A 57,138-nucleotide genomic window follows, 5' to 3' on the forward strand; every position below is an offset into this window, starting at 1 on the left:
TTATCGCATGTTCTTGATGCGGACCGCGCCAAACACGAATCAAATGTAGGGGCAGCCGGCCGGGGAAATCTGATCGAAGTCAAAGACTCCAGCTTTTGCATCGATCACGGTGCGAGTCATGATCGACGGCATGCTTTATGGTGCCGGCAAGATTCTCGAAGACAAATCGACGCCCCCTGTCCTCGGAGTGAATGCGAATGATTCCGATGCTGACCGTTCCATGACATACGGCGAGGGGCCGGACGACATTCATTGCGTCACGGCCGGGCGGGCTGGCCGTTTACCGCCGATGACGAATTCGGCGCGCAAGTATTTGCGGTGCGGAAACCATGCTCACGGCTACGCAAATCGCTCGAACGCGTCGAAGAATGATATGAATATACCGACCAGGGATCTGGTCGAGGAGCGCTGGTTCCACGGGCCACGATGTCCGCACGGATCGTTGATTTCCATCAAGGCTGTGGCGTCGGCTTGCTTTGATGTAGGGCTGCTGATGAACGACATTGAAAGTGTCGGCACTGGCTCTTGTACTTGCTGCCGGAGTGGCGCAGCGGGTCGATTCGCCGGTGCATTTCATGTACTGCCGCGGAGCTTGATATGTCATCGCACGGGCCGCGTAGGGCCATCTCCATCATTTTCCGTGAGCATGAGCAATTGTCTACCGTGATCGACGGCATGCGGCGGTTTGCCCATCTTCTGACGACTGGCAAGCCCGCTCCGGGCCTCATGGTGTTTCGGGCCATGCTTTATTACATTCGTGAGTACCCTGAGAAGGTGCATCATCCCAAGGAGGAGCGTTACTTGTTTGCGCCGCTGCGGGACAAGACAAACGAGTTTGACAGTGTCATTGACGAACTGGAATCTCAACACGTGTTGGGAGAAGTGAAGTTGATGAATCTGGAGCGCGCATTGACGCGGTATGAGCTGAAGGGGGCTCCGGCACTTCGTGCTTTGCAAGCCAAGGTGGACGAATACGCCGAGTACTATGCCGATCACCGGTGTATGGAAGAGACGTTGATTTTGCCCGCCGCCGGACGCCTGCTGACGGCGGAAGACTGGGCCGAGACGGACGCCGCCTTCGGAGCCAATCGCGATCCGTTCGAAGGGAGCGAGCTGGAAGATGATCTCGACAAATTGTTTTCGATGATCGTCAATACGATTCCAGAGACGGAAAGTTAGCGGCTCGGTGATGTCTCTTTCGGTGCGGGCCGTCTCATGACGCAAACCCGGATCGAAATGGCGGCCGCGCAGTCGAGTACGTGTTTTATCGGCGTGCAGGTCAGGCGCGCGAAAAAAGCGACGCGCCGCCGGCGTTGCAGCACGTGTTCGAGCCGCGGTAAAAACGGGCGGGCCGGCCGAAAATCAGGGGCGCATCGGAATTTGCTCCATCGGCCCGCAACACCCGCCACATAAGGCGCGCGCGTCGCCCGTGCGTGCGCGTCGCACCGAAAGAGCTTGACGGAACGGCCGCTACCGCGTAGTGTCCGTGACCGAAGTCTTCAAGAAGTTCGATTGCTCATCATTGGCCGCACTCCGTGTGCGGCAGTCGTTGGTCTCTCCCTCTTTGATTCTTTCTGTGCCTGTCACGGGCGCATGTTCAATTATTCGTATTAAGGAAGTATTTGTGGATACCGGTACCGTCAAGTGGTTCAACGAAACCAAGGGCTTTGGTTTCATCTCCCCCGACAACGGCGGCGACGATCTGTTCGCCCATTTCTCCGAAATTCGCGGCACGGGCTTCAAGACCCTGGCCGAAGGCCAGAAGGTCAGCTTCGAAGTGAAGCGCGGCCCGAAGGGTCTGCAAGCGTCGAACATCACGCCGCAGTAAGCCGCATCGGCATCGGCCGCCGATCGGCGGCGGGTGCCGGATGGAGTATCGCGCGGGGTGCCGCTGTTCCGGCGGCCTGCGCGTTCCGATGCGCACGACCGATGCATCGCGACATTCTCGATGCATCGGTCGTGACGCCTCCCTCATCGCATGCGTGACCCGCGTGCGACACAACGCCCGCGCGAAGCGAGCGCCGCTTCGCCAGCGCATCACCGCTTTAACGCATCAACCCGAGCAGACCGCCGCCATGCCGTAGCAGCCGGCGCGGTCCCGACTACTTGCGCGGCGCTCATCGCGCCGCCGCCACCGACCGCCCGAACGCCGCAACGCGCCGGGCTCCGATCGCAAGACAGGCCCGTGGCCCGTCTGAACGAACCGATACCCGGCAGCCTGCCGGCCGTCGTCCCGTTGCGGGAAACGGCGCCGGGCAGATCGCCGCGGCCGCGGTCAATCACCTTGTCTGGAGGAATTGGTTTGGCAAAAGAAGAACTGCTGGAACTGGACGGAATCGTCGACGAAGTGCTGCCGGACAGCAAATACCGTGTCACGCTGGAAAACGGCGTCGTGGTGGGCGCGTACGCGTCGGGCCGCATGCGCAAGAACCACATCCGCATTCTCGCGGGTGACCGCGTGACGCTGGAACTGTCGATGTACGACCTCACCAAGGGCCGCATCAACTTCCGTCACAAGGACGCGAACTCCCCGCGTCCGCAGCGCAACAGCGGCCCGCGCCGCTAAGCGGACAGGATCGGGCGCGCAGCGCCGCACCGATCGACTCCCGTCCGGCCACGCGGCCGGACGAACCGAATGGACGGCACGGGTCGTGCCGTTCGTCGGTCCCCACGGCGTTGTTACGCCGCGACGGCCTAGGTCGCCTCTCCAATCGAACCGCCCGGTTCGGATCGTCGTTTCCCCCCTTACTCGTTGATTCGCTGCGCATCGCGCCCGCCAGCCACGTCGGCCGCCGGTTGAACACGCACGCCGCGCACGCATTGAGCGTCGCTTTACGCGGATGCCGGCGCGGTCGTACACTCGTCGGCAATTCGCGGCCCGCGCGTGGCTTTCAATCCCTTCAGTCGCTTTCAGCGGGCCAACGATCGTGCCAGCCGGACATTCGTCGCGCGACGCCAGGAGGCGCCATGAGTGCAGACGCAGCCCCCGCATCCCAACCGGTTCAGGACCGCATCCAGCACGTGTTCGTGCTGATGCTCGAGAACCGTTCGTTCGATCACCTGTTCGCGCTGTCGGGCATCGCCGACATCGTCGCCGCGTCGCCGGGCGACAGCAATACGTATGGCGGCGCGGTCCATCCGTTCGGCGGCGGCGCGCCCGACCGGATGCCGACCGACCCGTGCCACGAGTTCACCGACGTGCTCGAACAGCTCTGCGGCGCGGGCGTGCCGTTCGTGAAAGGGCAGGCTTATCCGGGCGTCAATAATTCGGGATTCGTGTCGAACTACGCGACGTCGCATTCCGAAGGCACGCCGCCGCAGCCGGCTGACGCGGGCAAGATCATGCAGGGCGCCGATGTGCGGACGCACGCGCCGTCGCTGTACGCGCTCGCGAATGCGTTCGTGCTGTGCGACGCGTGGCATGCGTCGATGCCGGGGCCGACCTGGCCGAACCGCTTCTTCCTGCACGGCGCGTCGTCGGCCGGGCTCGATCATTCGCCGACCAAGGTGGAAATGGGCGGGTGGGAGGCGTTCGACGGCTTTCGTTATCCGAAGGGTTCGATCTTCGACGCGCTCGGCGACGACAACTGGCGCATCTACCAGGACCAGTCGGGCGATCCGCTCGGCCACGTGCCGCAGGTCGCGTCGCTGAAGGGCGTGAGCTTCGTCGACGTCGACGATCTCGCGCACTTCGAAGCCGATCTCGCAGCCGGCTACACGGCACGCTACACGTTCATCGAGCCCGGCTACGGCGACATCGTGCACGGCACCTACCAGAACGGCAGCTCGCAACACCCGATGGACGGGCTGGCCGGCGGCGACCAGCTCGCCGCGCGCGTGTACAACGCGATCCGCAATTCTCCGGTGTGGAACAGCAGCCTGTTCGTGATCGTCTACGACGAGCACGGCGGCTTCTACGATTCGGTCAGGCCGGGCGCCGCGCCGCCGCCGAACGACGGTGCGGCCGCGACGCTGAACGCGAGCGGCTTCGGGTTCGACGTGTACGGCGTGCGCGTGCCGGCGATCGTGATTTCGCCGTGGGTCGCGGCCGGGCAGGTCGACCACACGCCGTACGATCATGCGTCGGTCGCCGCGACGCTCGAGCGGCTGTTCGGCCTCGCGCCGCTGACCGACCGCGACCGCCTCGCCAACGACCTGCTGGCGCTCGTGACGACCACCTGCCGCACCGACTGCCCGCAAAGGATTGGATCATGAGCACGACCCCGGCCCAGGACCCGCGCGATGCGCTGCCCGTGCGCGACGGCACGAGCCTGATCGCCTATCTGCACATCCTGAAGAAAGCGCATGCGGCGCTGGTCGGCCACGACAACGCTCATCTGCGCTTCAGCGAGATCGTCACGCGCGGGCAGGCGCGGCAATACATCGAGGAACTGATGCCGAAGCTGCAGCAGGCGCGTGCAGAGCATCGGCGGCGCCGGCACGGCGGGAAGCATCGTTGACGGGGGTGACGGCGCGCGATCGTGCATGACGTGCCGCTCGAACCGGACACGATGATCGGGATGAACGCGGTCGTGATGGACGGCGCAACGATCGGCGCGACGACGATCGTCGACGCGTGCGCATTCGTGAAGGCCGGGTACGACGTGCCGCGCGGCGTGCTGCTCGCGGGCGTGCCGGGGCGCGTCGTGCGGGGGGCTGAGCGGCGCGGAGATCGACGCGAAGGCGAACGGCACGCGGATTTATCGGCAGTTGGCGGCGGATCGTTTGAGGACGCTCAGGCGAATCGACGGGTGAGCGGCGCGGCGGCGGACGGGGTTTCGTCGCACGCGCATGCCGCCCGTCGCTCATGTTCGGGATCGGTGATCGGGGCGATCGTGTCCTGCTTCGTCACGGGCGTTCTCCGTTGTTCCTGCGATGTCGCCAATCGCTTGCGTCCGCCAGTGTCGATCGGGCCGATATCGGATCGATTGCGTCACACGTCGCCGTTGGCTTAAGATCGGCAGCAGTTCATCCCACGCCTTCGGCACCAATGAAAACGAGCATACGCCTGCGGGTGGCTGTCATTACTTCCGCCTTTGCGGTTTTCAACGTCTACATGCACATTCAGCAGTTCATCAGCGGCTGCATGTGGGTCAGGGGCCATCAGCGCTGCAGCTTCGAAAACAGCGCGAATTTCGAAGGCTGGATGGATCTCGACCTGCTGGTCACGTGTTGCTGGGTCGCCGGTGCCGTGATGGGCTGGGTGGCCGTCGCAGAGGCGGCCAGAAAGCAGGGTTAGCGGCGCGACGGCCGTATTCGACGAAACGGCCGCGACATGACGCTCGATCGATTCGACTCTGTCAATCCGTGACAACGCGTATTCGCCGCTCGATGGCGAAGCCGTTCCCGATCCATTCGAACCGAAAATGAACTCGCGGGCTGCTGTCGGCGGACGAGATCATGGCGATCCTCGGTGCGTGTTTCCGTGCGGCGCGAGTGTGGTGCGGCGTGCGATCGTCGCGTCGCTGTTCGAGTGAGATCCGGGTGTGACGGCGGTGGCCGGAACAGCCTTCCGCGAGCGGTTCGAAATGTCATACCGGAGGCCGGAGCGCAACGGCTTCACGCGTCGAACCGGACCTCCGTTCCGGCTTTGATTTCCCCGATGGCGTGCACTAGATTCGAAGCGTTCATTTGTCACAGTGCGCGAGGTGGAGCCATGACTCCGTGGGAAATTCAGGGTACCGAATTGATCAGTTGCAATTGCTCATACGGTTGTCCTTGCCAGTTCAGTGGGTTGCCGACCAACGGCAATTGCGAAGCGATGGGTGCGATTTCGATCGACAGCGGCCACTACGGCGACGTGGTGCTCGACGGCGTCAGGATCGCGGTCGTGTTTCAGTGGCCGGGGGCGATTCACGAAGGCAAGGGCAAGTGCCAGCCGATCGTCGACGAGCGCGCGAGTCCGGCACAGCGCGAAGCGGTGCTGAAGATCATGACCGGTCAGGATACCGATCCGTTCGCGACGATGTTCTCGGTATTCGCGTCGACGCTCGAGCAGGCGTTCGAGCCGATCTTCACGAAGATCGATTTCGACGTCGATGTCGATGCGCGGCGCGGCCGGATTCATGTCGACGGCGTGTTCGACGTCGCGGGCGATCCGATTCTCAACCCGGTGACGGGCGCCGAGCATCGCGTGCGGATTGACCTGCCGAACGGTTTCGAATACGAGCTTGCCGAGATCGGTTCGGGCACGGGGCGCTCGCAAGGCAACATCGCGTTGAATCTCGACGGAACCTACGCGCAGTTCGCGCGGCTGCACCTGAACAACCACGGGCTGATCCGGCATCGCGTCGCGGCATGACTCCGTTCGACACCTGGCTCGGGCGCGAGCGCGTCGTCACGCTGCTCGGCATGGCCGCGCTCGTCGGCGTGTGCTGGTTCTATCTGTGGACGGGCGCGGGAACCGGCATGTCGGCACTGGAGATGACGACGGTCGCGCTCTTTCCGCATCGACTGGCGGACGGCATGGGCAGCATGGATCCGTCGCTGCCGACCGTGATCGCGATGTGGTGGGTGATGATGATCGCGATGATGACGCCCAGCGCGGCGCCGCTCGTGATGCTGTATCGGCGGGTGCTGTGGCATCGCGGCGCGGACGGCTCGGGTGCCGCGTTCACGTCGATGTCGCTGCTGGCCGGTTATCTGGCCGCATGGCTCGCGTTCTCGATCGGCGCGGCGTTGCTTCAGGCGCTGCTGCAGCCGGCCGGGCTGATCTCCGCGATGATGCTGTGGTCGAAGAGCGCCGTGCTTTCCGCGGTCGTTCTCGCGCTGGCCGGGCTCTATCAATTCTCGCCGCTGAAACGCGCGTGCCTTCGGCAATGCCGCGCGCCGGCCGGTTTTCTGGTCGCGCACTGGCGTCCGGGCGTCGCCGGCAGCTTCCTGCTCGGCGCGAGGCACGGCGTGTATTGCGTGGGCTGCTGCTGGTTGCTGATGGCGCTGCTGTTCGTCGGCGGCGTGATGAATGTCGTCTGGATTGCCGCGCTGTCGCTGTTCGTGTTCGCGGAAAAAATCCTGCCCGGCGGCGATCTGGTCGGGCGCGTGCTGGGCGTCGTGCTGATCGCCTGGGCCGGTGCGACGTTGTTGGTTTGAACGCGTTTGAATGCGTTCGAGCGGGGGTGTCCGGGGGCCGCTCGTCATTCGCGATGCGCGACTTCAACACGCAACGGAAACGCCTTCGGGGCAACGGGAGGCTTTCGATGAAGCGTTGTTTTCACATTGCCGTCGTGTTGTGCACGGTGGTCGTCGTTGCGACACCGGCATTCGCGGGCGGCGACATGTCCGGCATGAGCATGCGGAACACGAAGATGTCGGAGCCGGATGCGGCGCTGACCGATGCCGAGGTCAAGGAGATCGATGCCGGACGCGGGCTGGTGACGTTGAAGCACGGCGCACTCGACAACATCGGGATGCCGCCGATGACGATGGCGTTCAAGATCGCCGGCGCGGCGATGAGCGAGCCGCTTCATGTGGGCGACAAGGTCAGGGTTCGGGTTGAAAAGGTCAATGGCACGCTCACGATCGTGAGGCTCGTGAAGCGGCCGTGACGATGACGCGGCGGCACGCGCGAGGTGCCGGGGCCGGAGCAGGCGACGCGCGGTCGCGGCGGGTTTTTCATTGGTCATGCTACGTAACGCAGGGCCGGTGTTACGTCGGTGTCGCGGGGATTCGAGGGCGGATCGAACGGCTCCGCTGGGCCCGTATGCAACGCGTCGTGCCGGAAAGTGCCGCCGGCACGGCCGCCGCGGCTCGGTTGCGGAATTGTTAACGAAGCCGTTGAGGATGGCACGGTAGATGCTTGCTGGAATGATCGCGCTGAATAGCTGACAGGGGCTTCCATGCAAAATCATTTCATCAAGGCGAACGTTGCGCTCGCTGCCATTGCCGCGGCGTGTGCGCTGGCAGCCTGCGGCGGCGGTGACGTTACGGCGCCGCCGCTGGCCGGTAACAACATCGGAGCGAGTACGAGCGGGACCAGTGGCACGAGTGGGACCAGTGGCACAAGTGGAACGAGCGGGACGAGCGGGACGAGCGGGACGAGCGGGACGAGCGGGACGAGTGGAACGAGCGGAACGAGCGGAACGAGCGGAACGAGCGGAACGAGCGGAACGAGCGGAACCAGCGGAACCAGCGGAACCAGCGGAACCAGCGGAACCAGCGGAACCAGCGGAACCAGCGGAATCGGTGGCACGAGCGGAACCAGCGGCACGCCCGGCACGAACGGCATCGTCAGCTCCGTCGGCGCGGTCGCCACGGACACAGGCGTCACGATGGGCGGCGTGAGCCTGCCCGGTGGCGTCAGCAAGGGTGTGATCGCCGGGCCGGCCGACACGGTCACCGGCGTCGGCACGATCGTTCGCGATACGTCGAACACCGTGAGCAACGGCATCGGACAGATCGGTTTCACGGCGAACCCGGTCGGCACGACGGTCGCCGGCCTCGGCACTGTCGTCGGCTCGACCAGCAACCCGGTTGCCGGTCTCGGCGAAACCGTGAAGGCGCTCGGTTCCGGCCCGCTGTCGCCGCTGGCGCCGGTCACGACGCCGGTCGGCGGCCTGCTCGACACGGTGTCCGGCGGTCTGAAGTCGGGCGGCACCATGCTCGGCTCGGCCCTGTCGTCGGGCCCGGTCCAGCAGGCGACGCAGGCGCTCAGCACGGCGATCACGCCGCTCGTGACGACGGCCGGCCAGCTCACGCAGCAGGTCGGCACGGCAACCGGGCTAGGTCAGCCGGTCGCCGGCCTGCTCGGGCAAGTCGGCAGCGCAATCACGGCGGCCGGATGGAAGGTGACGGCTGCGTCGCCGCAGCCGGTCGTCAGCGGTGTCGGTGACCTCGTCCGTGCCGTCGGCAATACGACGACCAACGCGGGCGGGCTCGTGAACCCGAGCGGCGCGAATGGCGCGGTGCCGATCGCAGGCCTGGTGACGAGCGTGGTCGGCGGCATGCCGGCGCCCGTGCACGACGGTTCCGCGACCGGCACGGGCAGCACCACGCCGTTGGGCGGTAGCGGCAATCCGCTCGCGCCGGTGACGTCGCTGGTGGGCGGCCTGCTCGGCGGCGCGGTCGGCAAATAGCCGATCGGCGCCGAACGTCACAGAGGCAACCGGCCGAATGGCCTTGGTCGGCCGACCGTTACCGGACGCCCAAGGCCCAGGCCGGGATCTGCCGGCCGGCCATGAAGCCCCGGCCAGCTACTTGCGGCCGTCATCGAACTTCGACGGCGGCCGCGCCAGCCCGCGCGCCGGCAGCGGCGTCGACATCACGATCGACGTGCGTGTTTCGCCGTACAGGTTGATGCGTTCGATCAGCTGCTCGAGGTGGGTCATGCTGGTGGCGACGAACCGCATGACATACGAGTCGGCGCCCGTCACGTGATGGCATTCGACGACTTCGGGAATCGTATCCAGCAGCTTGAGGAATTTCGCTTTCGCCGGTTGCGGCACCGTGATGCCGATCAGCGCGCTCACCGGATAACCGGCCGCGGCCGGGTTGATCCGGGCCGTGTAACCCTCGACGACGCCGGCCGTTTCAAGGCGCTTCACGCGCTCCGTCACCGCCGGCACCGACAGGTGAACCTGGCGGGCCAGCTCCGTATAGCTGATGCGGCCGTTGGCCTGCAACAGCGCGAGTACCTTCCAGTCCAGATCGTCCATCGCGGCGGGAATTTTTAAGGCGGAAGAGCCATTTTTCCTTAAAAACCGCATTCAGCGACGACCGGACTTTCCCTACGATGCCTGTTCAACCCGTTGCATGTCGCAAGGAGCAGGCGATGCTGTTCATCAAGTCCGTCGTGATGGGGCTGTCGATCGCGGTGCCGGTCGGCCCGATCGGCATGCTGTGCATTCAGCGCAGCCTGAGCCGCGGCTTTCAGGCGGGGTTCGCGACGGGTGTCGGCGCCGCGTGCGCCGATGCGATCTACGGCCTGCTCGGCGCGCTGGGCATCGCGGGCATCGTCACGGCATTCCCGATGCTGACCGTCGGCCTGAAGATCGGCGGCGGCGCGTTTCTCGTATGGCTCGCGTGGACCATCGCGCGCCAGGCGCCGGCCGCGTCGACGCTGCAACGCGACCTGCCGCGCACGACCGTCCTGCGCGATTTCCTGACGACGTTCGGCCTGACGCTGTCGAACCCGATGACGATCCTGTCGTTCGTCGGGATTTTCGCGGCGCTCGGCCCGTTGTCGGTCGCACGGGGAGGGGCGGTGTGGCCGGCTGTGGCGCTGATGGTCGCCGGCGTGTTCATCGGTTCCGCGACCTGGTGGCTGTGCCTGAGCGGTGCGACCGCCGCGCTGCGCACGAAGATGTCGTTCGCGTTCATGCACGGGCTGTCGCGCGTGTCGGCCGTCGTCATCGCGGCATTCGGCGCGATCCAGTTGGTCGCGGGCGTGCGCGGCGTCATCTAGGCGCGCGATCCGTCGCTGCCGTCGTTCTGACAGCGACGACCGCGCGCGGCTGCGCCGTTACATGCGGGTGCCGGTGTGCGTGCGGCCGCTCGGGTCGCCGCCGCGGTCGGGCGGCGTATTGTTCTGATCGATCTTCGCGAGCACGAAGCCGGTGGGCGGCAACGCGCCGGGCGAACGGTGGGTCGCCTGCGCGACGGCGTCGTGCGGCGATGCGGCGGGAAAACCGGATGACGTAACGCCCGGTTGAGCGAACGCCGAAAGGGAAACGGCCGCCAGCGCGGCGGCGACGATCGCGTGCGTGTTCATGGTGACTCCTTCACGACTGACTTCGGGACAACATAATCAGTCTAGGGCGCGAAACTTAACGCGACGTGAAGGAGCGGCGGCGCGCGCATGACAGGATGTTCATGCGCACCGCGACGTTCATGCCGATGCCGACACCAGCGCGCAGAAGTTCTCCAGATCGACGTTGCCGCCGCTGATCACCACGCCCACGCGCTTGCCCTGCAGCTGGTCCTTCATCCGCCGCACGGCGGCGAACGCCAGGCAGCCGGTCGGCTCGACGACAATCTTCATACGCGTCGCGAAGAAGCGCATGCAGTCGACGAGTTCGGCATCCGTCGCGGTCAGGATGTCATCGACGTCGCGGCGAATGATCGGGAACGTCAGGTTGCCGAGGTGCTGCGTCTGCGCGCCGTCGGCGATCGTGCGCGGCGTATCGATATGCACGATCGCGCCGGACCGGAACGATTGCTGGCCGTCGTTGCCGGCTTCCGGCTCGACGCCGTACAACGTTGCGTGCGGCGACAGCGCGCGCGTGGCGAGCGCAGTGCCAGACAGCAGTCCGCCGCCGCCGAGCGGCGCGAATACCGCGTCGAGCGGCCCGACCTCGTCGAACAGTTCCTTCGCCGCCGTGCCCTGGCCGGCGATCACGTCCGGATGATCGTAGGGCGGGATCAGCGTGAGCCCGTGCTTCTCCGCGAGCTCGCGCCCGATCTGCTCGCGATCCTCGGTGTATCGGTCGTAGGTCACCACGTTGCCACCGTAGCCGCGCGTCGCGGCCACCTTCGCGGCCGGCGCATCCTGCGGCATCACGATCGTCGCCGGAATGCCGAGGATGCGCGCCGACAGCGCGATTGCCTGCGCATGGTTGCCGGACGAGAACGCGACGACGCCGTTGCGGCGCTGCTCGGCATCGAAGCGCGACAGCGCGTTGAACGCGCCGCGAAACTTGAATGCGCCCATGCGCTGCAGGTTCTCGCACTTGAAGAACACCTGCGCGCCGAGCGCTTCGTCGATCGTCCGCGACGTCATCACCGGTGTGCGGTGCGCATGGCCTTCGAGCCGGGCCGCGGCGGCGGCAACGTCGTCGTACGTGGGGAGAGTCGGAGAGTTCATGGTCGATCGAGGGTCGAAAAGTTTAGTCAACGTGAAAGTAGCGCGCTCGTTTCATTTCGCATCGTTGTACACGGTCGCGCGCGATACGCCGAGATGCTGCGACACGATCTCCATCGCGCGGCGCACCTCGAGAAAACCGTCGGCCTTCAGCGCCTGCATCAGCTCGCGGCGCTGGTCGGTCTTCAGTTCGCGCGGCGTCGTCGCGAGGCGCGTCGCGAACGCGTCGATGCGTTGCCGGATCGCGTCCGCGCCGGCCGGGTCGAGCGTTTCGGCGACGGTTTCGCCGTTCGTACTGCAGAACTGGTTCAGCATGCCCTGGAAGCCGCGGAACAGCGTGACGTCGGCGTTCAGGCACAGCGCGGCCACGTAGCGCCCGGTCGAATCCTTGATGCCGATCGACGTGCTTTTCGCGGTGCGGCCGTCGGCGAAGCGGTTCGGGTAGTTCGCGAGCACCTGCGGGAAATCGTCGTCCGCGATGCGGGCGAGGCCGAGCTCGGTCGCGGGATCGCCGACCGCGCGTTCGGACAGGTTGTTGTGGATCGCGAGGATCGCGTGCTTCGGCGTGCGCAGGTCGTGGACCACGACCTCGGTGAACGGCGCGAACATCTCGCCGAGCCCTTCGGCGATGCGCTGCACCTGCTCGATCAGCGACGCCTGCTCCGACAGCGCTTTTTTCCGGGTGGTGGTCATGGTGGGTTCGTGTTCAGGTTTCGGATCGATGCGACGGCTTCGGGAAACGGTCAGCCGGCGTGCTCCTGGCCGTCCGCCGTTTCCGGCCGCGTGATGTCGGCCAGCAACGGGCGCGCGATCCGCACGTAGTCGGATGCATCGAGTACGACCGAGCGGTCGAGGCGGCCCGCGTTGAACGCGATCTCCGCATTGCGTTCGACCAGCGCGGGATCGACGACGAGCGTCACGTTGCCGTCGAACACGAACGGCGGCACGGCGCCCATCACGCAGCGGGTAACGGCGGCCGCGACATCGGGCGACGCGAGCGTCGCCTTGCGGCGGCCGACCGCATCGGCGACCTTGCGAAAATCGATCTTCAGGTGGCCGGGAATCACGGCGAGCGCGGTTGTGTCGCCGCCGTCCTTGAACGTGCACAGCATCGCCTTCGCGCCTTGTTCGGGGCGCGTGCCGCGAATTGCGGCGATTACGTCGGATTTACCTTCCGCTGGGTGCTCCAGCACGCGGAACCGTGCGCCGGATGTGTTCAGCAGTTCGCAAAGCGTGTCGAAAACGGGGTAGTCGTTCATGTCGCTCCGGGTAGGCTGGGCCGGGGAATCGCGGCGCACACGCGATGACGCGTGGCGGCGGGCCGGTCGATGGATTGTCCAATTATAGACGTTTTGTCATGGGTGTGGCGAAAGCGTGGGTTGCCGGGGAGCGGCGACCGTTGTGGTCGGAAAGGGGGCGTGAAAATATCGCGCTTCGCGGAATGGCGAGGAATAAGGAGAGGACTGTCGGTGTTCGGCTGTGGATTCAACCCGTCGCACGCACCGCTACGTTTTTCAGTGGCGATCAACGTCGATCTTCTGGGCCATTGACGTGCACGGTGCAAGCCGCGCGGTAACCGCTAGAATTGCGGTTTTAGCCCGGAATACGTCCATGTCTTTTGCCTCGCTTGGCCTGATCGATCCCTTGCTGCGTAATTTGCGGGATCTCAATTACCAGACACCTACGCCGGTGCAGGCCAAGGCGATTCCCGCCGTGCTCGGTGGCAAGGACGTCATGGCCGCGGCGCAGACCGGCACTGGCAAGACGGCGGGTTTTGCGCTTCCGCTGTTGCAACGGCTGGTGCAGCACGGCCCGGCAGTGTCCAGCAACCGCGCGCGTGTTCTTGTGCTGGTGCCCACGCGTGAACTGGCTGAACAAGTGCTGCAAAGCTTTGTCGATTACGGCAAAGGCCTCGACTTGCGATTTCTGGCCGCCTACGGCGGCGTGAGTATCAACCCGCAGATGATGAAGTTGCGCAAAGGCGTGGATGTGCTCGTTGCCACGCCGGGCCGTTTGCTGGATCTCAATCGCCAGAACGCAGTGCAGTTCGATCAAGTACAAACGCTGGTGCTGGATGAAGCCGACCGTATGCTGGATCTGGGCTTTGCGCGCGAACTCGACGCCGTCTTCGCTGCGTTGCCGGCCCAGCGCCAGACTCTGCTGTTCTCGGCCACGTTTACCGACGATATCCGCACGATGGCGGCGGGCATTCTGCGCGGCCCGGTGAATATCAGCGTCAGCCCGCCCAATGTCACGGCCAGCAAGATCAAGCAGTGGGTGGTGCCGGTGGATAAAAGGAACAAGCCTGAGCTCTTCATGCACCTTGTGGCCGAGAACAACTGGGAGCACGCGCTGGTGTTCGTCAAGACCCGCAAAGGCGTGGATTACCTGGCGGCCATGCTGGATGACGCGGGCTATGCGATCGACACCATCCATGGCGACAAACCGCAACCCGCGCGCCTGCGTGCGCTGGAGCGCTTCAAGACGGGCGAAGTCAATATGCTGGTAGCCACCGATGTGGCTGCGCGCGGGCTGGATATCGACGACCTGCCGCTGGTGATCAACGTTGATCTGCCGATCGTGGCGCAAGACTACGTGCACCGTATTGGCCGTACCGGCCGCGCGGGCGCCAGCGGCGTGGCGGTGTCCCTGGTGTGCGCCGATGAAGCGCCGCAACTGGCCGCGATCGAAGCGCTGATCCGGCAAACGCTGCCCCGTGAAGAAGAGCCGGGTTTTGAAGCCGAACACCGCGTGCCGGAAACCAGCGCAACGGGCCAGATTATCAAGAAACCCAAAAAGCCCAAGAAGCCCAAAGTGCCGCAAGCTGCGTCGGGCGCCATGCAGGCGCCCGGCAAAAAACCGCGCCCGCAAGGTGGCGAAAACAAACGCAAGCCGGCGGCGCAGCGCGCTGTAGCCGCGGGTAAAGGTTCAGGTTTGTCCAGCGGTAACCCGTTCGGCGTGCAAAAGCCACGCGGCAAACCTGCCGGCAAGCCAGCGGCGGGTTCACGCAAGCCGGCTGGCAAACCCGCAGGTGGCCGCGGCAAACGTCAACCCTGATCCGTGGGGATGAGCAACGCCAGCCCTGGAACAGGCTGGCGGTTTGCGGCCCGCCGGCAGGCAGCAGCGCGGCTTCGGCGTGCATCGGGGCCGCGGGGCCGCGGGTAACGGCGCACTGAATCCAGGATCCGCACAATTCGACTGCCGGGGTTGCATACGGAATCGCGGAAGCTAGACTGGAAGTTCCCCATGCAAACCATGGAGGGAGACATGACGACCATCTATGTCGTGAAGACCGGTGAGCAGTTCCTCTGCACCGGTGAGGATGGCGACATCGGCATGGCACCGGAGATTGAAGAAGCCATGTCCTTTCTGTCGTATGAGGAAGCGAAAAAAGCGGCGAACGAGAACGCCGACCCCGGATACGAAATCGTGGTCGTCAACATCACCCCCCGCTGACGCGGAGTTCGTTGCCGGGCGCTCGGTGAGGGAGGGTGCACGCAATTTTGCTCGCTCCATGCGACAGGGTGTCCGGTTGGCTGCGTCCAAACTCATCCGCGAACAGGCTGCATTGCGCATCGAGATTGGCACGGCGCGGCCCACCGAATGCCGCGACGGTGCGGGCGTCACCGCGTCGTGCGCGTCGCGAGCACGGTGCGGCGTTGTCTCGGTTCGGCCAGTTGGAGATACTCGACTGCCACGACCAGATTGCCAACAATCGTTGGCATGCAGGTGCAACCGAACACCAGGGTAAGCCATCGGCCACCATTACTGCGTGAGCATCAGGTTCAGGTTCTGAACCGCAGCGCCGGCTGCGCCTTTGCCGAGATTATCGAAAACCGCGGATAGGAGAACGTGCCCGTGTTCCATGTTGGGAAACACGCTCAAGCGCATGTCGTCCGTACCGTTCAGCACTTGCGGATCAAGGTGCGTCAAGACGCACGATTCGTGCAGCGGCAAGACATTTACGTGGACCGCCTCGGCATAGTGGCGTGCGAGGCATGCGTGTAACGCGGCACCATCCACGCCGGCTGCCAGCAGCCGCACATCCAAGGGCACCGTCAGCACGATGCCCTGGCGGAACGCACCATACGCAGGGACGAAGATGGGACGCTGCGTGAGCCCGGCATGCTGCTGGATCTCCGGGGTGTGCTTGTGCGCGAGTTCCAGACCATATACCTGGTATGAAGGCGCGTTGACGGCACCGCGCCCCTCATGTTCCTCCACACCGGCGCGCCCGCGTCCGGAGTAGCCGGACACCGCATGAATGCTGATGGGGTAGTTGCCTGGTATGAGCCCGGCCTGCAACAGGGGACGCAGCAAGCCAATTGCACCGGTCGGATAGCAACCGGGGTTGGTGACCCGACGTGCGTTCGCAATGCGCTCAGCCTGTCCCGGCGTCATTTCCGGAAAGCCGTATGTCCAGTCCGGCTGTGTGCGGTGGGCGGAACTTGCGTCGATTACTCTGACGGCAGGATTGACAATGGCGTCCACGGCCTCGCGCGCGGCGGCGTCAGGCAAACAGAGGATGGCGATGTCGCAGGCGTTGATGGCTTCTGCGCGACGCCTGGAATCCTTGCGTTCCGCCGCGGGAAGCGTGACCAGTTTCAGATCGGTCCGGCCGCGAAGCCGTTCGTGAATTTGCAACCCGGTGGTGCCTTGGTCGCCGTCGATGAAAACAAGGGGAGAGCTCATGCGCGCGGTACTCCGGTGACGGGTGAAAAGTGGAACGAGTCTGTGATCTTCCGCGCGCCGCTAGAATAGCGAAAGTCGAATTTCATAACTTGAACATTCAGTTTTTCTGAATCGGGACGCCGACATGCGAGAGATCAGCCTTGACCGCTTGCGCACCCTGGTCGCTATTGCCGACCGTGGCTCATTCGCCGACGCGGCGCGTGCGTTGCATCTGGCGCCACCAACGGTCAGCCTCCACATCGCTGAACTGGAAGAGCGCATCGGGGCTCCGCTCCTGTCGCGCAAGCGCGGACATGTTCGGCCGTCGGCAACAGGCGAGCTGTTGGTCGAGCGCGCACGTCGACTGTTGGCTGACGCGGAACAGGCGTTGGACGATGTTCACCGCCAGGTTCAAGGGCTTGTCGGACGCGTTCGGCTCGGCGCATCGACCGGCGCGATTGCGCATCTTTTGCCGCAAGCGCTTGAAGTGCTGCGTCAGCACCATCCCGCTATCGATATTCAGATCGCGGTACTCACCTCGCATGAAACGCTGACCCGATTGGCGGATGGGACGCTGGATATCGGGCTGGTCGCACTGCCTCAGCCTCCGGTGGCCGGGCTCGTGATAAAGCCTTGGCGCCGCGACCCCGTAATGGCCTTTGTGCCGGCGCATTGGCGGTGTCCGGCCCGCGTCACGCCTGAATGGCTCGCCGGCCAACCTCTCATTCTCAATGATGCGACCACGCGTCTGTCGCGTCTGACTGCGGAGTGGTTCGCGACCGCGGGGCACCATCCTGCGCCGCGCATTCAACTCAACTACAACGACGCGATCAAGAGCCTGGTAGCGGCAGGTTACGGCGCCGCGCTGCTGCCCCATGAGGCTGCTACGCCATTACCCGACAGGCGCATTGTCATGCGTCCGCTGCGCCCGGCGTTGTGGCGTCGGCTCGGCATTGCGCATCGTGCGGGGCACGTCGAGCGTTCCACGCAACATGTACTCGATGCGTTGTGGGATCTGCGATTGGCGTAGGAGTTTGCCTTTTCCCGATCTGGTTCGTTCTCGCGACGGGGCAGTAGCCTATTGCACGCCACGACAAACGAATGGCCGGTTTGTAGATATTTGGTAGGCCGAAGTGAGTCGTTCAGCGACATCACAAGAAATCCGCGAAGAACAAAAAATCGGGCCGACGACGCGCGATAGACAGCGCAAGTCCGGCCCGCGAAAGAGCACAAGACCCGAGTCGGGAAGCGCGTGTTCGGAATCGGTTGCCATTCGGTGACGAGATACGCGGCCATGTGCGGGACGATCGCGCGCACCGCATCGTCGAACGGTTTTCCGAACATCGCGCTCGCGCTGTCGACCCACACCGCAACGATCCCGTCGATGCCGAACGTGCCGCCGCGGCGCGTCGGCCTGCCCGACGAGATCGCGCGTGCGACGCTGTTCCTCGCGAGCGACGAAGCGTCGTACCGCAACGGCGCCGAACTGGCCGTCGACGGCGGGATGGCGGCGGGCGCGTATTACCCCGGATTGCCTGTCGCACCGTTTTGAGCGGTGGCGGACATCACACGTTCGGGCCGGATGTTTGTGTACGCAACCTAATTCAGGGTTTGCCTGAGTAGCGAAAACGCGAATTCGCCGGGCGCGCATGCGCAATTTTCATGCGCACGGCCGCCGGGCCGAATTTGCCGCTTTTGCCAAACCCTTGTCCGACGGACGTTCCCCGCGTTTCGTCCCCGACAGCGATCGCACCGACGCAGTCAAAATGACTGGCCGGCAACGCATGTGCCTGCACGACGTTATGGATGTTTCTTGTTGCAACGCAACGCCCGCGCGATAACGGCGATGGTATGCTGGCCGGCATGGAAGTTGTAAGGCAGGTTGCATGCATGGCGAAACTCGCGTTCGCATCTTCTAACGAGACATCACATCCTCTCGCCCGCATCGCGGCATCGACACGCGCTCAGTTCGCGTGCGCCGCGTTGCGTGTTGCTGCGTCCTGCATGTCGATCGCATTCCCCATCTGGCGGGTTCACCCCGCAACCCCCATCCCCGCCCAATAATCTGGAGACAGCCCCATGTCGCAAAACAATCTGGCCGAAGCCACACACGGCCCGCTGATCGCTCCCCCGGCCTTCGTCAAACATCGCAAGCTGATCGATTGGGTGTCGCGCATCGCGGCGCTCACGGAGCCCGAGCAAATCGTTTGGTGTGACGGTTCGCAGGAAGAATACGACGCGCTGTGCCAGGCGATGGTCGACCAGGGCACGCTCACGCGCCTGAACCCGGCGAAGCGCCCGAACTCGTTCCTCGCGCAATCCGATCCGTCCGACGTTGCACGTGTCGAAGATCGCACGTTCATCTGCGCGGCATCGCGCGACGACGTCGGGCCGACCAACAACTGGGTCGAGCCCACCGAAATGCGCGAGACGCTCAACGGCCTGTTCCGCGGCTCGATGCGCGGCCGCACGCTGTACGTGGTGCCGTTCTCGATGGGCCCGCTCGGCTCGCCGATCGCGCACGTCGGCGTCGAACTGTCCGACAGCCCGTACGTTGCGGTGAACATGCGGATCATGACGCGCATGGGCCGCGACGTGTACGACGTGCTCGGCGAAGATGGCGAGTTCGTGCCATGCGTGCACAGCGTCGGCCATCCGCTCGAAGCAGGCGAGAAAGACGTGCCGTGGCCGTGCAACCCGGTCAAGTACATCGTGCACTTTCCCGAGACGCGCGAGATCTGGAGCTTCGGTTCGGGCTACGGCGGCAATGCGCTGCTCGGCAAGAAGTGCTTCGCACTGCGCATCGCGTCGACAATGGGCCGCGACCAGGGCTGGCTCGCCGAGCACATGCTGATCCTCGGCGTGACGTCGCCGGCCGGCAAGAAGTATCACGTCGCGGCCGCGTTCCCGTCCGCGTGCGGCAAGACCAACTTCGCGATGCTGATTCCGCCGCAGGGCTTCGACGGCTGGAAGGTCACGACGATCGGCGACGACATCGCGTGGCTGAAACCGGGCCGCGACGGCCGCCTGTATGCGATCAACCCGGAAGCCGGCTTCTTCGGCGTCGCACCGGGCACCGGCGTGAAGACCAATCCGAACGCGATCTCGACGCTGAAGGAAAACGTGATCTTCACGAACGTCGCGCTGACGGAAGACGGCGACGTGTGGTGGGAAGGGCTGACCGACACGCCGCCCGCGAAGCTGACCGACTGGCAGGGCAACCCGTGGACGCCCGAGATCGGCAAGGAAACCGGCCGCAAGGCCGCGCACCCGAATTCGCGCTTCACAGCGCCGGCCGCGCAGTGTCCGTCGATCGACGCGGACTGGGAGAACCCGGCCGGCGTGCCGATCGATGCGTTCATCTTCGGCGGCCGCCGCTCGACGACGGTACCGCTCGTGACCGAGGCGCGCGACTGGGTCGAAGGCGTGTACATGGCTGCAACGATGGGCTCGGAAACCACCGCCGCGGCAGTCGGCCAGCAGGGCATCGTGCGCCGCGACCCGTTCGCGATGCTGCCGTTCTGCGGCTACAACGTCAGCGATTATTTCGCGCACTGGCTGAAGCTCGGCAAGCAGCTCGAAGGCGCGGGCGCGACGTTGCCGAAGATCTACTGCGTGAACTGGTTCCGCAAGGACGCGAACGGCAAGTTCGTGTGGCCGGGCTTCGGCGAGAACATGCGCGTGCTGAAGTGGATGCTCGACCGTCTCGAAGGCACCGGCGGCGGCGGCGAACATGCGTTCGGCGTGTCGCCCGCGTATGAAGACCTGCATTGGGACGGGCTCGATTTCACGCGCGAGCAGTTCGCCGCGGTGACGTCGATGAATGCCGACGAATGGCGCGAGGAGCTGAAGCTGCACGCGGCGCTGTTCGACACGCTGAAGCTGCGCTTGCCGGCTGAAATGACCGACACGATGAAGAAAATCGAGCAGCGCCTCGGCGCCTGACGATCCGCAACGATGCATTGACGCATCGGACCTGACGTCCCGCCGCCGGCTTCCATTGCCGGCGGCGGGACGTTTTTGCATCGATGCCGTTTCTCCATCCGCATCTCGCGAAATGCGACGCGGCGGGCCTGTCCACGACGGACATACGCCGCGCACGCGGTGCGCGACGCATTGCGCACCGCCGCGTAGAGCGTCGCCTGAAATGAACGACGCCCCGGGCAATCGAACGCATTGCGCGGGGCGTCGTCGTTTCAAGCGGTGAAGCAGTCAAGCGGTCAAGCGACCCACCGGCCGTCAGCCGAGATCGAGCGCGTTCGTGAGATCGCCCGGCGGCGTCTCGCCGCGCGCGGCGAACGCGTTGTTGCGCGCGGCCACGCCGTCGAGCGGCGCGAGCCCGTGCACGCGGCTGATGAAGCGCAGGATCGAGTTCGTGTCGTACAGCGTGTGATCGACGAAGCCCTTCTTCGCGAACGGCGAGATCACCAGCGCAGGAATCCGCGAGCCCGGCCCCCAGCGGTCGCCGACCGGCGGCGCGACGTGATCCCACCAGCCGCCGTTCTCGTCGTGGGTCATCACGATCACGGTGTTGTCCCATTGCGGCCCGCGCCGGATATGGTCGATCACGGTTGCGATGTGACGGTCGCCCGATTCGATGTCCGCGTAACCCGCGTGCATGTTCAGGTTGCCCTGCGGCTTGTAGAACGTGACGGCCGGCAGGCGCCCCGCATCGATGTCGGCGATGAAGCGGTTCGTCGACGGCGCGTCGCCGAGCCCTGCATCACGCAGGTGCCGCTGGCGCGCTTCGGTGCCCGGCGCGTAGTTGCGGAAGTAGTTGAACGGCTGGTGGTGGTACTGGAAATCGGGCACGGTGCCCGTGTCGCGATGCTCGAGCGCGTACTGCCACGCGCCGCTGTACCACGCCCAGTCGATGTTTTTCTCCGACAGGCGATCGCCGATCGTCGCGTAGCCCTGCGGCGGCAGCACGCGATGGTCGCCCGGATCCGCATACGCGGCGTTGCCCGGGTCGGGCGGCGGCACGTAGCTCGGCTGGTACGGCGGCGCCATCGTGTTCACGCCGTAGCCGTCGGGCGTCAGCGGGCCGTCGCCCGCGAACTTCGGCGGGCCGTCGAGCGCGGATGCCGGCGAATCGGCGGCGAGCGCGAGGCGCGTGCCGGCCGGATCGTCGCCTTCGACCTTCGACAGCAGCTTCGCCGCATGCGGATGCTTGTGCGCATCCGGATACAGCGGCGCCTGCGCGGAGATCAGGAACATGTGGTTCAGCCACGAACCGCCGAAAGCCGCCATGAAGAAGTTGTCGCACAGCGTGTATTGGCGCGCGAGATTCCACAGCCGCAGCGTGTCGGCCGAATTGCGGTAATGGCCCATCACGAGGCCGCCCGAATCGGCCCATGCGGCGAACTGGTCGTTGCGGCCGGCCGCGATCTGCATCTGGTTCTGGTAGAAGCGGTGCCACAGGTCGCGCGTGATCACGCCGTTCGGAAGCGGCTTGCCCTGCGCGTCGGCGATCCGGAACGGCGCGTTCGGCAGCTTGTCGATGTCGCGCTCGGCGATCGCGTAGCGCTTGCCGTCCACTTCCTGTGCCTGCGGCACGAGCCCGCCCCAGATCTTCGGCAGCACGGGCAGCGGCGTCTTGCCGTCGCGGTCGAGCTGCTGCGCGTGCTCGGGTCGCACCTCGCTCAGCGGATGGCGCACGCCCGGGAAATCGCCGTACAGGTTCGCGAAGCTGCGGTTTTCCGCGTAGATCACGACGATGTGGCGCACGCGCTGGCGCAACGCTTCGTCGATGCGCAGGTCGGCGGCGGAGCGCGGCGCGCTGCCCGGCGTGGTTTCGCAGCCGCCGAGCGCGACACCCGCCCCGAGCGCGGCGAGGCCGCCGAGTACGCGGCGGCGGTCGGGATCGGCGGGAAGGTCGTCGGGGCGATCGGGGGTGTCGGTCACGTCGTGGGCTCCTCGAATGGGCAGGTTGGCGGTGTCGTTCGATACGCGGCCGCGTCGCTCGGGCTGCCGCGATGCGAAACGGAAAGCAACGGCCGGCGTCGCGCAAAAGCAGATGCGACGCGGCTGTCACAAAAATGTCACGAATGCGACTATAACGCGGCGGGTGCCGTCGATGAAAGGTGTTTGTCGGACGATTCGACTCGCACGGCGGGCGATGCGCGACGCCCGCGCGCGAGCTAGACTGGATTCAGGGGCGGCGCGTCGCGGCGTGCCGCCCGGGCGAGGATCGCCCGACGGTGCCGGCCGACGGCGCCGCCGCGGCGTCATCGAGGCGACGAAACGAGGCGACACAGCGAGGCGACGATGGCGCGGATGGATGCCGTTTCCGCATGGCCGCCGATGCCGCGCGCCGGTCGCGCGCGGTTGTCCGCGTGAGCGCGCGCCGCACCGCGCGTGCGGCCGGGCGGATGCCATGGACAGGAAATTCGACTACCCGGGATTGCTGATCGCGGCGGGCTTCTTCGTGCTGTTCGCCGCGCAGTTGCTGATGCTGCACCCGGCTTCGGCGCCGATCGCTTACAGCGATTTCCACCGGCTCGTCGCCGCGCGGCTCGTCGACGATCTCGAGGTCGGCCCCGCGTCGATCACGGGCACGCTGAAGATGCCGCAGGCCGGCACGATGCTGCCGGCGTCCGAAGCCGCGGCCGTGCAGCAGGCCGGCGCGCCGTGGCGCTTCACGACCAACCGCGTGACCGACGAGCACCTGACCGACACGCTGACCGCCGCCGGCATCCGCTATCACGGCACGCCCGACACGAGCTGGATCGCGTCGATTGCTTCGTGGCTGCTGCCGCTCGTGCTGTTCGTGTTTGTATGGAACATGATGCTGCGCAGGCGCGGCGGGCTGCAGGATTTCACCGGGATGGGCAAGAGCCGCGCGCGCGTGTACGTGCAGCAGGAAACCGGCATCACGTTCGACGACATCGCGGGCATCGACGAGGCGAAGGCCGAGCTGCAGCAGCTCGTCTCGTTCCTGCGCAACCCCGACCGCTACCAGCGGCTCGGCGGCAAGATTCCGAAGGGCGTGCTCGTCGTCGGCGCGCCGGGCACGGGCAAGACGCTGCTCGCGCGCGCGGTGGCCGGCGAGGCGGCCGTGCCGTTTTTCTCGATCAGCGGCTCGGCGTTCGTCGAGATGTTCGTCGGCGTCGGCGCCGCGCGCGTGCGCGACCTGTTCGAGCAGGCGCAGCAGAAGGCGCCGTGCATCGTGTTCGTCGACGAGCTCGATGCGCTCGGCAAGGTGCGCGGCGTCGGCCCGATGTCGGGCAACGACGAGCGCGAGCAGACGCTCAACCAGCTGCTCGTCGAGATGGACGGCTTCCAGGCCGGCTCCGGCGTGATCATCATGGCCGCGACGAACCGGCCGGAGATCCTCGATCCCGCGCTGCTGCGGCCGGGCCGTTTCGATCGCCACATCGCGATCGACCGGCCCGACGTGAACGGCCGCCGGCAGATTCTCGGCGTGCACGTGAAGCGCGTGAAGCTCGCGGCCGACGTCGATCTCGGCGAACTCGCGTCGCGCACGCCGGGCTTCGTCGGCGCCGATCTCGCGAATGTCGTCAACGAGGCCGCGCTGCATGCGGCCGAACTCGGCAAGCCGGCGATCGGCATGGCCGACTTTGACGAGGCGATCGACCGCGCGTTGACGGGCCTCGAGCGCAAGAGCCGCGTGATGAACGCACAGGAGAAGCTGACCATCGCGTATCACGAGGCCGGTCACGCGCTCGTCGCGGAAAGCCGCGCGTACTGCGATCCGGTGAAGAAAGTGTCGATCATTCCGCGCGGCGTCGCGGCGCTCGGCTATACGCAGCAGGTGCCGACCGAGGATCGTTACGTGCTGCGCAGGAGCGAGCTGCTCGACCGGATCGACGCGCTGCTCGGCGGGCGCGTCGCCGAAGAGCTCGTGTTCGGGGACGTGTCGACGGGCGCACAGAACGATCTCGAACGCGCGACCGCGATGGCGCGCCACATGGTCATGCAGTATGGGATGAGCGAGAAGATCGGGCTCGCGACGTTCGACGACGGCGATGCGCGCCAGGGCATGCCCGGCGCATGGCATGCGGGCGCCGGACGCTGCAGCGAGCACACGGCTCGGATGATCGACGACGAGGTGCACGCGCTACTGGCCGACGCGCATGCGCGAGTCGCGGCGACGCTCGGCGAAGGCCGCGATGCGCTCGAACGCATCGCGCGACGGCTGCTGCAATGCGAAGTGCTCGAACGCGACGCGCTGAAGGCGCTGATCGACGGGCGCATCGAACCGTCGTCCGCAACGACGGCACCCGGTGATGAAGCCGGCCCGCGCGGCGACGCGCTCGCGCCGGAGCAGGCGTCGGTGGTCGAGCGCGATTTCGTCGCGTACGGGCCGCCGCGCGAACCCGATCGCTGAATGCGCCGCAAACCTGCGGCCGGCGCGTGTCGATGCGGCGATGCGCCGGAATTCCTTTCCCTCTTTCCAGCTACGGAGTCGCCATGAGCGAGGCGCACGTATCGGTCGAAGTCGCGCAGCAGGCGCGATTCGGCTTCGAAGTCAGGTTTGCCGGCACGACGCTGTCGCCGGTGCTCATCGATGAACCGCCGCCGCTCGGCGACGGGCGTGGGCCTAACCCGATCCGGCTGCTTGCCGCGTCGGTCGCGAGCTGTCTCGCGGCGAGCCTGCTGTTCGCGCTGAACAGGCAGCATGTCGATCCGGAGCCGGTCACCGCGCGGATCGACGTCGACATGGCGCGGAACGAAGCGGGCAGGGTGCGCGTGGGCGCGATGGCCGTGCGGCTGTCGATCGGCAAGACGTGGGCCGATCTGGCGGCAACGACGCGCGTGCTCGATCAGTTCGATGCGTATTGCGTGGTGACCGAGAGCATACGCGCGGGCATCCCGATCTCGGTCGATGTGTGCGATGTGAACGGCGCGGCGCTCGAATACGCGGCGACGGATCTGTGAGTGCGCGTCAGGATTCGGTCGCGGCCGCGATTTCGGCCGCTTCGGCGAGCGCTTCGAGAAAACGCGTGCGCCACCAGTGCACGTCGGTCTTGCGCACGATCGCCATCAACGCGGAGTGGCGCTGGCGGCGTTCTTCGAGCGGCATCGTCAGCGCGCGCTGGATCGCCTGCGCGGTGCCTTGCGTGTCGTACGGATTGACGAGCAGCGCCGGCTTCAACTGCTCGGCCGCGCCCGCGAAGCGCGACAGCACGAGTACGCCCGGGTCGGCCGCGTCCTGCGCGGCGAGGAATTCCTTTGCGACGAGGTTCATCCCGTCGCGTAGCGGCGTGACGAGCGCGACGCGGCTTGCACGATAGAGGCCCGGCAAGCGCTTGCGCGCGACGGTGCGATGGATGTAGCGCATCGGCATCCATTCGAGTTCGCCGTAGTCGCCGTTGATCGCGCCGCACAGGCTGTCCATCTCGCGCCGCAGGTCGTCGTATGCGCCGAGATCCTCGCGGCTCGGCGCGGCGATCTGGATCAGCGTCGCGCGGTTGCGGTTCTCCGGGTACTGTTCGAGCAACTGGCGGAATGCATGCACGCGCTGCGGCAGCCCCTTCGTGTAGTCGAGCCGGTCAACGCCGACCAGCAACTGGCGGCGCGAATATTCATCGCGCATCCGGTCGAACATGTCGATGCCGTCGCGATCGCGGGCGAGCGACTCGAACTCGTCGACGTTGATGCCGATCGGAAACGCGCCGGCCGACAGCGTGCGGCCGAACGCGCGCAGGCGGCCGTCGGGCAGCCGCGCGGCGCCGGCTTCCGCTTCGACGTAATGCTCGAAGTGGAGCAGATCCGATTCGGTCTGGAAGCCGACGAGGTCGTACGCGAACAGCGAGCGCATCAGCCATTCGTGTTCGGGGATCGCGGCCATGATCGGCGGCGGCGGCATCGGGATGTGCAGGAAGAAGCCGATCGGATTCGTGCAGCCCATCGCGCGCAGCTCGGCGGCGAGCGGAATCAACTGGTAGTCGTGCACCCAGACGACGTCGTCGGGCCGCAGCAGCGTGCGCAGCTTGCGCGCGAACAACTGGTTCACGCGCCGGTAGCCGTCGGCGAAGCGCCGGTCGAACTGCGCGAGATCGAGCCGGTAGTGGAACACCGGCCACAGCACGTTGTTCGAATAACCGAGGTAGTACGCGTCGTAATCCTGCGGATCGAGATCGATCGTCGCGAGCTGGATCCCGCCGACGTGCTGGATCTGCACCTCTTCGCCATGCGAGGGTTGATCGTCGGCGCCGCGTAGCCTGCCGCTCCAGCCGAACCAGACGCCGCCGGTTTCCTGCAGGCTGTCCTTCACGGCGACGGCGAGGCCGCCGGCCGCGGCTTTACGGGGATCTGCGATGCGATTGGATACGACGACGAGTCGGCTCACCAGCTCTCCTGAAGATTGTTGGGGGAAGGTTCGTGCGGCCGGGGCGCGAAGCGGACGCCGCCATCGGCGCGCTGCGCGCGATGCGATGGGGCCGCAATGCGATCGGACGGGAATCAGGGCGCGCGATTCGCTGTCCGACCGGGGAGTGCTTTTTTTAGGATACTCGTCATTCGCCAGTTTTAAAAGGCTGCATCGGCGAGCGGCGCGGACGCGAATGGAGTGCGATATCCATGATATCGGTGTGGCAACGCGCGATGCAATGGCGGGATCGAAACTTGCACGGCGGAGGAAGGGGGAAGGTCGGACGGTGATTCGTGCCGGTGTGCGAGCGTGCGTCCGCACTCGCGCACGATGCCGCGCCGATCGTCGGTGATCGTCGGCGATGGCCTTCGATGCGGCTGCGCCGATGCGCGACCTACATGCGCGCGTGCCGCGAACGTGCGACTCGCAGCGGCGACGCGCGACGTCGTGCGCGCGCACCGGGCTCGCCGAATGGCGACGATGCGCAGCCGCACCGCGTGCCGCGCGCGGCCGCGCATCGCGCGGTGCGCGCAAGCGCGGCGCAGGCGGACAACCGGGGCAGCGTATGCATCGTCGTCTCCTTGCCGCAGCCGTTACGCGGTGGCCGGCTGCCGGTGACGCGCGTCGGCCTCGTGCGCATACATGCCCGGCGAAGTCGCGTGTGCGCCGGGCGGCATCCGGAACGCGGCAACCGTTTCGGACAACTCGCGGCCCTGTGCCTCGAGCGACTTCGATGCGGCCGCGGCCTGTTCGACGAGCGCCGCATTCTGCTGCGTCGTCTCGTCCATCTGCGTGATCGTCAGGTTCACCTGGTCGATGCCGCGGCTCTGCTCGGCCGACGCGGCCGCGATCTCGCCCATGATGTCCGTCACGCGCGCGACGGCCAGCGTGACGTCGGACATGGTCCTGCCGGCTTCGCCCGCAAGCGCCGAACCGTCCTTGATGGTCTGCACCGACGCGGAGATCAGCGCCTTGATTTCCTTCGCCGCCGTCGCCGAACGCTGCGCGAGACTGCGCACCTCGCCCGCGACGACCGCGAAGCCGCGGCCCGTTTCGCCCGCGCGCGCTGCTTCGACGGCCGCGTTCAGCGCGAGGATGTTGGTCTGGAACGCGATGCCTTCGATGATGCCCGTGATGTCGGCGATCTTCGACGAGCTGTGGCCGATCTCCGTCATCGTGTCGACCACGCGGCCGACTACCGAGCTGCCGCGATGCGCGACCTCCGACGCATTCGAGGCGAGCGTGCTCGCCTGCTGTGCGTTTTCCGCGTTCAGCCGCACCGTCGACGTGAATTCCTCCATCGTCGCGGCGGTTTCCTGCAGCGACGCGGCCTGTTCCTCGGTGCGCTGGCTCAGGTCGAGGTTGCCCGACGCGATCTCGCTCACAGCATGCGCGATGCTGTTCGACGAATCGCGCACGCGGCCGACGATGCCGATCAGCCGCTCGTTCATCGTCCGCAGCGCTTCGAGCAGGTCGCGCGTTTCGTCGTTGCCGCTCACCGGGATGCGGCTGCCGAGATCGCCGTTCGCCACCGTGCGCGCGACGTCCACGGCCGAGCCGATCGGCACCGTGATCTTGCGCGTCAGCCACAGGCCGGCGCAGGCCCCGATCGCGACGGCGATCAGGCTGATGCCGGCCAGCAGGTTGCGCTCCGTCGTGTAGCGATCCGCGAATTGCCGCGCGATCGCGCGTTCGCGTTCATGCGTATAGGTCGCGTACGCGTCGGTCGCGCGCACCAGTTGCGCGAGCAGCGGGCGGCAATGCTCGTCGATGTCGGCGATCGCCTCGTCTTTCCTGCCGGCCTGCGCGAGCGCGGCGATGCGCAACGCGACGGGGCCGTAGCTGGTTTCGACGCGCACGATGTCGGCCACCAGTTCGCGCGCGCGATCGGCCGTGTCGGTCGCGTTCGCCATCATCTCGTTGAGCTTCGCGAGACGTTCCTGCACGTCCTTGTGCGCCTGGTTCACTTCGGCCAGTTCGAGCTCGATGTCGGATGGTCGGGTCACGAGCACGAGATTGCGTGCGGCGATCGCGCGCCGATCGACCGCGGTGCGGACTTGCGCGGACAGGCTCGCCCGCGCGTTGATGCCGTTCATGTAGCGGGAAAACTCGGCGTTCGTATCGGACAGCGCCTTGAGGGCCATGCCCGACACGATCACGACGACCCCGGCGAGCAGGCCGAAGCCGCCAAGGAGTTTTGTCTTGATGCTCATTCTGGCGATTTTCACGTCGTGCCCCCGCGCGAGTGGTGGGTAAATGGAATTTATTGTTCGACCAGATACGGGCTCGTGCAGGCATTAACGGGTAATGCCGGATGATTCTTTACCCTTAAAAATCCCTGATATTGGTTTTTTTAGTGCTGGGAGCCTTGTGGGGCGGCTGTTCTTGATCATGATCAAAAAGCCGCGCGTCACGCGTTTATACGCAGAATTCGAATCCGGTTTGATTGTTTAAATCCAGAATCGCTTTTTTAAACAACCGTCTGATGATTTTATTTCGATTTGTTGGAGAATAACGGAATTTTCTTGCGGGTGAATTGGAGGAGTGCGCCGATACGCGTTATCGGCGTGCGCCGCGTGATTGGCGGCAAGGGCGGATAAAGAGGAATGGGCGCCCGATGTCATCGCGCCGGACAGGCCCGCGGCGTGCGCCGCGGGCCGCGTGAGGGTCAGAACGTGGTGCGCAACCCGGCCAGCACGCTGCGGCCGCCTTCGGGCGCGAAGCCACGCACGACCGAAGTCGAATAGCGGATTTCCTGGTTCGTCAGGTTGTCGCCGCGCAGGTATGCGAGCCAGTGCATCGCGCCGACGCGGAACTTGTAGGTCAGCATCACGCCGAGCGACGTGTAGCCGTCCGTCGAGAAGTCGTTGTCGGGCACGCGATGCTGCGACCATGCGTGCGTGACCTGCGCGCGCGCGCCGAACGGGCCGTAGCCGTAGTCGGCCGCGAGCGTCGCGCGCAGCGGCGCGATGCGCGGCAGCGGCTGGCCCGTGTCGACGTTGCGCGCGTGCGTGTAGTCGGCCGTCAGCTCCACGTCGACCGTATGGCCGCGCCGCGAGAACGCGCGCCATTTGCCGTCCAGCTCGATGCCGTAGAACTCGGCGCGCACGCCGCGATAGATCGCCTCGTTCAGCGAACCGTCGGCGCCGGGCGCGACGGGCTCGCCGTCGTCGTTCACGACGCGGCCCGTGTTGTACTCGGTCAGGTAGTTCGAGAAGCGGTTGTAGAACACGCCGACGCTGCCGCGGTTCGGGCCGCTCGCATAGCGCAGCGACAGGTCGGTCGACACGGCCTTTTCCTTCGACGCGTTCGGGTTGCCGATCAGGAACTGGCCGGTCGCGTCGTGCGGGCCGTTCGAATACAGCTCGTAGAAGGTCGGCGCGCGTTCGGTGTACGCGACGTTCGCCGCGACCGACCACACGGGCGTCAGCGAGAACAGCGCGCCGGCCGACAGGCTGCCTGCGTTGAAATCGCGCGGCTGCGCACCCGCGAATTTCTCGACGCCGGCCGGATCGGGATCGACCTTCACATGCTCGAAGCGGCCGCCGAGGCTCAGCTTCAGCGCGGGGACGACCTGCCATTCCTCGAGGCCGAACAGCGCGACGCTGTTGGTGCGAGTGGACGGCACGAGCATCTCGTCGCCGAGTGCGGAAAACGTGTTCCGGCCGAACTGCACGCCGATCGCGCCTTCGAACGGGCCGATCTTGCGATGCCGCGCCTCGATGCGCGCCTCGTAGCCGCGGTTGCGGAAGGTGGTCGCAGTCTCGCCGTTGTCGACTTCCTTGTGGCGATAGTCGGTGTACGCGAAGTCGAATTTCAGCTTCGTGAACGGCCCGCTCAGGTTGCGCACCTCGGACGCGAGCGCGAGGCGTTCCTGGCGCATCCGCAGCCGCACGTCGCTCTCCGCGACGGAGCCGTAGTTCGATTCGTAGCCGCTGTACGACAGGCCCGCGAAGCCGTCCGCCCACGTGTACGACGCACCGGCCGCGCCGCCGTGCACGCGGCCGTCGCTGTTCGGCACGCTGCCTTCCGGCTGCGGCGTGTCGGGGCCGTCGATCGCGCGCTGCGCGCTGCTGCGTGCGTAGCCGGGAATCCGCAGCTTGCTCGTTTCGCGGTCGAACGCGTCGACGTGGAACGCGAAGCGGCCGTTGCCGCCTTCGACCTGCGCGGCGCCCGCGCGCACGGAATTCGCGCCGCCGTAGCGCGCGTCGAGCGCACCCGTCACGCCTTCGATCGCTTCGCGCGGAATCCGGTTGTCGATCGTGTTGACGACGCCGCCCACCGCGTTGCCGCCGTACAGCAGCGCGGCCGGGCCGCGCACGATCTCGACGCGTTCGATCGACAGCGGATCCTGCGGCACCGCATGGTCGTACGACAGCGACGATGCGTCGTAGGACGCGACGCCGTTCTGCAGCAGCCGGATCCGGTCGCCGTCCATGCCGCGGATGATCGGGCGGCCGACCATCGGCCCGTAGGTGGTGGTCGACACGCCGGGCAGCCCATTGAGCGTTTCGCCGAGCGAATCGGCCTGGCGGCGCGTCAGTGCGTCACCGGAAAGCTGGACGGTCGGCGCGATCAATTCGGTATCGCCGAGCGGGTTCGCGGTCACGAAGATCGGTGCGAGCGCGGTGGTTGACGGTGTGCCCGACGCGGCTGGTGCATCGGACTGCGCGTGCGCGGCGGCGGCGAGCAGCATCAGCGAAAGGGGCGAAAGCGGGCGTAGCGGTAGACGAGGGAGGTCGCGCATGGTCGGTGAATCGGTTGGAATTGGATCGGATAACGAGCGATGCGGGTCACGACTGGATACGATATATTGTTGCGTTTGTGGCGCGCAGTGACCCGTTGGAACATGGCTCGGCGAGGCTCGGCCACCCACGGTGGAACGGCGTCGGCGGACGAGCTCACGAAATGATATGTTATATCATTGCAAATTCCAAGCCGGATGTCGGCTGTCCGTCCGGCTTCCGTCGTGTCGTCGAAATACCGGCTCGAGCGGAAGGCGTCCCGGCCGATGATCGCCTGCGACTACGACCGGTGCGGCGTGCAGCGAAGCGCCGGGCGCCCGACCGCGTCGCGCCGCCGTGCGACGCGGTGATGCAGCCGCGATTGGCGGATAGCGCGCATCGCGTTGATACGCATCAACGTCGTCCGATTCCGAAGCCGGATACTGGGTCGCTCATCGACCAGACAGGAGCGACGCATGACGCAAACCATGAAAGCGGCCGTGGTGCACGCATTCGGCGAACCGTTGCGCATCGAGGAAGTGCCCGTGCCGACGCCGGGCCCCGGCCAGATCCTCGTCAACATCAAGGCGTCGGGCGTCTGCCATACCGACCTGCACGCGGCCGACGGCGACTGGCCCGTGAAGCCGTCGCTGCCGTTCATCCCGGGGCATGAAGGCGTGGGCATCGTCGCGGCGGTCGGCGCGGGCGTCACGCACGTGCGTGAGGGCGACCGCGTCGGCGTGCCGTGGCTCTATACGGCCTGCGGGCATTGCGAGTACTGCCAGACGGGCTGGGAAACGCTGTGCCACGACCAGCAGAACACCGGTTATTCGGTGAACGGCAGCTACGCGGAATACGTGCTTGCCGATCCCGACTACGTCGGCCATCTGCCGGCGCAGGTCGCGTTCGACGAGATCGCGCCGATCCTGTGCGCGGGCGTGACCGTCTACAAGGGCATTCGCGTCACCGATACGCGTCCCGGCCAGTGGCTCGCGATCTCCGGCATCGGCGGGCTCGGGCACGTGGCCGTGCAATACGCACGCGCGATGGGCCTGCACGTCGCGGCGATCGACATTTCGCCCGACAAGCTCGAACTCGCGCGGCAGCTCGGCGCGGAACTGACGATCGACGCATCGGTCGACGATCCGGCGAAGGTGATCCAGAAAGAGATCGGCGGTGCGCACGGCGTGCTCGTCACGGCGGTGTCGCGCAGCGCGTTCGCGCAGGCGCTCGGGATGGTGCGGCGCGGCGGCACGGTCGCGCTCAACGGGCTGCCGCCCGGCGATTTCCCGTTGCCGATCTTCTCGACGGTGCTGAACGGCATCACCGTGCGCGGGTCGATCGTCGGCACGCGCCGCGACCTGCAGGAATCGCTCGACTTCGCGGCCGACGGCCTGGTGCGCGCGCATATCCATCGCGACCGGCTCGGCAACATCAACGACGTGTTCGCGAAGCTGCGCGAAGGCAAGGTCGACGGCCGCATCGTGCTGACCGACATGCAGTGACGCAGGGGCGGCCGCCGCGCGGCGGATGACGTCGCGACGGCGGCCGTGCAGCCTGGTTCACATCATTGGGCGAAGAACACGTCCGTGCGGTTCGTCAGGTTGCCCGCGCTGGTCTGGATGAAGAACGGATGGAACGACGACGACGGGCCGACGTCGAGGCCCTGGTAGTCGCCGATGAAGAAGCCTTCCGCGTTCGGCGCGAGCTTCATGTCGAACGGACCGGCGACGCGCCGCTCGGCGACGAACGTGGTGCCGCCGTCGAGCGAGATCTTGCGCCAGAAGCCCGTCGGCAGCGTCGTCGTGTTCCCGGCCAGCAGGTCGCGGAAGTCGTAGTGGGTGACCATCACGGCGCCCGCGTTGTCGACGCGCACCGACGGATTGAAGGCCGGCCGGCCGGTCGGCGTGTTGACCTGCAGCGGCGCGCTCCACGACGCGCCGCCGTCCTTCGACGTCGATAGCGCGATCTCGTCGTACTTGCCGCCGTTGAAGCGGCTGTCCTGCCACACGACGTAAAGCTGGCCCGACACGGGATCGATCGCGGGCTCGGGAATGATGTCGCCGGTGCGCACCGGTTCGCCGGTGTTCGGGTCGGTCACGCCGACCGTCTGCAGCCCCGCGATCACCTGCGGCTTCGTCCACGTCGCGCCGTCGTCGGTCGACTTGATGAACGCGACCTTGCCCGCGGCCTTGCTGAACGGCGGCTGGATCAGGTTGAAGAAATCGTAGAGCGTGCCGCTCTTCGGATCGACGACGATCTGGTTGCCGATCGTCTGCTGGCGCGACGGCACGTGGACGATGACCTTCGCCTTGCTCCAGGTCTTGCCGCCGTTCGTCGTCTTCGAGAACAGCGTCGGCCCGCGGAACGCCTGCGTATGCAGGTTCGCGTACGGGTTGCCGTTCGGCAGTTCTAGGCGGTCCCACACTGCATACGCGGTGCCGGCCTTCACCGGGTTCGCCGTCACCGATTCCTTGTCGTTGAAGAACTGCGTCGTCGGTTCGTCGTTCGCGATCAGCAATGCGGGGCTGCTCCACGTCTGCCCGCCGTCGGTCGACACCGATGACGCGACCGCGTTGCTGTTGTTCGACTGGTTGAACGTGATCGCGACCGAGTACGCGGTACCGTCCGGCCCGATCGACACCCACGGATCCGACGCGCGTTCGTACGACAGCCCGCCCGGCGCGCACGCGCTGAACGGCTGCGTCGTCCGCGCCCAGGTGGCGCCGCCGTCGAACGTGTAGCCCGCGACATGGCCGTGCGCGCCGCCGTTCGACCAGCGGTCCTGCTGCCACACGCCGATGATGTTTTGCGGGTTGGCCGGATTGACCGCGAGCCACGGTTCGACCTCCGCATTCACGTAGACGGTGCCGGGCCCGCCGATGGTGCAGGCGGCGTACGGGCTCGGGCCGGACACGAGCACGGGATCGGCGTGTGCGGCGGCACAGGCCAGTGCCATCGCGGCGGGCAGGCAGGTGAAAAGCGGGTGGGACACGATAGTGCGTCGCATGAACTGCTCCTCGTTGACGTGCGGCCGCGATGGTGCGGCGGAACGAGGCGGCGCGAGCCGACGCGCGGCGGCACCGGCCGCCCGGATCGGGGCGCAGCAGCGGCACGCACGATGCGTGCCGCCGGGACGTGTCGTTCAGGAAACCGCTTCAGCCATCGCAATCCGCGTGCGCTGGATACCGCCAGCACTTCGGTCAAGACTCCTATTGATTTTTATTGCTTGTGACGGATGTGTCGTTGATGCCGCCCGGCGGGGAGGCCGGTTCGGGCAGGCGAAGAATGCGTAGAAGTGGATTGCAATGTAGATGATCCGGATGCTGCGCGGCAGGCAATTTTTTGTAACAGAGCGTAGCCGGAAAGCGTTGCCGAACGCGCGCGGACGCGCGGGCAAAATTTGCCGCGGCGAGCACGGAAAATCGAAACGGAAAGATGAATCGCTATCGTTTCCGCCTGACGCCCGCTGCTCAGCGTTCCGTCGGAAACCGGTCCTGCAATGCGTGCAGCCAGCGCGCGACGATATCGAGTTCCGCGTCGGAAAACCCGTCGCACAGCTTGCCATTCAGTTCGCGCAGCAGCACGCGCGCGCGCTTGAGCGCCGCGTGGCCTTCGTCGGTCAGGTACAGGCGCGTCGCGCGGCCGTCGTCCGAATCGGCGTGGCGCGTGAGCAGGCCGGCTTTTGCCATCCGGTCGGCGAGCCCCGTCATCGCGGACGGCGCGAGCTGCAGCGCGGCGCCGACTTCACCGATCAGCGCGCCGTCCTGCTTCGCGAGACAGAACAGCACGCCGGCCTGCGCGGCGCTCGCGCGCGTATCGGTCTCGGCCTTGCGGTCGACCCAGCGCTGCACGCGCCGCTGGCCGATGTTCAACAGGAAAAACAGTCGTCGGTCTTCGCTCAAGCTGGGTTCCCGGCTGCAATGGAAAGGGATGGACGGCCCGCGGCGCGTGGCGTGTCGAGTGCCTGCGCGAGCCAGTCGGCCAGGTCGGGCCACAGCACGGCGCCTGGCCGGCTGCGGAAGAAGCCCATGTGCCCGACCGGGCCGCTGCCCGCCGCGTGCGGATCGATCTGGCGGCGTTCGACCGCCGCGCGGGTCAGATAGCTTACCAGCAGGTCGATCGCGGCCGGGGTCGCCCACGGATCGTCGTCGAAGCCGAGCGCGAGGATCGGCAGCCGCTGTTTCGAGAAACGATCGGCCGCGCCGAGCGTCGGATCGTCGAAGAAATAGTGCGGCAGCGTCGTCCAGCGGCTCCATTCGCAAAACACGCCGGTCGGCAAGTCCTCGCCGAGCCCGAGCCGCTTGCCGGGCACGTAGCCGAGCAGCGCGGACATCAGCGGGCCCAGCACGCGCAGGATCAGCCGCACCTTCAGGCGTTCGGCCGCCTGCGCGATCAGTCGCGTGCTGCCCGCATGCGCGGCGACGAGCACGGCCGCGCGCAGGTGCGTCGTGCTCGCGGACAGTCCGATCGCATGCCCGCCGACGCTATGCCCGACCGCCAGCAGCGGCAACCCTTCGTATGCCTGCCGTGCCCATGCGGTCGCGGCGCCGACGTCGAGCTCCATCCAGTCGCGCATGCGGGCCTGCAGCGCGCCCAGGCGCGCGGGCCGCGACGCGCCGATGCCGCGGTAGTTGTAGGTCAATGCCGCGAAGCCGCGTTCGGTCAGGAAGCGCGCGAATCCCGCATACAGCCGCTCCGGCACGGCCGTCGCCGGATGGATCAGCACCAGCGCGCGCGGTTCGGCGTCGGGCGTCCACAGCGTGCCGCGCAGCGGATAGCCGTCGATGGCGGAAAACTCGATCGGTTGGGAGGTCATGGCCGTCCTCGTTCCAGGTGGTTATTTCGTATGCGAAATATAGTCCGGGATTTATTTCGTGCACGAAATATCTGTCGAGGAATCATTCGAACGATGGGTGCGGGAGGGCGGCGTCCGGAATCGCGTGGTGCTGTTCGCTCCATAAAATATTTGCATCTTTACATAGCAGAATATTGCGTTTGTGTCATGAAGAGGATCGCCGTATCTTCACTGGTTCCATCCGTTGCGCCGGCCGTTTCGCACGGCGGACAACGAGGCGCCGCCATTTCGCGGCAGCCCGCCAACCATCCGGGAGATCACGTTGCTGAGCCGAATCGTCACGGCGCTCGTGCTGGCGCTTGCCGCGCAGCCGGGCATCGCGAAAGACACCGTCACGCTGCGCGTCGGTGAACAGAACTACTTCAACATCCAGGCGTCGATGGAGGCGTCCGGCGTGCTGAAGGACCTGCCTTACACGATCGAATGGAAGCACTTCCAGGCTGCCGCGCCTGTTGCCGAGAGCCTGAACGGCAACGCGATCGATGTCGGCTTCCTCGGCGATTCCGCGCTGCTCACGCTGGCCGCGCGCGGTGCGCCGGTGAAGGTCGTCGCGGTGTCGCGGCAGAGCCTCGACGGCGTCGCGATCCTCGTGCCGAAGCATTCGCCGGTACGCACCGTGGCCGACCTGCAGGGCAAGACCGTCGCCGTGTGGCGCGGCGCATGGAGCCAGCAACTCGTGCTGCGCGCGCTCGAACACGCGGGCCTGCGCGCGGATTCGGTCAAATATGCGTACCTGATGCCGATCGACGCGACCAACGCGCTCGCGAACGGCTCGGTCGATGCCGTGTCGCTGTGGGAGCCGTTCGTCAGCACGCTCGCGCTGCGGCAGGGCGCGCGGTCCATCACCACCGCGCAGGGGCTGATGCCCGCGCTGAGCTTCGTCGCCGCGAACGAGCAGGCCGCGTCGGGCAAGCGTGCGGAGATCACCGATTTCCTGAAGCGCGTCGTGGCCGCGCGCCAGTGGGTCGACAGCCATCCGCGCGAGTATGCGGACCTGTGGTCGAAGCGCGCGAAGCTCGAGCCCGATGTCGCGTATCGCTGGCTCGACAATGCGAAGCAGCGCGTGGGCCCGGTCGACGACGCGGCCGCGAAGGACGCGCAGAACACGGCCGATTTCCTGCACAAGGCCGGCGTGATTCCGGCAGCGTACGACACGTCGAAGCTGCTCGACCGCTCGTATGCGGGTGCCTTCGCCGCGCCTGCCCAAAAGACGGTGGCCGCGCGGTAATCGCGCCGTCCCATCCCCGATTCCCGATCGAGAACCAGAAGGACATCCCGACATGCCAGTCGACATCATCGGCATGATCACCGCGACGCCCGGCGCGGAGGTCGACGTACCGGGCGGCGCGGCCGTCCAGCCCGACTACGTGCGCCGCTTCGCGCAGGCGCACGAAGCGGCGGGCTTCGACCAGATCCTGGTCGGCCATTTCAGCAACGCGGCGGACGGCTTCATCGTCGCATCGTTCGCGGCCGCCGCGACCGAACGCATCCGCCTCCTGCTCGCGCACCGGCCGGGCGTGATCGTGCCGTCGGCCGCCGCGCGGCAGATCGCGACACTCGACGTGTTCAGCGGCGGCCGGCTCGCGCTGAACGTCGTGTCGGGCGGCGACGATACGGACTTGCAGCGCGATGGCGATTTCGTGCCGCACGATGCACGCTACCGCCGCACCGGCGAATATCTCGACGTGCTGAAACGGATCTGGCTGGCCGATGCACCGGTTGACCACGACGGCGAGTTCTACCGGCTGCGCGGCGCGTCGCCGCTCGTGAAGGGCTCGCAGCGGCCGCACGTGCCGGTCTATTTCGGCGGCTCGTCGCCGGCTGCGCTCGCGGTCGCGGGCGAGCACGCGGATGTCTACATGACGTGGGGCGAGCCGCTCGCATCGGTGCGCGAGCAGATCGCGCGCGTGCGTGCCGCCGCCGCACCGTTCGGGCGCGCGCCGCGCATCAGCGTGTCGTTCCGGCCGATCGTCGCCGATACCGAGGCCGCCGCGTGGGAGAAGGCCGAGGCGATCCGCGAGCGCGTACGCGCGACGCGGGTCGCGAGCGGCCAGCCGGTCGCCGGCCACGCGCCGCAGAATGCCGGTTCACAGCGGCTGATGGCGGCCGCCGCGCAGGGCGACGTGCTCGACGAGCGCTTGTGGATGGGTGTCGCGAACCTGACCGGCGCGCGCTGGAATTCGACGGCGCTGGTCGGCACGCCCGAACAGGTCGCGCGGGCGCTCGGCGCGTATTACCGGCTCGGCGTGTCGACGTTCCTGATTCGCGGGTTCGATCCGCTCGACGATGCGCTGGCCTACGGGCGCGATTTGATTCCGGCGATTCATGCGCAGGTCGCGGAGCTCGACCGGTATCAAGCGGCGGTGACGGCGTAGGCGCGGCTCGGCGACGAACGGTCCTGCTTCGACTGCGCCCCGGCATTTCCATCGTGGAATGCCGGGGCGATGTCACTCGGGCATCAACGCATCGACACCTTCAGAACGACGGCAACCCCGGCGGATTGGTCTCTGCACGCGCGATCGCTTCGCTCTGCAATCCCCATCGGGCGAGCGCCTGCCCATAGCGGCCGCTGCCGATCAGCGCATTGGTCGCGAGCGTCAGCGCGGGCGCGAGGCCGCTGCCGCGACGCGTCGCGATCGCGACGTCGGCATTGTTCGGCCAGCCCGCATTGACGACGCCGACGCGGCGAATCTTGCCGCTGCGCGCGGCCTCGTACGCGAGCGACGCGTTCGGGTTCAACTCCGCATCGGCGCGGCCCGACAGCAGCGCGACGCGCGCGGTCGCATCGTCGTCGAAATAGAGCAGCTCGGCGGGCTTCAGCCCCTGCGCGACGTTGCGTTTGCTCCATTCGAGCAGGATGCGCTCCTGGCTCGTGCCGGCACCGGTGATGATCCGCAGGCCCGCGATGTCCTTCGGCTCGGCGATCTTCGCGATCGGGCTGCCGGTGCGGACATAGAAGCCGTGCAGCCCGAGCCGGTAGGTCGTGAAATCGTATTTCTCCTTGCGCTTCTCGGTTACGCCGACGTTCGAGATCACCGCGTCGTACTTGCCGGACGTCAGCCCGAGCGGCCAGTCGGCCCACGCGATCGGCACCAGCGCGAGCGTGCGGCCGAGCGCGTCGGCGACGAGCTGCGCGTAGTCGGGATCGGCGCCGACCACCGTGCGTGCGTCGGTCGCGTAAGTCGACACGGGCGGCGCGTGCGGTGAAATCGCGACCGTGAATGCGCCGTCGCGCACCCAGCGGTAGCCGGCCGCTGCACGGACCGCCGCATCGTCGCGCTCCGCGCGAAGGCGGCCGGCCTGGCGCGGGTCGAGGTCGGCGGTTGCCGCCGCCGCGTGTGCGATGCGCCACGGCAGGCTGCCGGGTGCCGCGACCAGCGCGGCGGTCATGAATTGACGTCGATCGATCATCGTGTGGCGCCCCGGTTATCGGCAGGGATTCGCATCACAGCACCCGCGACAGGAACGCGCGCGTGCGCGGATGCGACGGCGCGTCGAGCACGGTGGCCGGCGGCCCGGCCTCGACGATGCGCCCGCGCTCCATGAACAGCACGTTGTCCGCGACTTCGCGCGCGAAGCCGATCTCGTGCGTGACGATCACGAGCGTCGTGCCCGTGCGCGCGAGTTCCTTGATCACGTCGAGCACCTCGTTGACGAGTTCAGGATCGAGCGCCGACGTCGGCTCGTCGAACAGCAGCACCTTCGGACGCAATGCAAGCGCCCGCGCGATCGCGACGCGCTGCTGCTGGCCGCCGGACAACTGGCGCGGGTACGCTTCGGCTTTATCCGCGAGACCAACGCGCGCGAGCAGCATGCGGGCGGTGCGCTCGGCGGCATCGCGCGTTACGCCGGCAACGGAGACCGGCGCCTCGATCAGGTTCTCGAGCACCGTCAGGTGCGGGAACAGGTTGAAGTTCTGGAACACCATCCCGACGGCCGTGCGCCGCTTCAGCACGTCGCGCTCCTTCAGCTCGTGGAGCACGTCGCCGTCGCGCCGATAGCCGATCAGTTCGCCGTCGATGTCGATGAAGCCATCGTCGACGCGTTCCAGATGGTTGATCGTGCGCAGCAGCGTCGACTTGCCCGAGCCCGACGGCCCGACGATCGCGGTCACGCTGCCGCGCGGCGCGACGAACGACACGTTGTCGAGCACGCGCTGCATGCCGAACTGCTTCGACACGCCATGCACGGCCACTTCACCGCCCGCGCGTGGCACGGCGGCGGCACCGGTTTCGGTATTGCCTTCGGCGTGCTGCGCGATCGACGCCGGATTGCGCGACGTGGCACGCCGCCACAGCACGCCGACGCGCGCGAGCGCGAACGTGAGCACCGACGGCGGCGGATTGCGCAGCGCGCCGCGCGCATAGTGCCGCTCGACCTGCACCTGGATCGCCGACAGCACCGTCAGGATGATCAGGTACCAGACGGTCGCGACCATCAGCAGCGGAATCACTTCGAGATTGCGGCGATAGATCACCTGCACCGTATAGAACAGCTCGGGCATGGCGAGCACGTACACCATCGACGTGCCTTTCGCGAGCGTGATCAGGTCGTTGAACGCGGTCGGCAGGATCGCGCGCATCGCCTGCGGCAGCACGATCCGCGCGGTCTGTCGGCCGCGCGGCAGCCCGAGCGCGGCGGCCGCTTCGAGCTGGCCCTGGTCGACCGCGAGAATGCCGCCGCGAATCACCTCCGCGGAAAACGCCGCGTGGTTCAGCGTGAGGCCGAGCACGGCCGCGAGGAACGGGCTGATCAGGTCGGTCGTCGGGGCCTCGAACCACACGATGCCGGTGAACGGCACGCCGAGCCGCACATGCTCGTACAGGTAGCCGAGGTTGTTCAGGATCAGCAGCAGCACGATCAGCGGAATCGAGCGGAACAGCCACACGAAGGTCCACGCGCTTGCGGAAAGCAGGCGCGAACGCGATAGCCGGGCCAGCGCGACGAACGCGCCGAGCACGAAGCCGAACACCGCGCCGAGCAGCGTCAGCAGCAGCGTGCGCGCGAGCCCCGACAGCACCGGCGGCGACAGGAACCATTCGGCGAACACCGGCCAGCCCCATTGCGGGTTGCCGAGGATCGAATGCAGCGCGATCGCGATCAGCACGACGGCGAGCACGGTGCCAGCCGTGCGCGCCCGGTGGCGCGCGGGCACGATCCGGAAACGCGTGCCGGGCTCGCGCGCGCCGGCGGAAGAGAGCGGCGGCAGTGCGCCGCCGAGGTGGGTCGTGTCGCTCATGTCGTTGAATGTCCTCGAATCGGTCGGAAGCGCCGCGCATGGGCAGCGCGGCGCGTCGGCCCGTGGCCGGGCCGCGGTGTGTCAGGCGTGCGCTTCGGCAGCCGTTTCCTGCGCGGCGCCGGGCGCCGCGTGGCGGCTCGCCTTGCGCGGCAGGCCGAGATGGTCGCGCAGCGTCGCGCCGGGCAGGTCGCGGCTGTAGCGGCCGCGCGCCTCGAGCACCGGAATCACGAGTTCGACGAAATCGTCGACGCCTTGCGCCTGCACCGGAAAGCCGAGGATGAAGCCGTCGCCGGCGCCCGCGTCGTGCCAGCGGATCAGCTCGTCGGCGACATGCTCGGCCGTGCCGATGAAGTTCGGGCGCGGCGTCGCGACCGCGAGCGCCGTCTCGCGCAGCGACAGGCCCTTGGTCTTCGCGTCGGCCTTGATCCGGTCGGTGGTCGAGCGGAAGCTGTTGCGGCCGAGGTCGCCGAGCTCCGGGAACGGCGCGTCGAGCGCGTATTGCGTGAAATCGTGGTGATCGAAATAGCGGCCGAGATACGCGAGCGCCTCGTCGATCGTCAGCAGGTTGCGGATCGCCTGGTATTTGTCTTCGGCCTCGGCGGCCGTGCGGCCGACGATCGGCCCGACGCCGGGGAAGATCTTCACGTCGTCGGCATGGCGCCCGTGCTCGACCGCGCTCTGCTTCACGCGCCGCGTGAACGCGGCGGTTTCGTCGAGCGACGGCGAATGCGTGAACACCGCGTCCGCGTACTTGCCCGCGAGCCCGATGCCGGTGTCGGACGAGCCGGCCTGGAAGATCACCGGCTGTCCTTGCGGCGAGCGCTGGATGTTGAGTGGGCCCGCGACCTGGAAGAAGCGGCCGTGGTGATCGAGCGTGTGCAGTTTGTCGCGATCGAAGAAGCGGCCGGTCGCGCGGTTGCGCACGAACGCGTCGTCGTCCCAGCTATCCCACAGGCCCTGCACGACGTCGAGGTATTCGTCGGCGATCTCGTAGCGCAGTTCGTGATCGGGATGCGCCTTGCCGAAATTTTTCGCGGTGCCTTCGAGCGGCGTCGTCACGACGTTCCAGCCCGCGCGCCCGCCGCTGATTGCGTCGAGCGACGCGAGCTGGCGCGCGACCGTGAACGGCTCGCTGTACGACGTCGAGATCGTGCCGGCGAGCCCGATCTTCTTCGTCGCGACCGCGAGCGCCGACAGCACCGTCAGCGGCTCGAAGCGGTTCAGGAAATGCGGGATCGACTTCTCGTTGATGTAGAGGCCGTCCGCGACGAACGCGAACGCGATGCCGGCGGCTTCCGCCTTGCGCGCGATGCCGATCGCGAAGTCGAGGTTGATGCTCGCGTCCGGCGGGTTGCTCGGGTGCCGCCATGCGTTCATGTGGCTGCCTGCGCCTTGCAGCATCAGGCCGAAGGGGATCGATCGTCGGGTCGTCATGGGAGCGTCACGCGTTCTGGTCAGGGGAAAGGGAGCGGTCGGCCGCGAGGGCCGCTTGCAGTGGTGTTGCCGACAGCGCGCCGCCGAGCCATTCGACCGACGCGAGCCGCGCCGCGTAGTCGGTCACCGGCGAATCGATCACGAATGCATCGACGTCGAGCCGCCGGCTCAGCGCATCGAGCGCGCGGTGCACGCGCTCGGGCGTATCGGCCAGCACCGTCGGGCGCAGCTCGTCGATCCGGTAGTCGGACGCGCCGCTTTGCCGTGCGAATTCGGCGGCCGCCTGCGCGCTCGCGAGGTTGAAGCTCTGGCCGCCCGCGAACTGCAGCTTGAAGATCTTCAGCGGCCCGATCAGCTGCTCGGCCTCGTCGCGCGTCGGCGCGGCGACCGCGTACAGCGCGACGAGCGGCCGCGTGCCGCCCGCACTGCGGTACGCGTCGAGCGAGCGTTCGAGATTCGCGTCGTCGCCGTTGAAATGCCCCGCGTAGCAGAAGCGCCAGCCGTGGCGCGCGGCGAGCGCGCCGCTGTCCGGCGAGCCGCCGAGCAGGATGCGTTCGGGCGGTTGCGGCGGCACCGGCATCGCGACCGCGCCGGCGAGCGGATGATCTTCGGCGACGCCCCAGCCGAGAAACGCGTCGAGCTCCGCGAGCTGGCCCGCGAAGTCGGGCTTGCGCGCCTTGTCGTGGAACCACTGCAGCGCGCGCGTGGTCAGCGGCAGCCCGCCGGGCGCCTTGCCGATGCCGAGATCGACGCGGCCCGGCGCGAGCGCGGCCAGCAGCTTGAACGCTTCGGCGACCTTGAACGGGCTGTAGTGCTGCAGCATCACGCCGCCCGAGCCGACGCGGATGCGCGACGTGTGCGCGAGCAGGTGCGCGACGACGATCTCCGGCGCCGAGCTCGCGAAGCCCGGCGTGCCGTGATGCTCGGCGACCCAGAAGCGCTCGTAGCCGAGGTGTTCGGCGCGCTGCGCGAGCGTCGTGGTGAAGCGCAGTGCGTCGGCGGCGTTCGCGCCGTCGGCGATCGGACTCTTGTCCAGCAACGAAAGCGAATAAGACATGGTGAGCGGCGTTCCTGCGTATGGCGTGAATGGACGGTGGGTGCGTGCGGCACTCAGCTTTTCGGCAGCCCCGGCGGATTCGTGCGCGACTGGTCGATTGCTTCGGACGCGAGATTCCAGCGGTCGAGCACCTGCTGGTAGCGGCCGTTCTTGATCAGCCCGTTCAGCGCGACGGTCAGCGGCTCGGCGAGCCCGCTGCCGCGGCGCGTCGCGATCGCGATGTCGGCCGTGCGCGGCCAGCCGCCGCTGATCGCGCCGACGAGCCGCGTCTTGCCTTGCTGCGCGCTCTGGTACGCGAGCACCGAGTTCACGCTGAACACGGCATCGGCGCGGCCCGACTGCACGGCGACGATACGCATCGCCTGGTCGTCGTAGTACTGGATCTGCACGGGTTTCAGCCCGTGCGCGACGTTCTCGCGGTCCCACGCGAGCAGGATTTTTTCCTGGTTGGTGCCGGCGTCGGTCACGACGCGCAGCCCCGCGACATCCTTCGGCTCGCGGATCGCCTGGATCTTGCTGTCGTTGCGCACGTAGAAGCCGACCAGATCGTGGCGGTACGACGAGAAATCGAACTTCTGCTTGCGCTCCTCGGTGACGGTCACGTTCGAGATCACTGCGTCGACTTTCCCCGATTCGAGCGCAAGCGGCCAGTCGGCCCATGCGAGCGCGACGATCTTCAGCTTGCGGCCGAGGCTGTCGGACACGAGCTGGCCGACGTCGGCGTCGAAGCCGATCACCGTGCGCGCGTCGGTCGCATACGAGCTGATCGGCGGCAGGCTCGGCGCGATGCCGATCGTCAGTGTGCCGGGCTCGGCGAACTTGAACGTCGCGGGCACCGCGCGCTCGACGGCCGCATCGGCCACGCCGCGCGGGCGGCCGCGCTGCTCGGGGCTCAGGTCGAACGTCGCGGCGGCAGCGGCGAATGCGGTCAGGCCGATCAGAGCGGCGGCCAGCGTGCGGATGGCACGGGAAGAAAGCGGTACGGCTCGTTGCATGAAGGCGTCCTGTTGTTGTGTCGTGGGGAGCGGAGTCGGGTAGAGCGGTGGGCTCAGCGCGGCAGCGCCGGCTCGGGTAACGGCGCCCACAGGTCGGCGAGCGTCGACGTGCGCGACGGATCGGCGAGATCCTTGCCGAACCGCAGGTGGAAATACGCTTCGGGGTCGATCGACGAATCGAACAGCCGCGTATAGCCGGTGCGGTCGTACAGCGCCCACGCTTCGGGCTGGCGAAAACCGGTGGTCAGATACAGGCGGCGATAGCCCTGCTGCGCGGCGCGCAGCTCGAGCGCTTCGACGATGAGCCGCGCGAGGCCCTGACGGCGCAGGTCGGTGCGCGTCCAGATGCGTTTGAGTTCGGCGGTTTGCGCGTCGTAGCGCTTGAACGCGCCGCCGCCGATCGTTTCGCCGTCGCGCAGCAGCAGCACGAAGGCGCCTTCGGGCGGCGCGAACAGTTCGGCCGGGTAGCGCGCGAGTTCGTCGCGCGCGGACGCGCGGCTATCGGGGCGGTACGCGTTGTAACGGGTCGAATACTCGTCGATCAGCGCGTCGATCAGCGGCTGCGCGCGGACGTCGAGCGGCGACGTGTCGATGATGCGGTCGGTCGTGGCCATGGGCATCGCGAAGGGCGCGCGATGCGGACGTTCCTTTCGGGGTGCGGGCACATGGCCCGTCCGGTCTGTTCCGTTATCGCGGCGCGGTTGTCGTGATGACGGCGGCCGGTGCGCATCCTGCGACGCATGCGACGGGCCGCCGCCGTTTCGAACACGTTAGCGGCGCGGCCGGCAAAGGCGAACGAAGCAATTTCGATAAGGATTTCGCGGAAGGCGTCAGAAGGCTTGCAGCGGGAGTGGGGTGGGGCGGGCGCGAATGAGGCGCTCCGTGCAGGCGCGTCCGTTTGATGAATGCGGGGCGACGGACGACGCGCGGTTACGTCGCACGACCTTGTATCGGTGTTGCGAACTGCGCCACCGCTTCGCCGAGGCGGCTTGCATTTTCAAGGTCCAGCACGGATTCCCCGCATGCAGGGCAGAAGTCGCCGGTGATGCGCGGTATGACCGTGGAGCGACCTTGGCAGGTGTACGGAATGTTGCGCGTGTCGCGGATCAGTTGCGCGTCACCGCAGGCAGGACATTTCATGTTCGCGGTTTCCTGAAGGATCGGGCCTGACTCATTGCGACCCGACTCATTGGCCAACGCTCGGTGCAGCCGACAACTCCGCCAGTTGAAACAGACAATCGCCGCGCCGCACCTGCGCGGGCACGCGCTTGCATACCACTTCGCCGTCGCCGTTGAACCGGTGCAGCATCGGTTCGCGCAACGGCGTATCGGGGAAATGCACCCACGCGGCCGGCTGTCCGGCCTTCACCTGGTCGCCGAGTTCGACGAGCGGCTCATACAGCCCGCGCTCGTACGCATAGACGAAGTGGCGGTCGCCGTCGACGCGCAAAAAGCGCGTGACGGTCGGCGGTGCGTCGGGCACGAGCGTGCCGCGCAGCAGGCCGATATAACCGAGGTAGTGCAGCAGCCCGTGGCGGCCGAGCCGGATCAGCGAAGGATCGGCCATGCCCGCGCCACCGAGTTCGGTCACGATCGAGATCGCGCCTTGCCGGCGCGCGGCCGACGCCGAATGCACCGGGTTCGGCGCGTGCAGCAGCGCATTCGGCAAGCCGAACGCGACCAGCAGCCCGTTGAGCTTCGCGGCTTCGTCCGCGTCGAGCGGATCGATCGCGAGCATGTTGCCGCCGTGGTACAGCAGCGAGCTGCCGCCCGAATGCAGGTCGACCAGGTACTGCGCACGCGACAGCAGCGCATGCTCGATGTAGTGGGCGATCATCTGCGTCGGCGTGCCGGTTGGATCGCCGGGGAAACTGCGGTTCAGGTTGCCTTCGTCGAGGGGCGATACGCGCAGGCCCGCGTCCGCTGCGGGGAAATTCGCCATCGGCAGCAGGATCAGCTGCCCGCTGACCATCTCGGGTTCGATCTCGCGCATCAGCTGCGACACGATGATCTGGCCTTCGTACTCGTCGCCGTGGTTGCCGGCCATCACGAGCGCGACCGGGCCGTCGCCGTTGCGGATCGACGCGATCGGGATCGGCAGCCAGCCGTACGCCGAGCGGTGCACGGAATGCGGCAGCCGCAGGTAGCCCGCGTGCTTGCCTGGCGCGTCGAGATCGATTTCGCAGTGGATGGGGTTTCGCTGTGAGGAAGGTGCGGTCATGGCGGCATCGTTCGATGAACGGAATCTGCCATCTTATCGGGAAACGACCGCCGCGCGGCGCGCGGGGAGCGCGCAACGCCGACCGCCGTCAACCGGCATGCGCGCAGATGCGCAGATGCGCATGGCGGGCGGAAGTTCCGATACGCGAGACCGCGCGCGATGTTGCACCGGTGAACGCATGCCGGCGGCATGCGTGCGCCAGGTTTCGCGCCGATCCCTTGCCGCGACAGGGCCGGCGCGCGCGGCCGGCTTATCGGCCCGATGTTTCAGCTTCGATACGTCCTTCTTCCCACAGTGTCCAGAAACGGCTGCCTGCGCGATACGGATTCGCGCGCCGCGCGCCGTAATCGGTGACGCCTTGGCGAAACGCGCCGTACAGCGTCAGCGGCGGATTGTCGACGCACGCGGCTTCGCGGGCGGGCGTGCGGCGCTCGAAAACGAGCCGCCGGATCAGGGACGCGCCGTCGATCACGGTTTGTTCGTCGATCGTTTCGGTTCGGGCGAGGACTTCGACGGTATTCATGTTGGGCTCCCTGGGATGTTCTTTCCCCATCGAGGAGCAATAAGAATGCCAACCGCGAAATGGTGCCCGCTGCATCGATCGTGCAGGCTTCTGCGGTCAACGTAACGGGTGGCGAAGGGCGATGTTACGGAACACGTCACGTGACACGCGAGCGCGCGCCGCGACGTGCGAACACGCGACAAGTTTCGGAATTGAATCGCCGGGAGGATGCGGCCGGTAGTGGAAACGACGATGAACGGGCCGCGTGGTGCCGCCAGGTCAGCTCGCGGTGGCCGGCGCCAGGCGCCGGCTGCCGTTCGAGTAGAAGCGGAAGATGCCCTTGCCGGCCGATTTCGCGTCGTACAGCGCGCTGTCGGCCTGGCGGATCAGTTCGTCGGGAGAGCCGTGACCGTCGTCGAGCGCGATGCCGATGCTGATCCCGAGGTTGACGATCTTGCCCATCGACAACGTATACGGTGCGGAGATCTGCCGGATGATGCGCTCGGCGAGGAGCGAGCACGCGTGCATCGTCGTGTCGTCGATCGCGACGACGAATTCGTCGCCGCCGATGCGCGCCGCAAGCTCGCCGGGCGGCAGCGTCTTGCCGAGCCGCTCGGCGACCTGCGTGAGCACGTCGTCGCCGGCCTGATGGCCGAAGCGGTCGTTGATCGCCTTGAAGCCGTCGAGGTCGAGATACATGACGGCGAGCGAGGGGCCCGGCATGCGCGGCCGGTGCGCGAGCATCCGCTTGAGCCGGGCATGCAGTTCGTGGCGGTTCGGCAAACCCGTCAGCGCGTCGTGCCGCGCGAGATGCCGGATGTGCTGCTCGGTCTGGCGGCGCGTGGTGACGTCCTCGACGATGACCACTGCGTTGCCGTCCGGCACGCGGTGGCGCGTCAGTTCGAGCTGGCGGCCGTCGGCGAGCACGATATCGAACGGCTCCGGTTCGTCGCGGGTCAGCCAGACGTCGCACTGCGCGGCGAGACCGGCGCCGCCGGGATCGCACATGGCGTTCGCGCCGAGCGCCGCGACGACATCGGCCAGCGGCGTATCGAGCATGATCTCGCGCGGCGAGCCGAACAGCTGCGCGGTACGGCGGTTCGCGACGATCACGCGAGTCTCGCTGTCGATCATGCACAGGCCATGCGGCATGTAGGTGAGAGCGGCGTCGAAGCGTGCGACGAGTTCGGCATTGCGCTGGCGCGCGGCGATCAGCGCGACGAGCACGCGGTAGTGGCGCTGGACGACGGTGCGCATGGCCGCGAGATAGATCGCGAGCGGCGGCAGCAGCAGCCACGCGCCAGGCCGGTGGGCCAGCAGCGCACCGATGCCGATCGGCAGCACGCCGAGCGTGACCTGCGTCATCGCGAGCCGCGGCAGCGCCGAATTGCGCGATGCGATTCCGCCGAACACGCCGCCCGCGACCATCACCGACAGCGTGCCGAGCTCGACGTCGACGGCGTCCACGCAACCCATCACGCCGAGGCCGAGCACGAAGCATGCCGTGAGCGACACGGGCGCATAGCGCCTCGCCCAGTATTCGGCGCGGTCGTCGCCGGCGTCGCGGCGCACCGTGTACGCATGCGCTATGGCGAGCCGGGCGGCGAGCAGGCTGATGTCGGTGATGAGCCACACAAGACACCAGAGCTGCTGCAGCCGGATCAGCGCGACGGCCGCGACGAAGCCGCTTGCGAGTCCGGACATCGCCATCGGGCGAATATCTTCGAACAGCGTGACCAGCATCGACGGGCGCAACGCCGCCGTGACATGGTGGTTGCCGGAGGAGGGTGTGGCGAGAACGGAGTTCAGGATGGATGCCCTGACTGCCATGGTTTTTGACCTCGACACGAGTCGCGATGGCTGGCGGCGCCCGCACGGCACGTGGCGGAAGCGCCGGCAAGCCGCATACGCGCGACATTACCATGAAACACGGGCAGCGCGGGATGCCCGGGCGCATGACAGCGGCACGTCGCCAGCACCAGACACCGAGTCGGACGCTGGTCGTCAACCACGCCTGCGATCGCCTTGTGCATTCGACGGGGCGGACGCGGCATCGTTGCGAACGGAACGATGTGCGGGAGCGATGTACGGCGGCCGACCGGAGACCGGCCGCGATGCGTGCGCGCTTGGCTGCCGGGCGCTGTCGATGCGGAGCGAAACCGATGAGCGGCATGCGAATGCACGCAAACGCACGCAAACGCGGACGGATCGCACCCCGCGACCACACGCTGCAGCCCGGCCGAATCCCGTTATAAGAAATTCAATAAGTATTTCATGCGGGAAATACTATAGGCGATATATCTAAAACAATGCCAGAATGCGCGCCGCTCCGAACGCCGCGACACCCTATCGCCGTCCGAGCCGCATCAGGAGGTTCCCCCCAAATGAAAAACCACGGCCTGTCACGGCGGGGTTTTCTGAAAGCCAGCCTGCTGGCGGGCGTCGCGGTGTATGTCGCGCCGCTGGGCAGCCGCGCATTCGCGGCGCTCTTCGAAGAAAAGCTCCTCACCCCCGTCAAATGGGATAGCGTCACCGGCATCCCCCAATTCCGCATCGACGGCATCGCGAAGGTCACGGGCTCGAAAGTGTTCGCCCGCGACGTCCGCGCTGCCGACATGCCGCACTGGCCGCAGCAGCAGTCGCATGCGCTGATCCTGCGCGTCACTCAGGCCGACCGCACCTACGAAGGCTTCGACCTGTCGCTGCTCGGCGACGACCTGAAACCGGACCGCGTGGTCACGGCCGACGATCTCGCGCGCGACGGCGTCGCGTTCCCGGCGTTCTACGGCGACGACATGCTGTTGCCGGCCGGCAAGACGCCCGCGTATCTCGGCCATGCGGTCGCGATCCTGATCTATCACGACTTCGCGCGCTTCCGCTTCGCGAAGAACGCGCTCAAGTTCCGCGACGACGTGATCCGCTACGGCGCGGCCACGGGCCCGCTCGAGCGCGATCCGTGGGGCACCTTCCGCTACGTGCGCGTGGGCGGCAAGACGGCCTACGACGACGACGTCTATTCGAGCCTGAAGGATGCGCCGATCTTCCCGAGCATGATGCGCAAGCACCTGCCGGTATGGCCGGACGGCAAGGAGCACGGCAAGCTCGACGAGCAGGGCATGTTCCTCGCGGGGCAGATCGCCAGCGAGCTCGACCACCCGACGGCCGACTGGCTCGTGTTCGATCGCGAGTACAACACGCAGTCGGTCGATACGGCCGCGCTCGAACCCGACAACGCGAACTGCTGGTACGACGCCGCGATGCAGTCGCTGCACCTCGTCGTGCCGACCCAATCGCCGCTCGAAGTGGCCGAGAGCGCGGCCGCAATGGTCGCGAAATGCCGCTTCCCGGTGAAGAAGCTGTTCGTGCATCCGTGCTACACGGTCGGCTACGGTTCCAAGGATCACTTCAACGTGCCGTTCTACGGGCTCGTGTGCGCGCTGTACGCGGACGGCCGCCCGGTACGTTTCGCGAACGATCGCTACGAGCAGTTCCAGACGTCGCTGAAGCGTCACGCATTCAAGATGCGCTACCGGATCGCGGTCGACCGCAACACGGGCCTGCTGCAGTCGTTCAAGGGCGATTTCGAGGCGAACGGCGGCGGGCGCTCGAACTTCTCGCCGTCGGTGGCGATGGTCGGCGCGACGGCCGCGCAATCGATCTACTACTTCCCGAAGAGCGACCTCGCGGCGGTGGCGATCGCGTCGCGCGCGATCGACGCCGGTTCCGCACGCGGCTACGGCACGCTGCAGAGCATGGCCGCGACGGAGATGGCGGTCGACGAGATCGCCGCGCAACTGAACATCGACCCGATCGATTTCCGGCTGCGCAACGCGCTGCGTTCGGGGATGAAGAACACGCAGGGCGCGATTCCCGCCGGCGCGCTGCGCGTCGACGAAGTGCTGGAGCGCGCGAAGCAGCATCCGCTGTGGACGCGCCGCGTCGCGCGCAAGGCCGAATTCGAGGCCGCGAACCCGGGCAAGCGCTACGGCGTCGGCTTCGCGTGCGTGCAGAAGGATTTCGGCACCGGCGCGGAAGCGTCGTTCGCGAAGGTCGAGTTCGACGAGCACGGCAAGGTGTCGCTGCAGCACACGGCTGCCGAGATCGGCACGGGCATGTCGACGTCGCAGGCCGTCGCGGTCGCGAAATGGCTCGGCCGTCCGGCGACCGAGGTTCGGGTGGCCGTGACCGAATGGCCGGACCTGCCGGTCGAGACGAGCGGCGATCCGTACATCATGTCGCAGGCCGACCAGGATCGGCTCAGCGCGAACCCGCGCTGGTCGCCGAACTATGCGTCGCCGTCGAGCGCGACGAATTCGGCGTACTACTTCACACACAGCACGCGCGAAGCCGCGCGCGCGGTGTTCCGCTACGGGCTGTGGCCGGCCGCGATGTCGATCTGGACGCGCGGCCTCGGCGGCGGCCAGGCCGCGCCGTACACGATCCGCATCGAGGACGCGCGCTGGGTCGACGGCAAGCTGACCGCCGACGGCCTCGAGCCGCTGACGTTCGAACAGCTCGCGAAGCAGGCGCATGCGCTCGGCCTGCCGACCGGCGCCGTCGTGCACGTGTTCAACCGCTGGCAATGGACCGACGCTGAGTTCGAAGTGGGCGGCACGGTCGAGCGTCTGCCGATCGACGGGCTGTCGCTGCGCGTCGGCGCGCCGAAGACGGGCGACACGACGGGCGACGGCAGCGGCCCGGTGCCGGGCACCGCCGCGCCGGCCGGCGCGACCGCGATGCGCGGCACGCTGCCGCCGACCGCGAACGGCTACCGCGTGCTCGACCGCAAGCGCGTGTTCATCCCGCCGACGAGCCGCAACAACGCGGCCGTCACGTACTACACGGCCGTCGGCACGCTCGTCGAGCTGGCCGTGCACGAAGCGACCGGCAAGGTCGAACTGCTCACGCACCACTCGATCATGGAATGCGGCAACCAGATTTCGCCGCAGCTCGTGTCGGGCCAGTTGCAGGGCGGCCTCGCGATGGGCATCGGCCATGCGCTGCATGAATACCTGCCGCTTTACGAGGACGGCCCCGGCAACGGCACGTGGAACTTCAACCGCTACCAGTTGCCGCGCGCATCCGACGTCGCGGTGTGGTCGCAGACGGGCGACATCCTGCCGCCGCTGTCCGAGACCGATCCGCCGAAGGGCGTCGCCGAAGTGGTGATGATCCCCGTCGTCGGCGCGATCGTGAACGGCATCGCGCACGCGATCGGCCATCGTTTCACCGACCTGCCGGTGACCCCGCAAAAGATTCAGGAGGTGCTCGCATGACGACCGCCCAAACCGCGGCTTCGGCCGCGAGCGCCAGCGCGGCTGCGACCGGCGCTTCCGAGCCGAGCGCGGCTTCGGCCGCACCGGCGTCCGCGCCGGCCGCAGCTCCGGCTGCCGTCGAGCGTCCGCTCGTCCGGTTTCAGCAGAAGCCGCTGTCGGTCAACATCAACGGCAAGTCCGTCGGCCCGATGCAGGTGCCCGAAGGGCTGATGATGATTGAGTTCCTGCACGAGTACGCAGGCCTCACCGGTTCGCGGCTCGGCTGCGGGCAGGGCATCTGCCATGCATGCGTCGTGATCGTCGACAAGCCGGACGGCACGAGCGAGGAAATGCGCACCTGCATTACCGGCGCGCACTTCTTCCACGGCCGCTCGATCCGCACGATCGAAGGCCACGCGAAGCGCAACGACGCGGGCGAAGTGGTCGAGCTGTCGCCGATCCAGCAGAAGTTTCTCGAGCACTTCAGCTTTCAGTGCGGCTACTGCACGCCGGGCTTCGTCAACGCGGCGACCGTGCTGATCGAGCGCCTGAAGCGCGAGCCGGTCGCGAAGGCCGACGTCGAACGCACGATCACCGACGCGCTCGACGCGCACATCTGCCGCTGCACGGGCTACGTCCGCTACTACGAAGCCGTGAAGGACGTGGTGCTGACGACGCCGGGACTCGTGAAGGACGCCGCATGAAACGCACATTCGCCCATCGTGTCGCGCTGGCCGCGGGCCTGCCCGCGCTCGCGGCGGCCTGCGCGCTGCTGCTCGCCGCCTGCGGCGGCCATGACGCGCCTGCGTCGAACGCGGCATCCGGCGCACCCGGTGCCGACCAGGTCGCGCGCGGCCGCTATCTCGTCAAGGCCGCCGACTGCGCGGCGTGCCACACCGCGAAGGACGGCGCGCCGTTCGCCGGCGGCGCGAAGCTCGATTCGCCGTACGGCACGTTCTACGGTTCGAACATCACGCCCGACAAGGATCACGGAATCGGCAGCTGGAGCGCGGATGACTTCCATGCCGCGCTGCACGACGGCAAGGCGCCGGGCAAGCGGCTGTATCCGTCGATGCCGTATACGTCGTACCGGCAGCTCACGCGCGCCGATACCGACGCGATGTATGCGTACCTGATGACGGTCAGGCCGGTCGCGCAGGAAAACCGTGCGCACGAGTTGAAGTTCCCGTACAACCTGCGCTTCGGCATGGCCGTGTGGGATCTGTTGTTCCTGAAGGACCGCCTGCCGGACGCGTCGGCCGGGCAATCCGCCGACTGGCAGCGCGGCCGTTATCTCGCGAACGCGCTCGGCCACTGCGCGGAATGCCACACGCCGCGCACGTTCACGGGCCAGCTCGACGGCGCGAAGCCGTTCGCGGGCGCCGTGCTCGGCCGCGTGGCCGCGCCCGACATCACACCGGCCGGCCTCGCCGCGCGCGGCTGGACGGGCACCGACCTGCAGACGTTCTTCGGCGTCGGCATCGCACCGCAAGGCTCGGCGTTCGGCGAGATGTATCCGGTCGTGCACCTGAGCACGCAAACCATGACGAAGGACGACCTGCGCGCGCTGTCCGTGTACCTGCTCGGCGACACGCCGCCCGCGCCGCAACCGGTGAAGCCGGTGTCGGCCGACGCCGCGCAGCTCGCGGCCGGCCGCTCGGTGTATCTCGCGGTGTGCGCGGGCTGTCACGGCTTCGACGGCGAAGGCAAGCCGCACGTTGCGGTGCCGATGAACGGCAACTCGACGGTGCGCCAGGGCGATCCGCGCAACCTGCTGGTCGCGATGCTCGACGGTATCGACGAGCAGAAGTTTGCCGGCTTCGAAAACCTGCAGCCGATGCCGGGTTTCGCGCACACGCTGAGCGACGACGAACTCGCCCAACTCGCGAACTACCTGCGCGCGACGTGGGGCGGCCAACCCGCGAGCGTCACGCCGGCCGATGTGAAGGCGATGCGTTAAGTCCAAGTCGTGCCGCAGGGCGGGGCGTCGCGCGCGATGCAGCCGGTTTCCGGTGCTCGCGCGCGATGCGTCGCCCGACTTTTCGAAGCGGTTCTTCAGTATTCTTCAGTAGCCGCCGCCACCTCCGCCACCGCCTCCGCTGCCTCCCGAACCGCCGCCGCCGTACCGGCTCATGCCCGGTCCTTGCGAACCGCCGCCGCCCGACTGCGTACATCCCGCCGACAGCACAAGCATTAGCGCCGCGATCAGCGCCGCGGCCAACGTTGTCGATTTCATTGCAATCTCCTTGCAGCGCGCAGGCCGCAGGACAGGCCGGTTCGCGTGAACCGCGCGTCTGCGCGATGAAGAAACGTCTCGGGCGAGCCGTTTATTCCATGCTTTTTGCGTATCGTCGCGGGCGATGGTGCCGGATCGGATGCGCCGCGCGATGCGTTGCTACACGCCGGACAAGGTGGGCGATATAAACGCAATCGCGACGCTCGATGCGATCGTGACGTCGGCCGTGATGTCGCACTGGCTGCATCGGCGGCTCGAACGCCGGCGATGAGCGAGAGGCGCCGTTCATCGGGTGCGTGACCGGTGAAGCGCATGAACCCGGCTAGCCGAACGGCACCGCGTGGCCGCGGTTGCGGCCCGCCATGCTTTCCTTTACGCGGATGCCGCCGCCGTGGCGGCGTCCGGTCAACGATAGACGAGATCGGCGCGGCGGTTTTGCGCCCACGAATCCTCGTCGTGGCCGAGCGCGACCGGCTTCTCCTTGCCGAGGCTGACTGCCTCGAGTTGCGTGCCCGGCACGCCGAGCGTTTCCAGGGCGCTCAACACGGCTTGCGAACGGCGTTGGCCGAGCGCGAGGTTGTATTCGGACGTCCCGCGTTCGTCGGTGTTGCCCTGGATCAGCACGCGCCGCGACGGATGGCCGCGCAGGTAGTCGGCGTGCGCCTGCAGCAGCGACTGGAATTCGGGCTTCACGGAGTACGCGTCGAAATCGAAATAGATGCTGCGCTTCGCGAGCGGGCTGTTCGGATTGTCGAGATCGTCGGCCGTCACCGTTGCGACGGCTTCGCTCGAGGGCGTCGGCGCCATGCCGGCATTCTCGGGTGTTTTCGCCGCGTGGTGGCAACCGGCCAGCAGTGCGACGGCTGCCAGGACCGCAAATCGGTTCGTTTTGCTCATCGTTCGTCTCCAGCGGTTGACTGCGTTGAAAGCGTGGTGCGTGCCATCTGCACGTACGTATCCGGCTACAACGGCGCGAAAAATCCGGCTTCGTCGGCGTGATGCAGGTTCGTAAGCCGGTGGTGCGCCATATGAAAGTTTGTTGCGCCCGGAGCGCCGAATCACGGCGCCGCTGCAAACAGATTAGGAAAAATGTCACAGCGCGACCAGTTTCTCCGCATTTTTTGCGCGGACGCGACAGTCCGGGGCGCATTCTTGCTCCCGCCGGCGGCGCGCGGTATGTGCTGCCGCAGCAAAAGGCCGCGCACGGGCGCGGCCTTTGCAACACGGGTCACCACGATCGAGCGGGGCTCGAAACGCGTGCCTTACGCAGTCGATGCAGCGGCGAAGCGCCGCGTCGTCAGAACTTGTGCCGCAACCCCAGTGCGACGACAACCTGGTTGCTGTTCGCCGAAGGCGTCAGCGTCCAGACGGTCGCGTTGAACGCGGGATTGCCGTTGCCGCCGCTCACGCTCTGGTAGACGCCTTCGAGATACGCGTCCGTGCGCTTGGACAGCGCATAGTCGGCCTGCGCGACGACCTGGTTCCACTTCGGGCGCGTCTGGCCCGTGCGCGTGTCGAAGCGGCCCATCGTGTACGTGTACGCGGCGGCGAGGCTCAACGCACGCGTGGCGAAGTAGCGCCCGTCGACCGTGAAGTTGTCGAACACCAGCGATTCGCCTTTCAGCGGCGCGATATTGCTGCCCTGGAGCACGCCCGTCACGCCGTCGGTGGTCGAGTGCGACCACGCGGCGCCGATCGAATGCGGCCCGAACGCATAACGGCCGGCCGTGGCCCAGATCTGCTGGTTGCCGCCCGTGATCGTCGCCGAGCCGTCGACAGTGCTCAGCGCGCCGTCCGGGTTCGGCGCATTGCGGTC

At 67.0% G+C, this 57,138-nt stretch carries 48 protein-coding genes and 2 pseudogenes (1 of these 50 running past the window's edge); 25 read left to right on the top strand and 25 right to left on the bottom strand.

Annotated features, from left to right (window positions below):
• The first annotated feature begins 597 nt into the window (after nt 1–597).
• From OEJ37_RS25670 to OEJ37_RS25720, 11 genes and pseudogenes are all read left to right on the top strand, one after another.
• Nucleotides 598–1,179 (top strand): hemerythrin domain-containing protein, encoded by a 582-nt coding sequence (locus tag OEJ37_RS25670; protein WP_263346809.1) that lies wholly within the window; start codon nt 598–600, stop codon nt 1,177–1,179.
• 445 nt (nt 1,180–1,624) lie between these two features.
• Nucleotides 1,625–1,828, top strand: a complete 204-nt coding sequence (locus OEJ37_RS25675; protein WP_006483056.1) for a cold-shock protein — start codon at nt 1,625–1,627, stop codon at nt 1,826–1,828.
• A 474-nt stretch (nt 1,829–2,302) separates the two neighbouring features.
• Complete coding sequence (infA, locus tag OEJ37_RS25680) at nt 2,303–2,566, top strand: translation initiation factor IF-1 (protein ID WP_034180178.1); 264 nt, start codon at nt 2,303–2,305, stop codon at nt 2,564–2,566.
• A gap of 401 nt (nt 2,567–2,967) precedes the next feature.
• Complete coding sequence (locus tag OEJ37_RS25685) at nt 2,968–4,215, top strand: alkaline phosphatase family protein (protein WP_263346812.1); 1,248 nt, start codon at nt 2,968–2,970, stop codon at nt 4,213–4,215.
• Nucleotides 4,212–4,460, top strand: coding sequence for a hypothetical protein (locus OEJ37_RS25690; protein ID WP_174418615.1), 249 nt, complete (start codon nt 4,212–4,214; stop codon nt 4,458–4,460). The genes OEJ37_RS25685 and OEJ37_RS25690 overlap by 4 nt, the downstream gene beginning before the upstream one ends.
• Before the next feature lie 15 nt (nt 4,461–4,475).
• Nucleotides 4,476–4,755, top strand: a pseudogene (locus tag OEJ37_RS34940) (phenylacetic acid degradation protein PaaY); the annotation flags it as partial.
• 235 nt (nt 4,756–4,990) lie between these two features.
• A complete protein-coding gene (locus OEJ37_RS25700; protein ID WP_152859924.1) occupies nt 4,991–5,239 on the top strand; it encodes a hypothetical protein in 249 nt (82 codons plus the stop codon).
• Between the two features lie 417 nt (nt 5,240–5,656).
• Entirely contained in the window at nt 5,657–6,301 is a 645-nt protein-coding gene (locus OEJ37_RS25705) for a DUF1326 domain-containing protein (protein WP_174418614.1), read from the top strand.
• Nucleotides 6,298–7,089, top strand: coding sequence for a DUF2182 domain-containing protein (locus OEJ37_RS25710; RefSeq protein ID WP_263346823.1), 792 nt, complete (start codon nt 6,298–6,300; stop codon nt 7,087–7,089). Before OEJ37_RS25705 ends, OEJ37_RS25710 begins: the two co-directional genes overlap by 4 nt.
• A gap of 107 nt (nt 7,090–7,196) precedes the next feature.
• Nucleotides 7,197–7,544 (top strand): copper-binding protein, encoded by a 348-nt coding sequence (locus tag OEJ37_RS25715; protein ID WP_263346894.1) that lies wholly within the window; start codon nt 7,197–7,199, stop codon nt 7,542–7,544.
• 291 nt (nt 7,545–7,835) lie between these two features.
• Nucleotides 7,836–9,071: a collagen-like triple helix repeat-containing protein gene (locus OEJ37_RS25720; protein WP_263346825.1), complete on the top strand. Its 1,236-nt coding sequence runs from the start codon at nt 7,836–7,838 to the stop codon at nt 9,069–9,071.
• Between the two features lie 117 nt (nt 9,072–9,188).
• Here the strand turns inward: OEJ37_RS25720 and OEJ37_RS25725 are convergent, their stop codons facing one another.
• On the bottom strand, nt 9,189–9,650 hold the full coding sequence (locus OEJ37_RS25725; protein WP_174418611.1) for an Lrp/AsnC family transcriptional regulator: 462 nt from the start codon (nt 9,648–9,650) through the stop codon (nt 9,189–9,191).
• 116 nt (nt 9,651–9,766) lie between these two features.
• Here OEJ37_RS25725 and OEJ37_RS25730 point away from each other — a divergent pair, with 116 nt between their 5' ends.
• A complete protein-coding gene (locus OEJ37_RS25730; protein WP_263346827.1) occupies nt 9,767–10,399 on the top strand; it encodes a LysE family translocator in 633 nt (210 codons plus the stop codon).
• Nucleotides 10,400–10,456: 57 nt separating this feature from the next.
• Here OEJ37_RS25730 and OEJ37_RS25735 read toward each other — a convergent pair whose 3' ends face one another.
• The 4 genes from OEJ37_RS25735 to OEJ37_RS25750 all read right to left on the bottom strand — a co-directional run bounded on the left by OEJ37_RS25735 (nt 10,457) and on the right by OEJ37_RS25750 (nt 13,053).
• Entirely contained in the window at nt 10,457–10,705 is a 249-nt protein-coding gene (locus tag OEJ37_RS25735) for a hypothetical protein (protein WP_174418609.1), read from the bottom strand.
• A gap of 117 nt (nt 10,706–10,822) precedes the next feature.
• The gene (locus OEJ37_RS25740) at nt 10,823–11,797 is read right to left on the bottom strand and encodes a threo-3-hydroxy-L-aspartate ammonia-lyase (protein ID WP_174418608.1); all 975 of its coding nucleotides are present in this window, start codon (nt 11,795–11,797) and stop codon (nt 10,823–10,825) included.
• 51 nt (nt 11,798–11,848) lie between these two features.
• Nucleotides 11,849–12,487, bottom strand: a complete 639-nt coding sequence (locus OEJ37_RS25745) for a transcriptional regulator (RefSeq protein WP_263346829.1) — start codon at nt 12,485–12,487, stop codon at nt 11,849–11,851.
• 50 nt (nt 12,488–12,537) lie between these two features.
• A complete protein-coding gene (locus OEJ37_RS25750; RefSeq protein WP_174418606.1) occupies nt 12,538–13,053 on the bottom strand; it encodes a YbaK/prolyl-tRNA synthetase associated domain-containing protein in 516 nt (171 codons plus the stop codon).
• A 352-nt stretch (nt 13,054–13,405) separates the two neighbouring features.
• Between OEJ37_RS25750 and OEJ37_RS25755 the strand changes: the two genes are divergently transcribed.
• Nucleotides 13,406–14,851 carry a DEAD/DEAH box helicase gene (locus OEJ37_RS25755; protein ID WP_263346830.1) on the top strand — a complete coding sequence of 482 codons (1,446 nt, stop codon included), beginning with the start codon at nt 13,406–13,408 and terminating at the stop codon, nt 14,849–14,851.
• 210 nt (nt 14,852–15,061) lie between these two features.
• The gene (locus tag OEJ37_RS25760; protein ID WP_152859827.1) at nt 15,062–15,250 is read left to right on the top strand and encodes a hypothetical protein; all 189 of its coding nucleotides are present in this window, start codon (nt 15,062–15,064) and stop codon (nt 15,248–15,250) included.
• A gap of 309 nt (nt 15,251–15,559) precedes the next feature.
• Here OEJ37_RS25760 and argC read toward each other — a convergent pair whose 3' ends face one another.
• Nucleotides 15,560–16,486 (bottom strand): N-acetyl-gamma-glutamyl-phosphate reductase, encoded by a 927-nt coding sequence (gene argC, locus OEJ37_RS25765; protein ID WP_174418604.1) that lies wholly within the window; start codon nt 16,484–16,486, stop codon nt 15,560–15,562.
• A 124-nt stretch (nt 16,487–16,610) separates the two neighbouring features.
• Here argC and OEJ37_RS25770 point away from each other — a divergent pair, with 124 nt between their 5' ends.
• The 3 genes and pseudogenes from OEJ37_RS25770 (at nt 16,611) to OEJ37_RS25780 (ending at nt 20,410) form a co-directional block, all read left to right on the top strand.
• Nucleotides 16,611–17,495 carry a LysR family transcriptional regulator gene (locus OEJ37_RS25770; protein WP_174418603.1) on the top strand — a complete coding sequence of 295 codons (885 nt, stop codon included), beginning with the start codon at nt 16,611–16,613 and terminating at the stop codon, nt 17,493–17,495.
• 363 nt (nt 17,496–17,858) lie between these two features.
• A pseudogene (locus tag OEJ37_RS25775) lies at nt 17,859–18,017 on the top strand (SDR family oxidoreductase); the annotation flags it as partial.
• A 527-nt stretch (nt 18,018–18,544) separates the two neighbouring features.
• Nucleotides 18,545–20,410: a phosphoenolpyruvate carboxykinase (GTP) gene (locus OEJ37_RS25780; RefSeq protein WP_174418602.1), complete on the top strand. Its 1,866-nt coding sequence runs from the start codon at nt 18,545–18,547 to the stop codon at nt 20,408–20,410.
• Between the two features lie 294 nt (nt 20,411–20,704).
• Here the strand turns inward: OEJ37_RS25780 and OEJ37_RS25785 are convergent, their stop codons facing one another.
• Nucleotides 20,705–22,369: an acid phosphatase gene (locus OEJ37_RS25785; protein ID WP_174420617.1), complete on the bottom strand. Its 1,665-nt coding sequence runs from the start codon at nt 22,367–22,369 to the stop codon at nt 20,705–20,707.
• Between the two features lie 472 nt (nt 22,370–22,841).
• Here OEJ37_RS25785 and ftsH point away from each other — a divergent pair, with 472 nt between their 5' ends.
• Complete coding sequence (ftsH, locus tag OEJ37_RS25790) at nt 22,842–24,815, top strand: ATP-dependent zinc metalloprotease FtsH (protein WP_263346835.1); 1,974 nt, start codon at nt 22,842–22,844, stop codon at nt 24,813–24,815.
• A gap of 83 nt (nt 24,816–24,898) precedes the next feature.
• Nucleotides 24,899–25,366, top strand: a complete 468-nt coding sequence (locus tag OEJ37_RS25795; protein ID WP_263346837.1) for an OsmC family protein — start codon at nt 24,899–24,901, stop codon at nt 25,364–25,366.
• A gap of 7 nt (nt 25,367–25,373) precedes the next feature.
• Here OEJ37_RS25795 and otsA read toward each other — a convergent pair whose 3' ends face one another.
• The 3 genes from otsA to OEJ37_RS25810 all read right to left on the bottom strand — a co-directional run bounded on the left by otsA (nt 25,374) and on the right by OEJ37_RS25810 (nt 31,548).
• Entirely contained in the window at nt 25,374–26,780 is a 1,407-nt protein-coding gene (gene otsA, locus OEJ37_RS25800) for an alpha,alpha-trehalose-phosphate synthase (UDP-forming) (protein ID WP_263346839.1), read from the bottom strand.
• 614 nt (nt 26,781–27,394) lie between these two features.
• Entirely contained in the window at nt 27,395–29,014 is a 1,620-nt protein-coding gene (locus OEJ37_RS25805; RefSeq protein ID WP_263346842.1) for a methyl-accepting chemotaxis protein, read from the bottom strand.
• Between the two features lie 455 nt (nt 29,015–29,469).
• Nucleotides 29,470–31,548: a TonB-dependent receptor gene (locus tag OEJ37_RS25810; protein ID WP_263346845.1), complete on the bottom strand. Its 2,079-nt coding sequence runs from the start codon at nt 31,546–31,548 to the stop codon at nt 29,470–29,472.
• Between the two features lie 453 nt (nt 31,549–32,001).
• On the opposite strand from OEJ37_RS25810, the gene adhP reads away from it, so the two are divergent.
• Complete coding sequence (adhP, locus tag OEJ37_RS25815) at nt 32,002–33,030, top strand: alcohol dehydrogenase AdhP (RefSeq protein ID WP_174420623.1); 1,029 nt, start codon at nt 32,002–32,004, stop codon at nt 33,028–33,030.
• 62 nt (nt 33,031–33,092) lie between these two features.
• On the opposite strand, the gene OEJ37_RS25820 is transcribed toward adhP, so the two are convergent.
• The 3 genes from OEJ37_RS25820 to OEJ37_RS25830 form a co-directional block, all read right to left on the bottom strand.
• On the bottom strand, nt 33,093–34,535 hold the full coding sequence (locus OEJ37_RS25820) for a sialidase family protein (protein WP_175918034.1): 1,443 nt from the start codon (nt 34,533–34,535) through the stop codon (nt 33,093–33,095).
• 463 nt (nt 34,536–34,998) lie between these two features.
• Entirely contained in the window at nt 34,999–35,430 is a 432-nt protein-coding gene (locus OEJ37_RS25825; RefSeq protein ID WP_174420625.1) for a MarR family winged helix-turn-helix transcriptional regulator, read from the bottom strand.
• Nucleotides 35,427–36,344: a serine aminopeptidase domain-containing protein gene (locus OEJ37_RS25830; RefSeq protein WP_263346855.1), complete on the bottom strand. Its 918-nt coding sequence runs from the start codon at nt 36,342–36,344 to the stop codon at nt 35,427–35,429. Before OEJ37_RS25830 ends, OEJ37_RS25825 begins: the two co-directional genes overlap by 4 nt.
• Nucleotides 36,345–36,645: 301 nt before the next feature.
• Here OEJ37_RS25830 and OEJ37_RS25835 point away from each other — a divergent pair, with 301 nt between their 5' ends.
• Together OEJ37_RS25835 and OEJ37_RS25840 are read left to right on the top strand one after the other, a co-directional pair.
• On the top strand, nt 36,646–37,611 hold the full coding sequence (locus OEJ37_RS25835) for an ABC transporter substrate-binding protein (RefSeq protein ID WP_263346858.1): 966 nt from the start codon (nt 36,646–36,648) through the stop codon (nt 37,609–37,611).
• 52 nt (nt 37,612–37,663) lie between these two features.
• Nucleotides 37,664–38,758: an LLM class flavin-dependent oxidoreductase gene (locus tag OEJ37_RS25840; protein WP_175946301.1), complete on the top strand. Its 1,095-nt coding sequence runs from the start codon at nt 37,664–37,666 to the stop codon at nt 38,756–38,758.
• Between the two features lie 100 nt (nt 38,759–38,858).
• On the opposite strand, the gene OEJ37_RS25845 is transcribed toward OEJ37_RS25840, so the two are convergent.
• The 10 genes from OEJ37_RS25845 to OEJ37_RS25895 form a co-directional block, all read right to left on the bottom strand.
• Nucleotides 38,859–39,794: an ABC transporter substrate-binding protein gene (locus OEJ37_RS25845; protein ID WP_263346861.1), complete on the bottom strand. Its 936-nt coding sequence runs from the start codon at nt 39,792–39,794 to the stop codon at nt 38,859–38,861.
• Between the two features lie 34 nt (nt 39,795–39,828).
• Nucleotides 39,829–41,622: an amino acid ABC transporter permease/ATP-binding protein gene (locus OEJ37_RS34945; RefSeq protein ID WP_317891541.1), complete on the bottom strand. Its 1,794-nt coding sequence runs from the start codon at nt 41,620–41,622 to the stop codon at nt 39,829–39,831.
• Nucleotides 41,623–41,703: 81 nt separating this feature from the next.
• Nucleotides 41,704–43,056 carry an LLM class flavin-dependent oxidoreductase gene (locus tag OEJ37_RS25860; RefSeq protein ID WP_263346862.1) on the bottom strand — a complete coding sequence of 451 codons (1,353 nt, stop codon included), beginning with the start codon at nt 43,054–43,056 and terminating at the stop codon, nt 41,704–41,706.
• A gap of 7 nt (nt 43,057–43,063) precedes the next feature.
• On the bottom strand, nt 43,064–44,113 hold the full coding sequence (locus OEJ37_RS25865; RefSeq protein ID WP_175918027.1) for an LLM class flavin-dependent oxidoreductase: 1,050 nt from the start codon (nt 44,111–44,113) through the stop codon (nt 43,064–43,066).
• Nucleotides 44,114–44,166: 53 nt separating this feature from the next.
• Nucleotides 44,167–45,108: an ABC transporter substrate-binding protein gene (locus tag OEJ37_RS25870; RefSeq protein ID WP_263346863.1), complete on the bottom strand. Its 942-nt coding sequence runs from the start codon at nt 45,106–45,108 to the stop codon at nt 44,167–44,169.
• A 53-nt stretch (nt 45,109–45,161) separates the two neighbouring features.
• A complete protein-coding gene (locus OEJ37_RS25875) occupies nt 45,162–45,722 on the bottom strand; it encodes a GNAT family N-acetyltransferase (protein ID WP_263346864.1) in 561 nt (186 codons plus the stop codon).
• Nucleotides 45,723–46,038: 316 nt separating this feature from the next.
• On the bottom strand, nt 46,039–46,248 hold the full coding sequence (locus tag OEJ37_RS25880) for a type II toxin-antitoxin system MqsA family antitoxin (RefSeq protein ID WP_263346865.1): 210 nt from the start codon (nt 46,246–46,248) through the stop codon (nt 46,039–46,041).
• 46 nt (nt 46,249–46,294) lie between these two features.
• Nucleotides 46,295–47,329 carry a succinylglutamate desuccinylase/aspartoacylase family protein gene (locus OEJ37_RS25885; RefSeq protein ID WP_175918024.1) on the bottom strand — a complete coding sequence of 345 codons (1,035 nt, stop codon included), beginning with the start codon at nt 47,327–47,329 and terminating at the stop codon, nt 46,295–46,297.
• Nucleotides 47,330–47,579: 250 nt separating this feature from the next.
• Nucleotides 47,580–47,852: a hypothetical protein gene (locus tag OEJ37_RS25890; protein WP_174420662.1), complete on the bottom strand. Its 273-nt coding sequence runs from the start codon at nt 47,850–47,852 to the stop codon at nt 47,580–47,582.
• Between the two features lie 258 nt (nt 47,853–48,110).
• Nucleotides 48,111–49,661 carry a sensor domain-containing diguanylate cyclase gene (locus OEJ37_RS25895; RefSeq protein WP_263346867.1) on the bottom strand — a complete coding sequence of 517 codons (1,551 nt, stop codon included), beginning with the start codon at nt 49,659–49,661 and terminating at the stop codon, nt 48,111–48,113.
• A 554-nt stretch (nt 49,662–50,215) separates the two neighbouring features.
• Here OEJ37_RS25895 and OEJ37_RS25900 point away from each other — a divergent pair.
• Genes OEJ37_RS25900 through OEJ37_RS25910 form a run of 3 tightly spaced genes read left to right on the top strand, consistent with a single transcriptional unit; the run spans nt 50,216 to nt 55,046 of the window.
• A complete protein-coding gene (locus tag OEJ37_RS25900; protein WP_263346869.1) occupies nt 50,216–53,107 on the top strand; it encodes a xanthine dehydrogenase family protein molybdopterin-binding subunit in 2,892 nt (963 codons plus the stop codon).
• Nucleotides 53,104–53,790 carry a (2Fe-2S)-binding protein gene (locus tag OEJ37_RS25905; RefSeq protein ID WP_175946275.1) on the top strand — a complete coding sequence of 229 codons (687 nt, stop codon included), beginning with the start codon at nt 53,104–53,106 and terminating at the stop codon, nt 53,788–53,790. The genes OEJ37_RS25900 and OEJ37_RS25905 overlap by 4 nt, the downstream gene beginning before the upstream one ends.
• Nucleotides 53,787–55,046 (top strand): cytochrome c, encoded by a 1,260-nt coding sequence (locus tag OEJ37_RS25910; protein ID WP_263346873.1) that lies wholly within the window; start codon nt 53,787–53,789, stop codon nt 55,044–55,046. Before OEJ37_RS25905 ends, OEJ37_RS25910 begins: the two co-directional genes overlap by 4 nt.
• Before the next feature lie 681 nt (nt 55,047–55,727).
• Here the strand turns inward: OEJ37_RS25910 and pal are convergent.
• Together pal and OEJ37_RS25920 are read right to left on the bottom strand one after the other, a co-directional pair.
• Entirely contained in the window at nt 55,728–56,219 is a 492-nt protein-coding gene (gene pal / locus OEJ37_RS25915) for a peptidoglycan-associated lipoprotein Pal (protein WP_175918019.1), read from the bottom strand.
• A gap of 400 nt (nt 56,220–56,619) precedes the next feature.
• A protein-coding gene (locus OEJ37_RS25920) for a porin (RefSeq protein WP_263346877.1) crosses the window boundary here: on the bottom strand, nt 56,620–57,138 show its 3' end. The gene runs 693 nt beyond the window's last position; the window shows 519 of its 1,212 coding nt (coding positions 694–1,212); its start codon lies beyond the right edge, outside the window; its stop codon occupies nt 56,620–56,622.

This window comes from Burkholderia sp. BKH01, from assembly GCF_025685725.1.
In the GTDB taxonomy this organism is placed as follows: Bacteria; Pseudomonadota; Gammaproteobacteria; order Burkholderiales; family Burkholderiaceae; genus Burkholderia; species Burkholderia pyrrocinia_C.

Bases quoted from the DNA above. Each gene is read 5' to 3' on its own strand.
- OEJ37_RS25670 (WP_263346809.1), top strand. From the start codon at position 598: ATGTCATCGCACGGGCCGCGTAGGGCCATCTCCATCATTTTCCGTGAG.
- OEJ37_RS25685 (WP_263346812.1), top strand. From the start codon at position 2,968: ATGAGTGCAGACGCAGCCCCCGCATCCCAACCGGTTCAGGACCGCATC.
- OEJ37_RS25690 (WP_174418615.1), top strand. From the start codon at position 4,212: ATGAGCACGACCCCGGCCCAGGACCCGCGCGATGCGCTGCCCGTGCGC.
- OEJ37_RS25700 (WP_152859924.1), top strand. From the start codon at position 4,991: ATGAAAACGAGCATACGCCTGCGGGTGGCTGTCATTACTTCCGCCTTT.
- OEJ37_RS25705 (WP_174418614.1), top strand. From the start codon at position 5,657: ATGACTCCGTGGGAAATTCAGGGTACCGAATTGATCAGTTGCAATTGC.
- OEJ37_RS25710 (WP_263346823.1), top strand. From the start codon at position 6,298: ATGACTCCGTTCGACACCTGGCTCGGGCGCGAGCGCGTCGTCACGCTG.
- OEJ37_RS25715 (WP_263346894.1), top strand. From the start codon at position 7,197: ATGAAGCGTTGTTTTCACATTGCCGTCGTGTTGTGCACGGTGGTCGTC.
- OEJ37_RS25720 (WP_263346825.1), top strand. From the start codon at position 7,836: ATGCAAAATCATTTCATCAAGGCGAACGTTGCGCTCGCTGCCATTGCC.
- OEJ37_RS25725 (WP_174418611.1), bottom strand. From the start codon at position 9,650: ATGGACGATCTGGACTGGAAGGTACTCGCGCTGTTGCAGGCCAACGGC.
- OEJ37_RS25730 (WP_263346827.1), top strand. From the start codon at position 9,767: ATGCTGTTCATCAAGTCCGTCGTGATGGGGCTGTCGATCGCGGTGCCG.
- OEJ37_RS25735 (WP_174418609.1), bottom strand. From the start codon at position 10,705: ATGAACACGCACGCGATCGTCGCCGCCGCGCTGGCGGCCGTTTCCCTT.
- OEJ37_RS25740 (WP_174418608.1), bottom strand. From the start codon at position 11,797: ATGAACTCTCCGACTCTCCCCACGTACGACGACGTTGCCGCCGCCGCG.
- OEJ37_RS25745 (WP_263346829.1), bottom strand. From the start codon at position 12,487: ATGACCACCACCCGGAAAAAAGCGCTGTCGGAGCAGGCGTCGCTGATC.
- OEJ37_RS25750 (WP_174418606.1), bottom strand. From the start codon at position 13,053: ATGAACGACTACCCCGTTTTCGACACGCTTTGCGAACTGCTGAACACA.
- OEJ37_RS25755 (WP_263346830.1), top strand. From the start codon at position 13,406: ATGTCTTTTGCCTCGCTTGGCCTGATCGATCCCTTGCTGCGTAATTTG.
- OEJ37_RS25760 (WP_152859827.1), top strand. From the start codon at position 15,062: ATGACGACCATCTATGTCGTGAAGACCGGTGAGCAGTTCCTCTGCACC.
- argC (WP_174418604.1), bottom strand. From the start codon at position 16,486: ATGAGCTCTCCCCTTGTTTTCATCGACGGCGACCAAGGCACCACCGGG.
- OEJ37_RS25770 (WP_174418603.1), top strand. From the start codon at position 16,611: ATGCGAGAGATCAGCCTTGACCGCTTGCGCACCCTGGTCGCTATTGCC.
- OEJ37_RS25780 (WP_174418602.1), top strand. From the start codon at position 18,545: ATGTCGCAAAACAATCTGGCCGAAGCCACACACGGCCCGCTGATCGCT.
- ftsH (WP_263346835.1), top strand. From the start codon at position 22,842: ATGGACAGGAAATTCGACTACCCGGGATTGCTGATCGCGGCGGGCTTC.
- OEJ37_RS25795 (WP_263346837.1), top strand. From the start codon at position 24,899: ATGAGCGAGGCGCACGTATCGGTCGAAGTCGCGCAGCAGGCGCGATTC.
- OEJ37_RS25805 (WP_263346842.1), bottom strand. From the start codon at position 29,014: ATGAGCATCAAGACAAAACTCCTTGGCGGCTTCGGCCTGCTCGCCGGG.
- OEJ37_RS25810 (WP_263346845.1), bottom strand. From the start codon at position 31,548: ATGCGCGACCTCCCTCGTCTACCGCTACGCCCGCTTTCGCCCCTTTCG.
- adhP (WP_174420623.1), top strand. From the start codon at position 32,002: ATGACGCAAACCATGAAAGCGGCCGTGGTGCACGCATTCGGCGAACCG.
- OEJ37_RS25820 (WP_175918034.1), bottom strand. From the start codon at position 34,535: ATGCGACGCACTATCGTGTCCCACCCGCTTTTCACCTGCCTGCCCGCC.
- OEJ37_RS25830 (WP_263346855.1), bottom strand. From the start codon at position 36,344: ATGACCTCCCAACCGATCGAGTTTTCCGCCATCGACGGCTATCCGCTG.
- OEJ37_RS25840 (WP_175946301.1), top strand. From the start codon at position 37,664: ATGCCAGTCGACATCATCGGCATGATCACCGCGACGCCCGGCGCGGAG.
- OEJ37_RS25845 (WP_263346861.1), bottom strand. From the start codon at position 39,794: ATGATCGATCGACGTCAATTCATGACCGCCGCGCTGGTCGCGGCACCC.
- OEJ37_RS34945 (WP_317891541.1), bottom strand. From the start codon at position 41,622: ATGAGCGACACGACCCACCTCGGCGGCGCACTGCCGCCGCTCTCTTCC.
- OEJ37_RS25860 (WP_263346862.1), bottom strand. From the start codon at position 43,056: ATGACGACCCGACGATCGATCCCCTTCGGCCTGATGCTGCAAGGCGCA.
- OEJ37_RS25865 (WP_175918027.1), bottom strand. From the start codon at position 44,113: ATGTCTTATTCGCTTTCGTTGCTGGACAAGAGTCCGATCGCCGACGGC.
- OEJ37_RS25870 (WP_263346863.1), bottom strand. From the start codon at position 45,108: ATGCAACGAGCCGTACCGCTTTCTTCCCGTGCCATCCGCACGCTGGCC.
- OEJ37_RS25875 (WP_263346864.1), bottom strand. From the start codon at position 45,722: ATGGCCACGACCGACCGCATCATCGACACGTCGCCGCTCGACGTCCGC.
- OEJ37_RS25880 (WP_263346865.1), bottom strand. From the start codon at position 46,248: ATGAAATGTCCTGCCTGCGGTGACGCGCAACTGATCCGCGACACGCGC.
- OEJ37_RS25885 (WP_175918024.1), bottom strand. From the start codon at position 47,329: ATGACCGCACCTTCCTCACAGCGAAACCCCATCCACTGCGAAATCGAT.
- OEJ37_RS25890 (WP_174420662.1), bottom strand. From the start codon at position 47,852: ATGAATACCGTCGAAGTCCTCGCCCGAACCGAAACGATCGACGAACAA.
- OEJ37_RS25895 (WP_263346867.1), bottom strand. From the start codon at position 49,661: ATGGCAGTCAGGGCATCCATCCTGAACTCCGTTCTCGCCACACCCTCC.
- OEJ37_RS25900 (WP_263346869.1), top strand. From the start codon at position 50,216: ATGAAAAACCACGGCCTGTCACGGCGGGGTTTTCTGAAAGCCAGCCTG.
- OEJ37_RS25905 (WP_175946275.1), top strand. From the start codon at position 53,104: ATGACGACCGCCCAAACCGCGGCTTCGGCCGCGAGCGCCAGCGCGGCT.
- OEJ37_RS25910 (WP_263346873.1), top strand. From the start codon at position 53,787: ATGAAACGCACATTCGCCCATCGTGTCGCGCTGGCCGCGGGCCTGCCC.
- pal (WP_175918019.1), bottom strand. From the start codon at position 56,219: ATGAGCAAAACGAACCGATTTGCGGTCCTGGCAGCCGTCGCACTGCTG.